Origin of the sequence: Streptomyces noursei (assembly GCF_001646665.1) — a bacterium.
Classification (GTDB): Bacteria; Actinomycetota; Actinomycetes; order Streptomycetales; family Streptomycetaceae; genus Streptomyces; species Streptomyces lavendulocolor.
In genome coordinates this window covers 1-57,001 of sequence record NZ_LWBU01000091.1, presented here as the reverse complement: position 1 = coordinate 57,001, position 57,001 = coordinate 1, and the positions used below count along the sequence as shown (strand labels likewise).

General features: G+C 72.5%; 50 protein-coding genes and 1 pseudogene (1 of these 51 cut by a window edge). 25 read left to right on the top strand and 26 right to left on the bottom strand.

Annotated features, from left to right (window positions below):
• The 6 genes from A4V12_RS08610 to gap form a co-directional block, all read right to left on the bottom strand.
• Window positions 1-454, bottom strand: partial view of a macrolide family glycosyltransferase gene (locus tag A4V12_RS08610; protein ID WP_064068651.1) — the start only. Its footprint begins 761 nt before the window's first position; only the first 454 of its 1,215 coding nucleotides appear in the window; its start codon is at window positions 452-454; its stop codon lies off the left edge, out of view.
• Window positions 455-637: 183 nt separating this feature from the next.
• Entirely contained in the window at window positions 638-1,366 is a 729-nt protein-coding gene (gene pflA / locus A4V12_RS08605) for a pyruvate formate-lyase-activating protein (RefSeq protein ID WP_064068650.1), read from the bottom strand.
• Complete coding sequence (gene pflB / locus A4V12_RS08600) at window positions 1,363-3,630, bottom strand: formate C-acetyltransferase (protein ID WP_107415364.1); 2,268 nt, start codon at window positions 3,628-3,630, stop codon at window positions 1,363-1,365. The genes pflA and pflB overlap by 4 nt, the downstream gene beginning before the upstream one ends.
• Before the next feature lie 243 nt (window positions 3,631-3,873).
• A complete protein-coding gene (gene adhE, locus A4V12_RS08595; protein ID WP_064068649.1) occupies window positions 3,874-6,534 on the bottom strand; it encodes a bifunctional acetaldehyde-CoA/alcohol dehydrogenase in 2,661 nt (886 codons plus the stop codon).
• A gap of 149 nt (window positions 6,535-6,683) precedes the next feature.
• A complete protein-coding gene (locus tag A4V12_RS08590) occupies window positions 6,684-7,289 on the bottom strand; it encodes an Rv1733c family protein (RefSeq protein ID WP_064068648.1) in 606 nt (201 codons plus the stop codon).
• Entirely contained in the window at window positions 7,286-8,314 is a 1,029-nt protein-coding gene (gene gap / locus A4V12_RS08585) for a type I glyceraldehyde-3-phosphate dehydrogenase (protein WP_064068647.1), read from the bottom strand. Before gap ends, A4V12_RS08590 begins: the two co-directional genes overlap by 4 nt.
• A gap of 400 nt (window positions 8,315-8,714) precedes the next feature.
• Here gap and A4V12_RS37415 point away from each other — a divergent pair, with 400 nt between their 5' ends.
• Window positions 8,715-8,891 (top strand): hypothetical protein, encoded by a 177-nt coding sequence (locus A4V12_RS37415; RefSeq protein ID WP_159028832.1) that lies wholly within the window; start codon window positions 8,715-8,717, stop codon window positions 8,889-8,891.
• Between the two features lie 204 nt (window positions 8,892-9,095).
• Window positions 9,096-10,025 carry a universal stress protein gene (locus A4V12_RS08580; RefSeq protein ID WP_064068646.1) on the top strand — a complete coding sequence of 310 codons (930 nt, stop codon included), beginning with the start codon at window positions 9,096-9,098 and terminating at the stop codon, window positions 10,023-10,025.
• A gap of 376 nt (window positions 10,026-10,401) precedes the next feature.
• Here A4V12_RS08580 and A4V12_RS08575 read toward each other — a convergent pair whose 3' ends face one another.
• From A4V12_RS08575 to A4V12_RS08545, 7 genes are all read right to left on the bottom strand, one after another.
• A complete protein-coding gene (locus tag A4V12_RS08575; RefSeq protein ID WP_064068645.1) occupies window positions 10,402-10,596 on the bottom strand; it encodes a hypothetical protein in 195 nt (64 codons plus the stop codon).
• A gap of 205 nt (window positions 10,597-10,801) precedes the next feature.
• A complete protein-coding gene (locus tag A4V12_RS08570) occupies window positions 10,802-12,325 on the bottom strand; it encodes a YfcC family protein (RefSeq protein ID WP_064068644.1) in 1,524 nt (507 codons plus the stop codon).
• Entirely contained in the window at window positions 12,322-13,275 is a 954-nt protein-coding gene (gene arcC / locus A4V12_RS08565; RefSeq protein WP_064068643.1) for a carbamate kinase, read from the bottom strand. Before arcC ends, A4V12_RS08570 begins: the two co-directional genes overlap by 4 nt.
• Before the next feature lie 33 nt (window positions 13,276-13,308).
• Window positions 13,309-14,310, bottom strand: a complete 1,002-nt coding sequence (gene argF / locus A4V12_RS08560) for an ornithine carbamoyltransferase (protein WP_064068642.1) — start codon at window positions 14,308-14,310, stop codon at window positions 13,309-13,311.
• A 67-nt stretch (window positions 14,311-14,377) separates the two neighbouring features.
• Window positions 14,378-15,601 carry an arginine deiminase gene (locus A4V12_RS08555; RefSeq protein ID WP_064068641.1) on the bottom strand — a complete coding sequence of 408 codons (1,224 nt, stop codon included), beginning with the start codon at window positions 15,599-15,601 and terminating at the stop codon, window positions 14,378-14,380.
• A 266-nt stretch (window positions 15,602-15,867) separates the two neighbouring features.
• The gene (locus A4V12_RS08550; RefSeq protein WP_064068640.1) at window positions 15,868-16,758 is read right to left on the bottom strand and encodes a universal stress protein; all 891 of its coding nucleotides are present in this window, start codon (window positions 16,756-16,758) and stop codon (window positions 15,868-15,870) included.
• A 151-nt stretch (window positions 16,759-16,909) separates the two neighbouring features.
• The gene (locus A4V12_RS08545; RefSeq protein WP_064068639.1) at window positions 16,910-18,034 is read right to left on the bottom strand and encodes a magnesium and cobalt transport protein CorA; all 1,125 of its coding nucleotides are present in this window, start codon (window positions 18,032-18,034) and stop codon (window positions 16,910-16,912) included.
• Window positions 18,035-18,147: 113 nt separating this feature from the next.
• Between A4V12_RS08545 and A4V12_RS08540 the strand changes: the two genes are divergently transcribed.
• The 3 genes from A4V12_RS08540 (at window position 18,148) to A4V12_RS08530 (ending at window position 22,058) form a co-directional block, all read left to right on the top strand.
• A complete protein-coding gene (locus tag A4V12_RS08540) occupies window positions 18,148-19,251 on the top strand; it encodes a winged helix DNA-binding domain-containing protein (protein ID WP_064068638.1) in 1,104 nt (367 codons plus the stop codon).
• 570 nt (window positions 19,252-19,821) lie between these two features.
• Entirely contained in the window at window positions 19,822-20,571 is a 750-nt protein-coding gene (gene uppS, locus A4V12_RS08535) for a polyprenyl diphosphate synthase (RefSeq protein WP_267893185.1), read from the top strand.
• The gene (locus tag A4V12_RS08530; RefSeq protein ID WP_064068637.1) at window positions 20,568-22,058 is read left to right on the top strand and encodes an oxygenase MpaB family protein; all 1,491 of its coding nucleotides are present in this window, start codon (window positions 20,568-20,570) and stop codon (window positions 22,056-22,058) included. Before uppS ends, A4V12_RS08530 begins: the two co-directional genes overlap by 4 nt.
• 130 nt (window positions 22,059-22,188) lie before the next feature.
• Here the strand turns inward: A4V12_RS08530 and A4V12_RS08525 are convergent, their stop codons facing one another.
• Entirely contained in the window at window positions 22,189-22,836 is a 648-nt protein-coding gene (locus tag A4V12_RS08525; RefSeq protein WP_064068636.1) for a LysE family translocator, read from the bottom strand.
• Between the two features lie 190 nt (window positions 22,837-23,026).
• On the opposite strand from A4V12_RS08525, the gene A4V12_RS08520 reads away from it, so the two are divergent.
• Entirely contained in the window at window positions 23,027-24,703 is a 1,677-nt protein-coding gene (locus A4V12_RS08520; RefSeq protein ID WP_064068635.1) for an AMP-binding protein, read from the top strand.
• A gap of 80 nt (window positions 24,704-24,783) precedes the next feature.
• On the opposite strand, the gene A4V12_RS08515 is transcribed toward A4V12_RS08520, so the two are convergent.
• On the bottom strand, window positions 24,784-25,578 hold the full coding sequence (locus A4V12_RS08515; RefSeq protein ID WP_064068634.1) for a hypothetical protein: 795 nt from the start codon (window positions 25,576-25,578) through the stop codon (window positions 24,784-24,786).
• A 196-nt stretch (window positions 25,579-25,774) separates the two neighbouring features.
• Here A4V12_RS08515 and gcl point away from each other — a divergent pair, with 196 nt between their 5' ends.
• Window positions 25,775-27,559, top strand: coding sequence for a glyoxylate carboligase (gcl, locus tag A4V12_RS08510; RefSeq protein ID WP_064068633.1), 1,785 nt, complete (start codon window positions 25,775-25,777; stop codon window positions 27,557-27,559).
• 82 nt (window positions 27,560-27,641) lie between these two features.
• Here the strand turns inward: gcl and A4V12_RS38425 are convergent, their stop codons facing one another.
• Entirely contained in the window at window positions 27,642-28,562 is a 921-nt protein-coding gene (locus A4V12_RS38425; RefSeq protein ID WP_079136909.1) for a peptidoglycan recognition protein family protein, read from the bottom strand.
• A gap of 392 nt (window positions 28,563-28,954) precedes the next feature.
• Between A4V12_RS38425 and A4V12_RS39705 the strand changes: the two genes are divergently transcribed.
• Window positions 28,955-29,302, top strand: a complete 348-nt coding sequence (locus A4V12_RS39705; RefSeq protein WP_079136908.1) for an endonuclease VII domain-containing protein — start codon at window positions 28,955-28,957, stop codon at window positions 29,300-29,302.
• A gap of 280 nt (window positions 29,303-29,582) precedes the next feature.
• The gene (locus A4V12_RS37970; protein WP_199831243.1) at window positions 29,583-29,744 is read left to right on the top strand and encodes a hypothetical protein; all 162 of its coding nucleotides are present in this window, start codon (window positions 29,583-29,585) and stop codon (window positions 29,742-29,744) included.
• Window positions 29,745-30,256: 512 nt separating this feature from the next.
• On the opposite strand, the gene A4V12_RS08495 is transcribed toward A4V12_RS37970, so the two are convergent.
• The 3 genes from A4V12_RS08495 to A4V12_RS08485 form a co-directional block, all read right to left on the bottom strand.
• On the bottom strand, window positions 30,257-31,714 hold the full coding sequence (locus A4V12_RS08495; RefSeq protein ID WP_064068631.1) for a catalase: 1,458 nt from the start codon (window positions 31,712-31,714) through the stop codon (window positions 30,257-30,259).
• A 178-nt stretch (window positions 31,715-31,892) separates the two neighbouring features.
• Window positions 31,893-32,783 (bottom strand): 2-hydroxy-3-oxopropionate reductase, encoded by an 891-nt coding sequence (locus A4V12_RS08490; protein ID WP_064068630.1) that lies wholly within the window; start codon window positions 32,781-32,783, stop codon window positions 31,893-31,895.
• Window positions 32,784-32,817: 34 nt separating this feature from the next.
• Window positions 32,818-33,657 carry a TIM barrel protein gene (locus A4V12_RS08485; protein WP_064068629.1) on the bottom strand — a complete coding sequence of 280 codons (840 nt, stop codon included), beginning with the start codon at window positions 33,655-33,657 and terminating at the stop codon, window positions 32,818-32,820.
• 395 nt (window positions 33,658-34,052) lie between these two features.
• On the opposite strand from A4V12_RS08485, the gene A4V12_RS08480 reads away from it, so the two are divergent.
• The 8 genes and pseudogenes from A4V12_RS08480 (at window position 34,053) to A4V12_RS08445 (ending at window position 40,431) form a co-directional block, all read left to right on the top strand.
• Entirely contained in the window at window positions 34,053-34,316 is a 264-nt protein-coding gene (locus A4V12_RS08480) for a hypothetical protein (protein WP_079136907.1), read from the top strand.
• Window positions 34,313-34,690, top strand: coding sequence for a helix-turn-helix domain-containing protein (locus A4V12_RS08475; RefSeq protein ID WP_064068627.1), 378 nt, complete (start codon window positions 34,313-34,315; stop codon window positions 34,688-34,690). The genes A4V12_RS08480 and A4V12_RS08475 overlap by 4 nt, the downstream gene beginning before the upstream one ends.
• 152 nt (window positions 34,691-34,842) lie before the next feature.
• Entirely contained in the window at window positions 34,843-35,388 is a 546-nt protein-coding gene (gene uraD / locus A4V12_RS08470; RefSeq protein WP_064068626.1) for a 2-oxo-4-hydroxy-4-carboxy-5-ureidoimidazoline decarboxylase, read from the top strand.
• Window positions 35,385-35,789, top strand: coding sequence for a hydroxyisourate hydrolase (gene uraH, locus A4V12_RS08465; RefSeq protein ID WP_064068625.1), 405 nt, complete (start codon window positions 35,385-35,387; stop codon window positions 35,787-35,789). Before uraD ends, uraH begins: the two co-directional genes overlap by 4 nt.
• Before the next feature lie 7 nt (window positions 35,790-35,796).
• Entirely contained in the window at window positions 35,797-36,720 is a 924-nt protein-coding gene (gene pucL, locus A4V12_RS08460) for a factor-independent urate hydroxylase (protein ID WP_064068624.1), read from the top strand.
• Between the two features lie 70 nt (window positions 36,721-36,790).
• Window positions 36,791-37,163, top strand: a pseudogene (locus tag A4V12_RS08455) (solute carrier family 23 protein); the annotation flags it as partial.
• Window positions 37,164-37,303: 140 nt separating this feature from the next.
• A complete protein-coding gene (locus tag A4V12_RS08450; protein ID WP_064068622.1) occupies window positions 37,304-38,704 on the top strand; it encodes an 8-oxoguanine deaminase in 1,401 nt (466 codons plus the stop codon).
• A gap of 269 nt (window positions 38,705-38,973) precedes the next feature.
• Complete coding sequence (locus A4V12_RS08445; protein ID WP_064068621.1) at window positions 38,974-40,431, top strand: nucleobase:cation symporter-2 family protein; 1,458 nt, start codon at window positions 38,974-38,976, stop codon at window positions 40,429-40,431.
• A 63-nt stretch (window positions 40,432-40,494) separates the two neighbouring features.
• Here the strand turns inward: A4V12_RS08445 and A4V12_RS08440 are convergent, their stop codons facing one another.
• Together A4V12_RS08440 and A4V12_RS08435 are read right to left on the bottom strand one after the other, a co-directional pair.
• The gene (locus tag A4V12_RS08440) at window positions 40,495-41,082 is read right to left on the bottom strand and encodes a 3'-5' exonuclease (RefSeq protein ID WP_064068620.1); all 588 of its coding nucleotides are present in this window, start codon (window positions 41,080-41,082) and stop codon (window positions 40,495-40,497) included.
• Between the two features lie 33 nt (window positions 41,083-41,115).
• The gene (locus A4V12_RS08435; RefSeq protein WP_079136930.1) at window positions 41,116-41,724 is read right to left on the bottom strand and encodes a TIGR03086 family metal-binding protein; all 609 of its coding nucleotides are present in this window, start codon (window positions 41,722-41,724) and stop codon (window positions 41,116-41,118) included.
• A gap of 185 nt (window positions 41,725-41,909) precedes the next feature.
• Between A4V12_RS08435 and A4V12_RS08430 the strand changes: the two genes are divergently transcribed.
• Window positions 41,910-44,078 carry a hypothetical protein gene (locus tag A4V12_RS08430; protein ID WP_234372111.1) on the top strand — a complete coding sequence of 723 codons (2,169 nt, stop codon included), beginning with the start codon at window positions 41,910-41,912 and terminating at the stop codon, window positions 44,076-44,078.
• Between the two features lie 98 nt (window positions 44,079-44,176).
• Here the strand turns inward: A4V12_RS08430 and A4V12_RS08425 are convergent, their stop codons facing one another.
• The gene (locus tag A4V12_RS08425) at window positions 44,177-45,547 is read right to left on the bottom strand and encodes a Fic family protein (RefSeq protein WP_064068618.1); all 1,371 of its coding nucleotides are present in this window, start codon (window positions 45,545-45,547) and stop codon (window positions 44,177-44,179) included.
• 163 nt (window positions 45,548-45,710) lie between these two features.
• Here A4V12_RS08425 and A4V12_RS08420 point away from each other — a divergent pair, with 163 nt between their 5' ends.
• The 3 genes from A4V12_RS08420 (at window position 45,711) to A4V12_RS08410 (ending at window position 48,095) form a co-directional block, all read left to right on the top strand.
• A complete protein-coding gene (locus A4V12_RS08420; protein WP_064068617.1) occupies window positions 45,711-46,661 on the top strand; it encodes a fibronectin type III domain-containing protein in 951 nt (316 codons plus the stop codon).
• Between the two features lie 259 nt (window positions 46,662-46,920).
• A complete protein-coding gene (locus A4V12_RS08415) occupies window positions 46,921-47,451 on the top strand; it encodes a hypothetical protein (protein WP_079136905.1) in 531 nt (176 codons plus the stop codon).
• A 71-nt stretch (window positions 47,452-47,522) separates the two neighbouring features.
• Window positions 47,523-48,095: a hypothetical protein gene (locus tag A4V12_RS08410; RefSeq protein ID WP_064068616.1), complete on the top strand. Its 573-nt coding sequence runs from the start codon at window positions 47,523-47,525 to the stop codon at window positions 48,093-48,095.
• 53 nt (window positions 48,096-48,148) lie between these two features.
• Here the strand turns inward: A4V12_RS08410 and aceB are convergent, their stop codons facing one another.
• Window positions 48,149-49,771, bottom strand: a complete 1,623-nt coding sequence (aceB, locus tag A4V12_RS08405) for a malate synthase A (protein ID WP_064068615.1) — start codon at window positions 49,769-49,771, stop codon at window positions 48,149-48,151.
• Window positions 49,772-50,000: 229 nt separating this feature from the next.
• Window positions 50,001-50,618 (bottom strand): nucleotidyltransferase family protein, encoded by a 618-nt coding sequence (locus A4V12_RS08400; protein WP_064068614.1) that lies wholly within the window; start codon window positions 50,616-50,618, stop codon window positions 50,001-50,003.
• A gap of 153 nt (window positions 50,619-50,771) precedes the next feature.
• On the opposite strand from A4V12_RS08400, the gene A4V12_RS08395 reads away from it, so the two are divergent.
• Window positions 50,772-52,652: a serine/threonine-protein kinase gene (locus A4V12_RS08395; RefSeq protein ID WP_064068613.1), complete on the top strand. Its 1,881-nt coding sequence runs from the start codon at window positions 50,772-50,774 to the stop codon at window positions 52,650-52,652.
• 92 nt (window positions 52,653-52,744) lie between these two features.
• On the top strand, window positions 52,745-53,056 hold the full coding sequence (locus A4V12_RS08390; protein ID WP_064068612.1) for a DUF5955 family protein: 312 nt from the start codon (window positions 52,745-52,747) through the stop codon (window positions 53,054-53,056).
• 122 nt (window positions 53,057-53,178) lie between these two features.
• On the opposite strand, the gene A4V12_RS08385 is transcribed toward A4V12_RS08390, so the two are convergent.
• Window positions 53,179-53,799 (bottom strand): response regulator, encoded by a 621-nt coding sequence (locus A4V12_RS08385; RefSeq protein ID WP_064068611.1) that lies wholly within the window; start codon window positions 53,797-53,799, stop codon window positions 53,179-53,181.
• Window positions 53,796-55,034 (bottom strand): sensor histidine kinase, encoded by a 1,239-nt coding sequence (locus A4V12_RS08380; RefSeq protein ID WP_079136903.1) that lies wholly within the window; start codon window positions 55,032-55,034, stop codon window positions 53,796-53,798. Before A4V12_RS08380 ends, A4V12_RS08385 begins: the two co-directional genes overlap by 4 nt.
• Before the next feature lie 112 nt (window positions 55,035-55,146).
• On the opposite strand from A4V12_RS08380, the gene A4V12_RS08375 reads away from it, so the two are divergent.
• A complete protein-coding gene (locus A4V12_RS08375) occupies window positions 55,147-56,211 on the top strand; it encodes an ABC transporter permease (RefSeq protein ID WP_064068610.1) in 1,065 nt (354 codons plus the stop codon).
• The gene (locus tag A4V12_RS08370; protein ID WP_064068609.1) at window positions 56,208-56,900 is read left to right on the top strand and encodes an ABC transporter ATP-binding protein; all 693 of its coding nucleotides are present in this window, start codon (window positions 56,208-56,210) and stop codon (window positions 56,898-56,900) included. Before A4V12_RS08375 ends, A4V12_RS08370 begins: the two co-directional genes overlap by 4 nt.
• Window positions 56,901-57,001: the final 101 nt, after the last annotated feature.

The window sequence follows — 57,001 nt, the reverse complement described above, 5'->3', positions numbered from 1 at the left end:
AGAACTCCTCGACGAGCCCCTGGTAGGGCACGTGCGTCGGGGCGAGCTGCACCACCGGCACCCCCCAGCGGTTGGCCAGCAGCGGCCCCGCCCACGCGTACACGTCGTACAGGACGATGTCGGGCCGGTCCGCACCGAAGGCGGCGTCCAGCTCGTCGAGCGCACCCAGGTTCACCGTGATCGCCTGCCGCACGCCCTCCGCCAGGTCCTCCGGCGCCTCGCCCAGATCGGGCGCGGAGTAGACGACCGGCTCGGCACCGACCGCCCGCACGCACTCGGCGAACGGGGCCGTCACGGCGTAGCTCACCCGGTGGCCGCGGGCGACGAGCTGCTCGACCACCGCCAGCGTCGGCAGGACGTGCCCGTGCTGCGGCACGTTGAACACGGCCACGTGCCGGGCCTGGTACGCGGACGGCGGGGCGGCCACCGGGGCGGTCGCGGAGAAAGCGGTCATGTGGGCATCCCTCGAGAACTGCCGCCGGGCACCGGCCCGGCAGCGACGATCAACCGCTGCGCTAACGCCGCGACTTCCGCCGACGCCATCGGAGTTGCACGAAAATCACTCCAACGGGAGCGAACGACCGCCAACCCCGCCTCCACCCGCCGCCCCCGACCCGGCCTGCGGTCGAGGCGTGTCTCACAGCGCCCGGAGGCCGTGGGCGCGGAACTGCTCGCGCACGCGCTCGACGAGAGCACCGTCCGGTAGGGGGCCGTCCCGGAGGGGGAAGGGCACGCCGAGCGCGTCGTACTTGGGTGCGCCGAGCTTGTGGAAGGGGAGGACGTCGACCCGCTCGACGTTGTCCAGCTCCGCCAGGAAACCGGCCAGACCGTCGATGTGCGCGGGGTCGTCGGTCCAGCCGGGGACGAGGACGTACCGGACATGGGTGGGTACGCCCAGGCGGTGCAGCCGGGTGGCGAAGTCGAGGGTCGGGGCGAGGCGGCCGCCGGTCAGACGCCGGTACACACCGGCGTCGAAGGACTTGATGTCGAGCAGGACGAGATCGGTGTCCGCCAGGAGCGCGTCGCCGGCCCTGCGGCCGAGGGCTCCGGACGTGTCCAGGGCGGTGTGCAGGCCGAGCTCCTTGCACCGGTGCAGCACCTCGGCGGTGAAGACGGGCTGGAGCAGGGGCTCACCCCCGGTGAGGGTCACCCCGCCGCCCGCGAGGTCGGTGAACCGGCGGTACCGCTCGATGCGGGTGACGACCTCGTCCGCGGTGACCGGCTGCCCGTCGCGCAGGTGCCAGGTGTCGGGGTTGGCGCAGTACAGGCAGCGCAGCGGGCAGCCGTTGAGGAAGAGGACGAACCGGGTCCCGGGACCGTCCACGCCGGTGGAGAGGTCCCAGGAGTGGATGCGGCCCGTGGTCATCGCGCACCGTGGAACGTGCGGTTGATGACGTCCAGCTGCTGTTCGCGTGTCAGGCGGACGAAGTTGACGGCGTATCCGGAGACGCGGATCGTCAGGTCCGGGTACTTCTCCGGGTGCTCCATGGCGTCCCGCAGCGTGGCCCGGTCGAGGACGTTGACGTTCATGTGGAATCCGCCGGCGGCGGTGTAGGCGTCGAGGATGCCCACGAGGTTCCCGGCGCGTTCCGCGGGGTCGTGGCCCAGGCCCTCGGGTGTGACCGTGGAGGTCAGCGAGATGCCGTCGCGTGCCTGGTCGTACGGGATCTTGGCGACGGAGAGGGCGGACGCGGCCATGCCGTGGTGGTCGCGGCCGTTCATGGGGTTCGCGCCCGGGGCGAAGGGCGTGCCGGCGCGGCGGCCGTCGGGGGTGTTGCCGGTGTGCTTGCCGTACACGACGTTCGAGGTGATGGTCAGTACCGACTGGGTGTGTGCGGCGCCCCGGTACGTCTCGTGGCGGCGCACCTTGGCCATGAAGGAACGGACCAGGCCGACGGCGATGCTGTCGGCGCGGTCGTCGTCGTTGCCGTAGGACGGGTAGTCGCCCTCGACCCGGTAGTCGACGGCCAGGCCGGTGGCGTCCCGGACGACCCGCACCCGGGCGTACCTGACGGCCGAGAGGCTGTCCGCGGCCACGGACAGGCCCGCGATGCCGCAGGCCATGGTGCGGTGCACGGGGTGGTCGTGCAGGGCCATCTCGATGCGCTCGTAGGCGTACTTGTCGTGCATGCAGTGGATGACGTTCAGGGCGTTGACGTAGGTGGCGGCCAGCCAGTCCAGCATCGTGTCGTACGCCGTCGCGAGCTCGTCGTGGTCGAGGTACTCGCCGGTCAGCGGGGCCGTCGGGGGGCCGATCTGCTCGCCCGTCATCTCGTCGCGGCCGCCGTTGACCGCGTACAGCAGGGCCTTGGCCAGGTTGACACGAGCCCCGAAGAACTGCATCTGCCTGCCCACCGTCATGGCGGAGACGCAGCAGGCGATGGCCGTGTCGTCGCCGGTACGGGGGCGCAGGAGGTCGTCGGACTCGTACTGGAGGGAGCTGGTGTCGACGGACACCTGGGCGCAGAAGCGCTTGAAGCCCTCGGGCAGACGGGGGGACCACAGGACCGTCAGGTTGGGCTCGGGGGCGGGGCCGAGGTTGTACAGGGTCCGCAGGAAGCGGAAGGAGGTGCGGGTCACCAGGGGCCGGCCGTCCTCCCCGATGCCGCCGATGGACTCGGTGACCCACGTCGGGTCGCCGGAGAAGAGGGAGTCGTACTCCGGCGTGCGCAGGAACCGCACGATCCTCAGTTTGATCACGAAGTCGTCGACGAGCTCCTGGGCGCGGCTCTCGTCGATGACCCCTTCGCCGAGGTCACGCTGGAGGTAGACGTCCAGGAACGTCGAGGTGCGGCCCAGGGACATGGCGGCGCCGTTCTGCTCCTTCACCGCGGCGAGGAAGCCCAGGTAGAGCCATTGAACGGCCTCGTGCGCGGTGGCGGCGGGGCGGGAGACGTCGCAGCCGTAAGAGGCGGCCATGCGCTCCAGCTCGCCGAGCGCCCTGATCTGCTCGGCCAGTTCCTCGCGGTCGCGGATGACGTCCGGGGTGGAGGGCCGGGTGTCCAGCCGTGCCCGCTCGGCGCGCTTCGCCTCGATCAGCCGGCCGGTCCCGTACAGCGCGACGCGCCGGTAGTCGCCGATGATCCGGCCACGCCCGTACGCGTCGGGCAGGCCCGTGATGATGCCGGCCTTCCGGGCGCGCAGCATCTCGGGGGTGTAGGCGTCGAAGACGCCGTCGTTGTGCGTCTTGCGATAGGTGCCGAAGACCGTGGTGACGAACGGGTCGGGTGTGAAACCGTACGCGCGCAGGCCGTTGGCGACCATGCGCAGTCCGCCGTTGGGCATGATGGCCCGCTTCAGCGGAGCGTCGGTCTGAAGTCCGACGATCAGCTCCCGGTCCCGGTCGATGTAGCCGGGCGCGTGGGAGGTGATGGTGGAGGGCGTCGCGGTGTCGACGTCGAGGACGCCCTTGCGGCGCTCCTCGGGGAAGAGGGCGGCGACGGTGTTCCACACGGCGAGCGTGCGGTCGGTGGGACCGGCCAGGAACGCGGCATCGCCCTCGTACGGCGTGTAGTTCGCCTGGATGAAGGCCCGCACGTCGATGCGCTGCTGCCACTGCTCACCGGTGAAACCGTGCCACGCGCTGTCGGTGGGCCGGGGGTCGGCGGAAGGTCGGACGGTCACGGTCATCTAGTCATCTCCGGGGGACGGCGGCCGGCGGGGCGGGGAGGGCCCGGCCTCGCCCTCGATGTTCGTCGCTCGCCCGCCACCGGGCCCAGGGCCGGTGAGGCAGGCCATGTCGCCGACCGGCCTTCTCCCGCGGGGGCGGACGGGGCCGGTGGTCCCGACGGCCCGGGGGACCGTCCGCCCGCGCTCGGAGCGGGCGACCGTCGTGCGGCGGGGAGGTCCATCGGCCGTGCGGTGAACCGGGCGTCAGGTCGAGGGCAGTGGCCGGGGACCGGCGTAGTAGGCGGCGCGCATGATGTCCTCCATGTCGTCGAGCATCGGCGTGCGCGGGTTGGCCGGGGCGCACTGGTCCTCGTAGGCGTTCAGCGCCTGTGCGGGAAGGGCCGTGACGAAGGCCGTCTCGTCGATGCCCAGGGCGCGGAAGGACGGCTCGATGCCGACTCCGTCGCGCAGGCGTTCCACCGCTGCGGCGTAGGAGGCCACGCCTTCGGCGGGCGTGGCGGCGGGCAGGCCGAGGGTTCGGGCGATGTCCTGGAAGCGTTCCGGTGCCCGGTAGCTCTCGTACTTCGGCCACCCCGTCGGCTTGGCGGGAACGCTGCCGTTGTAGCGGATCACGTGCGGGAGCAGGATCGCGTTCGTCCGGCCGTGGGCGATGTGGAAGGTGGCGCCCAGCGTGTGGGACATGGCGTGGACGATGCCGAGGAAGGCGTTGCCGAAGGCCATGCCGGCGATGGTGCCGGCGTTGTGCATCTTCTCCCGGGCCAGGGTTCGCTCCGCGTCCCGGCCGGTGACCGAGGTCTCGAGGTTCTCGAAGATCAGCTTGATGGCGTGCAGCGCCAGGCCGTCGGTGAAGTCGTTGGCGTAGACCGACACGTAGGCCTCGGTGGCGTGGGTGAGGGCGTCGAAACCGCTGTCGGCCGCGAGCGAGGAGGGCAGGCCGGCGGTCAGGACGGGGTCGACGATGGCGACACTGGGCGTCAGTGCGTAGTCGGCGAGCGGGTACTTCTTGCCGGTCGCCGGGTCGGAGATCACCGCGAACGGGGTGACCTCGGCGCCGGTGCCCGAGGTGGTGGGCACGCAGACCAGGCGGGCCCGCTCACCGAGTACGGGGAAGCGGAAGGCCCGCTTGCGGATGTCGGAGAACTTCTGCCGCATGTCGGCGAAGTCGACGTCCGGCTGCTCGTACAGCAGCCACATCACCTTCGCCGCGTCCATGGGGGATCCGCCGCCCAGGGCGATGATGGTGTCCGGGCGGAAGTCGCGCATGAGGGCGGCGCCGCGCTGGACGGAGGCGATGCTGGGCTCGGGTTCGACGTCGTCGACGACCTGGATGGTCACGGGGTGTTCCCGCTGCCGCAGGACGCGGCTGACGCGGTCGACGTAGCCGAGCCGGGTCATGGTGGCGTCGGTGACCACGGTGACGCGGTGCACGCCGGGCATCGCTGCCAGGTAGCGGATGGCCTGCGGCTCGAAGTAGATCTTCGGCGGCACTTTGAACCACTGCAGGTTGTTCTGCCGGGTGGTGACGCGCTTGATGTTGAGCAGCTGGGCGGCGGACACGTTGTCGGAGACCGACGTGCTGCCCCAGGAGCCGCAGCCCAGGGTGAGGGAGGGAAGCAGACGGTTGTAGATGCCGCCGATCGCGCCCTGTGACGAGGGGGAGTTGACGATGATCCGCACGGTCTTCATGCGGCGGCCGTAGCGTTCGGCGAGGGTGGCGTCGCCGGTGTGGATCACCGCGCTGTGGCCCTGACCGTGGAAGTCCACCATGTCGGCCGCGAGGTCGAAGCCCTCCTCGGCCGAGCCGGCCCGCAGGACGGTGAGGACCGGGCAGAGCTTCTCCCGGGTGAGCGGCTCGTCGGGCCCGACACCGCTCGCCTCGGCCAGGATGAGCGACGTCTCGGCGGGGACCGCGAACCCCGCCCGCTCGGCGATCCAGGCGGGGCTCCGGCCCACGGCCGCCGGGTTGACACGGCCCTGCCGTCCGGCCGGGTCCGGCGGGAACAGGTAGGTCTCCAGCTTCCGCTTCTCCTCGGCCGTCGCGACGTGGGCGTGCAGGCGCCGGAACTCGGCCAGGGCCTGCTCGTAGATGCCGGTGTCGAGGATGACGGCCTGTTCGGAGGCGCAGATCATGCCGTTGTCGAAGGACTTGGACAGCACCAGGTCGTTGACCGCCCGGCGCAGATCCGCACTGTGGTGCACGTAGGCGGGGACGTTGCCCGCGCCGACGCCGACGGCGGGCTTGCCCGCCGAGTAGGCCGCCTTGACCATGCTGTTCCCGCCGGTCGCGAGAATCATCGCCACGCCCGGGTGGTGCATGAGGAGGCCGGTGGCCTCGATCGAGGGTGCCTCGATCCACTGCACGCAGTGCTCGGGCGCCCCGGCGGCGACGGCGGCGTCCCGCACGATGCGGGCTGCCTCGGCGCTGCACGCCTGCGCGGAGGGGTGGAAGGCGAAGACGACCGGGTTGCGCGTCTTCAGGGCCAGCAGCGCCTTGAAGATTGTGGTGGACGTCGGATTGGTGACCGGGGTGATCGCGCAGAGCACGCCGACGGGTTCGGCGATCTCGATGATGCCCTCGATGTCGTCACGCGCGACGACGCCGACCGTCTTCGTCCGGGCCATGCCGTGGGTGACGTGCTCGCAGGCGAACATGTTCTTCGCCGCCTTGTCCTCGAACACCCCGCGACCGGTCTCCTCCACCGCGAGGTGCGCCAGGGCGGTGTGCTGGTCCAGAGCGGCGACGGACGCCTTGGCGACGATGTGGTCGACCTGCTCCTGCGTCAGGGACTCGAAGTCGGCGAGCGCCTTGACGGCGTGGTCGACGAGTCGGTTCACGGCGATCCGTGCCTCGGAGGGGACGCCCCCGTCGGAGGTGTCGCTGCGGTCACTGGTCACCTGCGTCATGGATGGCTCCCTGGATGCGGGGGGTGGGGATCGGCCGGTCACGCGGGTCGGCCGCTCGTCGTCTCGGCCCCAGCCTGGTGCCGGGGATGCCGGTGGCGAAGGTCCCGAAGGTCCCGGTGAGGGACCCAGTGGTCTCCGGAGCGTCCCGGTCAGGCGGTCCTGCGGTCCCACTCGGGGGCGACCCGCGCCCATTCCCGGCCCCACTGCGCGGCGCGGCGCCGCTCGTGGCGCCGTCGTACGAGCCGGTGGACGGCGAGCACCAGGAAACCGAGGCCCACCGTGACGGCGAGAGCGGCTGCCGCGGCATCGAACCGTGCGGCGGCCGGCGCCGGCGGTGCGGAGGTCATCGCCCCGTCCTCGTCCGTCCACACCGGGACACGCGCCCCGCGCTCCAGATGGCTTCCGACCGGAACCCGCGCCGTGTGCGCGGTGCCGTCGGGCGCGGTCCACCGGGCGGTGGCCCGGGTGCGGGTGCTGCCCCTCGCCGCGGGAGCCGGATCCTCCACCAGCACCGCATTGGTGAGGTGTCGCTCGGTCAGCTGGCGTGCCCGGCCCTCCAGCACCGTGTCCCAGGCCACCGCGCCGCCCAGCGGCGCACCGACGAACCCGGCCACCCCCAGGAGCAGGAGGATCCAGCCCTCCACCGCGTGGGAACGGTGACGCAGTTCGTTGCCGCGCCACCGCCACAGCCACACCTTCCGGACGGGCGCTGCGGCACCTTCTTTTTCCCGGCCGGCCGGGAGCCCGGTGCTCATCGCGGGTCGAGAAGGGCCGCGACGTACTGGGTCAGGTCGACGAGACGGTTGGTGTACCCCCACTCGTTGTCGTACCAGCCGAAGACCTTGACCAGGTTCCCGTGCGCCTGGGTCAGCGGGGCGTCCACGATGCACGAGGCCGGGTCGCCGACGATGTCGCGCGAGACGATCGGCGCGTCACTGACGCGCAGGATGCCCTTCAGGGGCCCGTCGGCCGCTTCGCGGAACGCGTCGTTGACGTCCTGGGCGCTCACCGGCTGTTCGAGTACGAGACCGAGGTCGGTCAGCGAGCCGTCCTCGACCGGCACGCGCACCGCGATGCCGTCCAGGGTGCCCGCCAGTTCGGGAAGGACCAGCCCGACGGCCCGGGCGGCACCGGTACTGGTCGGGATGATGTTGACGGCCGCCGTACGGCCCCGGCGCAGGTCCTTGTGCGGGCCGTCGAGCACGACCTGGTCGTTGGTGTAGCCGTGGATGGTGGTCATCAGGCCCTTGACGATCCCGAAGCGGTCGTGGAGGACCTTCACCATCGGGGCCACGCAGTTGGTGGTGCAGGACGCGTTGGAGATCACGTGGTCGAGCCGCGGGTCGTAGGTGTACTCGTTGACCCCCATGACGATGGTGGCGTCCACGCCCTTGCCCGGGACCGACAGCAGGACCTTGCGCGCTCCCGCCCGCACGTGCCGGCCGGCCTCCTCCCGCGTACGGAAGCGGCCGGTGGCCTCGACGACCACGTCGACGCCCAGGGCCTCCCAGGGCAGCCCGGCCGGGTCGCGCTCGGACATGACGGCGATGCGGTGCCCGTCCACCGTGATCGACTCGTCGTCGTGCTCGACGGTGCGGCCGAGCCGGCCGTAGGTCGAGTCATAGGTGAGCAGGTGGGCCAGCGCCGCCGGAGGGGCGAGGTCGTTGACGGCCACCACCTCCACCGGCGTACCGCTCGCCGCCTCCGCGCGTTCCATGACGCAGCGCAGGTAGCTGCGCCCGATGCGCCCGAAGCCGTTGATCGCCATGCGTACGGTCATTTCCGCCGCCCTCCTGAGGGGTGCCTGTGCAGGTGGTGCCAGCGTGCGGGCACCCGGCCACCCCGCGGCAGGGGTCGGTCGGGCCGTCCCCCCGCCATTGGGCCCTCGTCTCCCGCACGCCGGGCGGCCCGGGCGGATCACCGGCCAGACGGTCCGGCCCCGGACGAAGGCATGGCAGGGCGCCGTCCGCCCCCTCTGTGCCCGCCCAGGCACACCCCCGGGCAGATGTCGGCTCCGTACGCGCCCCCGGCCCGGGGCCGAACGGCCTTCCGCAGGACGCCCGTACGTCCCGGACGGGCGGTCGGCGCGGGGGACCGGTCGCACCGTGGAGGCGGCCCGGTCGGCTCTGCCGGCGGGGGTCGGCGCCGGACAGGCTGAGAGCGATCGAGGAGGTGTTCCCATGAGCGGTCTCAAGACCGGCCGGGCGCTCGATGTCCGGGTCAGCAGCCGGGGGCAAGTGCCCCGTGGTGCGGATGCCTACGCACGGGAGACGGTGCTCGCGGCCCTCGGCCACGTCGGCGAACCGGTGTCGGCCGCCCGGGTGAAGCCCACCGCTACGACGGCCACTACGGGCTGATCGCCCCGGCCCGGTGGACCGCCCCCCCGGCCCGGAAACCCCGGCCCGGCAGCACCCCCGTCCCGACCCGCACCCCCACCACCGGCCGCCGTGAACGGCCCGACCCCTCTCCGCCGGCACGTGCGCACCCCGGCGGGTGGGCCCGGCCTTCGCCCCGTCCGCGGCCGCTTCCCGACGCAAACGTCCCCTCACCCGGAGGATTCCATGTCACGACGTCTTGTCATCGCCGCTGTGGACGGCTCGGCCGAGTCGCGGGCAGCCGCGCGGTGGGCTGCCCGTGAGGCACTGCTGCGCGGTCTCCCCCTGCACATCGTCCACGCCTGGCAGGAGTGGTCGCCGGGCTCCGTCCACGCCCCGTTCACGGGTGCGGACACCGCACCCGGCGGGACGACCGTCACCCAGCACTGGGCCGAGCGTGTCCCGCGTGACGTGGCCGAGCGGCTGCGGGAGGACCATCCCGGTCTGCGGATCGGCGTCGAGCAGGTCTTCGGCCGTCCCGTCGAGGTGCTGCTCGCCGCCGCGAACGAGGCGGAGGTCCTGGTCCTGGGTTCGCGGGGGCTGGGAGCACTGGGGGGCTTCCTCGCGGGATCGGTGTCGATGCCCGTCATCGCACACGCCGAGCGCCCCGTCGTCCTCGTACGGGCCGGCGAGCGCGCCGAGGACGAACCGCGGTACGAGGGCGGGGGCGAGGCCCGCCGGGTGCGGCACCTCGATGTGGTGCTGGGACTCGACCTCACCCGGCCGTGCGACGAGGTGATCGAGTACGCCTTCGCCGCGGCCGCCGCACGCGGGGCCGGCCTGAGGGTCGTCCACGGATGGAACACACCGATCATGTCCGGGTACGAGCCCGCAGCCGCCGATCCCGGACACGGCGTCGCGATGGGCCTGCGGGAGGCGAGCGCGCTGACCGACGCCCTGCGGCCGTGGCGCGGCAAGTTCCCGGACGTCGACGTCAAGGAGCAGTGCGTGGTGGGCCGGGCGGCCGACCACCTGGTGGACGCCTCGAAGGACGCCTCGCTGCTGGTCGTGGGGCGGCGGGTACGCCGCGCGGCACTCGGTACGCGCATCGGCCCGGTCACGCACGCGGTGCTGCACCATGCTGCGGCGCCTGTCGCGGTGGTGCCGCACCTCTGACCGTCGGTCGGAGCCGGGACGACAGCACTGGACGCTGCGGACGGGGCCGGGCGCGGACGTTGTCCTCCAAGGGCGGCGGCCGCGTCCGGCCCCGGCGTTCCCGACGGTGCGGCGTCGGGGCGGTCGCGTACGGCCCGGCAAGGCCGACCGGACCACCGGCACGGGAACGCCGACAGCCCCGGCCTCCGCGCGGAGGCCGGGGCTGTCACCCGCGCACGGGATCCCCCGGGGCGTCAGGGCATGGGCCCGTGCCGCGGGGCCCCTCGGGGCTGTCCGGAGCGGGGTGTCGAACCGAGTGGCCCGTCCCGCCCCGCCGTTGGGCGGCGGACGCGGTACCCGCACCGGCCCCGCCGGTCCCGCACACGGGGGCCGCCTCTCACGACGCCTGCCCGGAGCGGGAATCGTGGCCGTACATGCTTGTCGCGGCGACCAGGGCGAGCGATCCGACCGCCATCATGATCAGTCCCACCAGCGGCCGGTCGGCGCCGTCCCACTGCCAGTCGACGGCGAAGACGAGAATCGCGCCGAGCCCTATCGATGTGACGGCTCCGATGGCCAGCAGTCCGGGCATGGGGCCCACCTCCCTGAGCGGCTGATGGGCGCCCTGCCCATGTCCGGATCTCACTGTTGCCGAACAGCGGGGCGTTGCGCAGGGGCCTGATGGCCCGTCCGGCGCCGCCATGAGGCCCGCACCGCGGCGGACACAGTGGCGGACACAGTGGCGGGCCGGCGGGCCGAGTGCACCGGCCCGCCGGCCCGGGGGACCGGAGCCGGGCTCAGCTCAGGGCCGCGCCGAGTGCCAGGAAGCCGGCGACCGCCACGAGCAGCATGCCCATGAGGGGTGCCATGAAGCGCAGGTACTGGTCGTAACGGACCTTGGCCAGGGCGAGGCCGCCCATGACGACGGCGGACGTCGGGGTGATGAGGTTCACCCATCCCGAGGCCGACTGGTAGGCGGTGACCACCAGTGCCCGGCTGACCCCGGCGAAGTCGGCCAGCGGCGCGAGGATGGGCATGGCGAGGGCCGCGTGGCCGGAGGAGGAGGGGACGAAGAACGCCAGGGGGAGGTTCACCCCGAACATCAGCACGGCGAACGCGCCGGACGACGTGCCCGATACGGCGCTGTGCAGGGTGTTCAGGATGGTGTCGGTGACACTGGCGTTGTTCATGATGATGGTGACGCCCCTGGCCAGCATGACGATCACGGCCGCGCCGATGAAGTCTCCCGCTCCGGCGGTGATGGCCTCCGCGGTCCCCTTCTCCCGCAGGCCTCCGATCAGGCCGACGAGGACGGACGCGACGATGAACAGGGCGGCGAGTTCGGGGAAGTACCAGCCGAGTGCGGGCAGGAAGGTGATGTGCAGATCAGCCCACGGGACCACGGCGAAGATCATCAAGAGGAAGGTGGCCGCGAAGAGGCCCAGGACGACGCGCTGACGGCCGGTGAGGTCCGCCCGGCCGCCGCCCTCCGCCCGGAGGCGGTGGTCGTCCTCGGTGAGCGGCGTCAGGGAGCGGGCGGGGTCGGCGGTGATGCGGTGGGCGTAGCGCAGCACGTACGCGGCTGCCAGCGCCGTCAGGCAGGCCCACATCGCCAGGCGCAGCAGAATGCCGTCCCCGGTGCCGATGCCGGCGCTGTCGGAGGCGACTCCGGTGGCGAACGGGTTCACGGTGGAGGCGAGGGTGCCGACTCCGGCGCCGACCATGATGACGGTCGCGGCGACCATGCGGTCGTAACCGAGGCCGAGCATCAGGGGGATCATGAGCCCGTAGAAGCCGAGGGTCTCCTCCGCCATGCCGTAGGTGGTACCGCCGAGGGAGAACACCGCCATGAGGACGACGAGCAGTATCGCCCGGTGGTGGCGCAGGCGTTGGGCGAGGCGTGCGACTCCGGCGGTGAGGGCGCCGGTGCGCATCGTGACGGTGATGAAGGCGCCCACGGCCAGGATGAAGAGGAACACTCCGGCTGCGCCCGCGAAGGTGCCGGTGGCCCCGGGGCTGGTGAGACCGCTCTGGGTGTCGGTGACCCCGTACAGGCCGTTGACCGGTGAGAGGAACAGGTCCTTGAGCCGCTCCCAGAAGCCCGCGGTCACCTCCACCGGCCGGTAGGTGCCGGGGACGGGGCTGCCGTCCCTGGTGTCGTAGCGGCCGGCGGGCAGCACGAAGGTCAGGGCCCAGACCATGACCGTGACCGCCACCAGGACGGTGAAGGCGGAGGGGAAGGCGAAGCGCCGCCTGGTGGGCGCGGTGCCGGCATCGTCGGCGGCGGGCTCGGGGGTCACGGGGGGTGTGTCGAGGCTCATGTCAGGTCCTCATGCGCGTCGGGGCGGCGGTCGAGATCGCGGCCGGTGGGTGTGACGACGGTGCCGGCGGTCCCGTCGAGGATGGCGCGGGCGTCCCGGAGGGCGCCGATGGCGGCGGTGCCGCCCGTGAGCTCCACGAACCGGCACACTGCGTCGACCTTGGGGCCCATCGAGCCCGCCGGGAATTCCAGGGCCCGGAGCGCCGCGGGGGTGGTGTGCCGGATGGGTTCGGCGTCGGGGGTGCCGTAGTGGAGCGAGACGTGGGGGACGTCGGTGAGCAGCAGCAGGGCGTCGGCGTCGAGCGCCTCGGCCAGAAGCGCCGCGGTGAGGTCCTTGTCCACCACCGCCTCGACACCGGTCAGATGTCCCCGCTCGTCCCGGATGACCGGTACGCCGCCGCCTCCGGCGCACACGGCCACCGCTCCCGACTGGAGCAGCAGCCGGATCAGCCGGGTCTCCACGACCCGCTGCGGGCGGGGCGAGGGCACGACGCGCCGCCAGTGCGTGCCGTCCTGCCTGACCGTCCAGCCCCGGTCGGCGGCCTGCCGTTCGGCCTCGCCCCGGTCGTAGACGGGGCCGACGAATTTGGCCGGGTCGGCGAAGGCGGGGTCGGCGGCGGAGACCAGGGTCTGGTTCAGCAGGGCGCACACCTGTCGGCCGGGCAGGGCGTTCTGCAGGGACTGCAGGAGCCAGTAGCCGATCATGCCCTGGGTCTCCGCGCCCAGGACGTCGAAGGGGTAGGGGCTGCTCAGGGAGCGGTCCTCGGCGCTTTCCAGGGCGAGGACGCCGACCTGGGGGCCGTTGCCGTGGGTGATGACGAGCTCGTGCTCACGGGCGAGCGGGGCGAGGGCCGCCACGGCGGCGCGGACGTTGGCGAGTTGCACGGCGGCGTCCGGCCGTTCCTCGCGGCGGAGCAGGGCGTTGCCACCCAGGGCGACGACGACACGCATGAGTGTTCTCCAGGGGGTGGGTGGCGGGCGGGGTCAGTCGGCGAGGGTGGCGACGAGAACCGCCTTGATGGTGTGGAGCCGGTTCTCGGCCTGGTCGAACACGATGGAGTGGGAGGACTCGAAGACCTCGTCGGTGACCTCCAGCGCGGTCATGCCGGTGCGGGCGGCGATCTTCGCGCCGACGGTGGTGTCGCTGTTGTGGAAGGCCGGGAGGCAGTGCATGAACTTCACCCGCGGGTTGCCGGTCGCCCGGAGGACGGCGGAGGTCACCTGGTAGGGCTTGAGCAGGGCGATGCGCTCGTCCCACAGCTCCGGGGGCTCCCCCATCGACAGCCAGACGTCGGTGTAGACGAAGTCGACGCCGGCCACACCTTCGGCCACGTTCTCGGTGAGTGTGATCCGCGCGCCGGTGCCGGCTGCCACCTTGCGTGCCTCGTCGACCATGCCGGGCGCGTTGTGCAGGGAGCCGGGGCCGACCATGCGCACGTCCATGCCGAGCATCGCAGCGGTGATCAGCAATGAGTTGCCGACGTTGTTCCGGGCGTCCCCCAGGTAGGCGAAGGACACCTGGTGGAGCGGCTTGTCGGTGTGTTCCCACATGGTGAGCACGTCGGCGAGCGACTGGGTGGGATGCCACTGGTCGGTCAGCCCGTTCCACACCGGAACACCGGCGTACCGGGCCAGCTCCTCCACCAGGCGCTGGTCACTGCCCCGGTACTCGATGCCGTCGTAGTAACGGCCCAGCACCCGGGCGGTGTCCTTGATGGATTCCTTGTGTCCGAGCTGTGAGCCGGCGGGATCGAGGTAGGTCACGTGCGCGCCCTGCTGGTGGGCGGCCACTTCGAACGCGCAGCGGGTCCTGGTCGAGGTCTTCTCGAAGATGACGGCGATGTTCTTGCCGCGCAGTCGCTGCTCCTCGCATCGGTCGTGGCGGGCCGCCTTGATCCGTGCGGACAACTCCAGCAGGTGGCGGAACTCCTCCGGGGTGAAGTCGAGTTCCTTGAGGAAGGTGCGGTGGCTCAGGTCGACGGACATGCTCGTATCTCCCGGGTGCGTGCGTCAGAGGTGGGAAGAGGCAGGTGGTGGCGGAACGCCGGGTGCGTCAGGCGGCTTCTCGCTCGATGGGGCAGCTCATGCACCGCGGGCCGCCGCGGCCCCGGCCGAGCTCGCTGCCGCGCACGGTGACGACCTCGATCCCCCTCTTGCGCAGGTACGTGTTGGTGGTGACGTTGCGCTCGTAGGCGACGACCACACCGGGCTCCACGGCCAGCACGTTGCAGCCGTCGTCCCACTGCTCCCGCTCGGCGGACCGCACGTCCTGGCTGGGGGTGAGCACGTTGATGGACGGAAGCCCCAGTGCGTCCGCGATGGCCTGGTCCATGTGCTCGGGCACGTGGTCCGTGATCTTCAGACCCTGCCCGCCCGCGCCGGGTTCGATCGTGGACGCCGGCAGCATCCCCAACCCGGCGTAACGGGTGAAGGTGTCCCCGCTGACCATCGTCATCACGGTGTCCAGGTGCATGAAGCTGCGGCGCTTGGGCATGTTGACCGCCACCACCCGCCGGGCGGAGCCCGCGGCGAACATCCGCAGTGCCAGGTTCTCCACCGCCTGCGGGGTGGTCCGCTCACTCATGCCGATGAGCACGGCGCCGTTGCCGATGACGAGCACGTCACCGCCCTCGATGGTGGCGGGGTAGGCGCCCTCGCCGTCGGTCCACCGGTGGAACTCGCCCTTGTCGAAGAGAGGGTGGTGGCGGTAGATCGCCTCGAAATGGACCGTCTCCCTGCGACGGGCCCGCTTGCTCATCGGGTTGATGCTCACCCCGTCGTACGCCCAGCACGACGTGTCGCGCGTGAACAGGTGATTGGGCAGCGGTGCGAGCAGGAAGTCGTCGGGTGCCATGGCGTGGAGCCGGACACTCGGCAGGGTCCCGACCCGCTCGAGCAGTTCGCTCCTGGTGACACCGCCGATGAGACAGGCGGTCAGCGCGTCCGGCTCCAAGGAGTCGAAGTACGCCCGGAACCGATCGGTGGCCGAGGCCCCGAACTCCCGCTCGTCGAAGACACGCTCCATGATCAGCTGCCGGGCGGCGGGCAGTGCCAACGTCTCCGTCAGCAGGTCCGCGAAGAGATGGACACGCACTCCCCGGTCCCGCAGCGTGTCGGCGAAGGCGTCGTGCTCCTCGCGGGCGCGCTTGACCCACAGCACGTCGTCGAAGAGGAGAGCGTCCTTGTTGGTGGGCGTGAGGCGTTTCAGCTCCAGGTCCGGCCGGTGCAGGATGACCTGCTTCAGACGGCCGGTCTCGGAGTCGACGTGAAAGGACATGGCATCCCCGTGAGGTCGGTGACGAAGTGCCGCGCATACAGGGCACATGACGTGCTCCCCGGGCGTCTGCGGGACGGACGCCCGGGGAGCAGTCGAACCCTGTCACTCGCGACCCGCCCGACCCGGACGGCAACGGTCCCCGGTGTCAGGCTGTGCGGTACCCGGGGGAGAGGGCCGGTCCGGCCGGTACGCAGGGCCCTTCGGCCCCTGGGTCGTGCGGCGGACGGGCGGGCACGCGCGGGGATCCCGGCGCGGGGGTGGGTCCGCTACACGTCGTCGTGCGGCACCACGGCCACAGGTGACCCGCAGTGGTGCAGCACGGCGTGCGTGACGGAGCCCAGGTGCGCGCCGAGCCGTGCCCGGCGCGTGCGGCGGCCCACGACGACCAGACCCGCGTCCTGCGAGGCGTCGACCAGATCGCGCGCGGGACGCCCGAGCCGGCACAGCGCGGTGACGGGCACGGAGGGGAACTTGTGGCGCCAGGGCCGCAGCGCCTCGGTCAGCGCTTCGTCCTTCGCGATCGCCACCCCCGCCGTCAACGCACGCCCTGACGGGGTGGAGTCGGCTCCATGGAAGGGCGGAGGACTCCAGCTGTGGACGACCCGCACGGAGGTACCGTGTTCGGCGGCGTGGGCGAAGGCGAACCCCAGCACCTCGTCGCAGCCGCCGGACAGGTCGACCCCGACGACGACCGGACCGGAGTCCTGCCATGGGGGCGGACCGGGGGGACCCGCGCTCTCCATGGGCGCGCGGACGAGCACCACCGGGCGGGAGGCGTGTGCCACCACGGACAGCGACACGGAGCCGAGGGCGAACCCGGCCACGGCACCCAGCCCCCGTGACCCGAGGACCAGCAGATCCTCCTTCCGCGCGATGTCGCACAAGGTCTCGACCGGGTCACCGCACACGTACCCGGTCACCACGTCCAGGCCCGGATGGGCGTCGCGCACACGCGAGGCGACCGCGCGCGGACTCCATTCGGGCCGGTCGTACTCCGTGTCCCGGCCGACCAGGGGCGTGTGGACGTCCGGCCGGATGTCCCACACCTGCACCAGCTTCAGCGTCAGACACCGGCGTGACGCCTCCCCGGCGGCCCAGCGGACGGCTTCCGCGCATACTCGGGAACCGTCGAGGCCGACGGTGAGTGAGCGGGACATACGCGGACCTCCGATGGGCAGACGGGTGTTCCCGTCAGCATGCTGGCCGCGGCGGACCCGACGCAGGGGCCGCTGGTCCCTTCCACGGGTCCGGCCTGCCCTGTGTACGGAAGCCCGCCGGCCTACCCGCCCGATCCGTGATCGCCGGCCTCTACAGCCAGCCCCGCTTCTTGAAGATGACGTACAGACTCGTGCACACCACCGCCATCAGCAGCACCGCGAACGGATAACCGGCCGCCCAGTGCAGCTCCGGCATGTGGTCGAAGTTCATTCCGTAGATGGTGCCGACCAGCGTCGGGGCGAACAGGATGGCCGCCCAGGACGAGATCTTCTTGATCTCCTCGTTCTGGGCGAAACCCGCCTCGGCCAGCGCCCGCATCTCCGCGTTCTGCTGCTGGGTGACCAGGGTCGCGTTGACGGTGAGGATCTCGGTCAGGGCCTGGCGGAAGCCGTCCACGCGTTCGCTGGTGTGGGTGACGTGGTCGGCGACGTCCCGCAGGTGGCGCTGGAGCTCCTCGTCCGTACCGTACTTGGCGAAACCGGCCATCAGGTTGTGCAGCATGCCGACCAGGGGGCGGGTGGCGCGCTGGAACTCGACCATCTCGCGCGAGAGTTCGTAGATGCGGCGGGACACCTCGGGGTCGCCCCGGAACACCTCCGTCTCGATCTCGTCGATGTCGTTCTGGACGCCCGCCACAACAGGGGCGTAACCGTCGACGACCGCGTCGAGGATGGCGTACAGCACCGCCTCGGGGCCGAGGGCCAGGAGTTCGGGCGTCTCCTCCATGCGGCGGCGGACGGCGGAGAGGTCGGGGGCGGCGCCGTGGCGGACCGTGATGAGGAAGTCGGGGCCCAGGAACACGTGCAGCTCGCCGAAGTCGACCTCCTCCTGCGCGTCGAGGTACCGGGCGGCGCGCAGGACGACGAACAGGGTGTCGCCGTACCGTTCGAGCTTCGGCCGCTGGTGGGCCTCCATGGCGTCCTCCACGGCCAGCTCATGGAGGTCGAACTCGGCGGCCAGGGAGAGCAGTTCCGCCTCGGACGGGCGGTGCAGCCCTATCCAGGCCATGCCGTCCGGCTCGTCGCGCAGCAGGCGGAACGTCTCGGCGAGGGTGCCGGGGGACGCGACCTTGCGGCCGTCCCGGTACAGGGAGGCCTGGACCACGCTCGGCCGCCCGGGCGACGGGGCGAGGGCAGTGGCGGTGGCCGTCGTGCGGGCCGGCTCGGGCGCCGTGGAGCGCCGCCGCCGGTTCGGCTTCTTCGAAGGCAGGGTCATACGGGTCTCACCTCCCGGATCGAACGATATACGTCCCGGTTTGCGCGGGCATGACGGGCCCGGGACCATGTTGAGGACAGTAGCTGTCCTCAAGGGTGCGTAGCGTGCGGTGCATGGTCTCCCGGAACACGCCCGTGCTCACCGCCCGCGCCCTCAACCGCGCCACCCTGGCACGGCAGCTCCTGCTGCGTCGTACCCCCATGCCGGCGGAACACGCAGTCGCCCACCTCGTCGGTCTCCAGGCCCAGAACACCAAGCCGCCCTACTACGCCCTCGCCGCCCGCCTCGCGGACTTCCGCCCCGAGGAGCTGTCCACCCTGATGGAGGCGCGCGCGGTGGCCCGGATCGTCACCATGCGGTCCACCATCCACACCCACACCGCCGACGACGTCCTCGCCCTGCGCCCGCTCGTCCAGCCCGCGCGCGACCGCGAGGTCGGGCTCTTCCGCAAGGGGCTCGTGGGGGTGGACCTGGACCGGCTCCGTACGGTCGCCCGCGAACTGGTGGAGGAGCGGCCCCGTACGCCGAAGGAGATCCGCGAGGCGCTGCTGGAGGAGTGGCCGGACGCCGACCCGCTCGGCCTGACCGTCGCCGCCCGCTGCCTGCTGCCGCTCGTGCAGGTCACCCCGCGCGGCCTGTGGGGCCGCAGCGGCCAGGTGGCCCTCACCACCGCCGAGGCGTGGCTCGGAAGGTCCGCCGACCGGCCGGCGACCGCGGACGAGACCGTCCTGCGCTACCTCGCCGCCTTCGGGCCCGCGTCCGTCAAGGACATGCAGACCTGGTCGGGCCTGACCCGGCTGCGCGACGCCTTCGAACGGCTGCGGCCCGGGCTGCTGACCCTCCAGGACGAGTACGGGGCCGAACTCTTCGACCTGCCCGACGCGCCCCGCCCCGACCCCGGCACGCCCGCCCCGCCGCGCCTGCTGCCGGAGTTCGACAACCTGCTGCTCTCGCACGCCGACCGCCGGCGCGTCGTACCGCAGGAGCACAAGGAGCGCACGTGGAAGGGGAACCAGGCGTACCGCACCTTCCTCGTCGACGGGTTCCTCGCCGGGATCTGGCGCCCGGAGGAGACGAAGGAGCGGGTGACGGTGACATTGCAGCCGTTCGGCACGCTCACCCGGGAGCAGCGCGCCGCCCTGGAGGAGGAGGCGCAGCGCACGACGGCCGTGGTCTCCCCGGGCAGGACGTGCGACGTGCGGTTCGGGACCGTCTGACGGCGGTGGGGGCGGCGGCCCGGCCGGCCGCGCCCCGCCCGCTGTCGCCCCCCCGCCCGGCCGCCGCCTTCCGCGCGTACCTCGATCCATTGCCGAGCAGGCTGGACACGCTGAACACGGTGCGCCGACTGCCGTACGGACCGTCCGTGCGGACCATCCGTGCGGGGCGGGTCCCGCACGTCCCGACGACTGGACCGTGTCTCTTCGGTGTGTTGGTCGGTTGATCGAATATGCCTCTCCAATTAGAAATCACCGATGCGGCCCGGGCCGGCATCGCGACACGGGTGCCGGCCGGCCCGGCCCGCGGCCCACGCCGGGCGGACCACCGCCGGCCCCTCGGGGCGATCGCGTGGCAGCACCGCACCCGCTCGCCGCTCCCGAGGGGGAACGCCCCGGTGGCGCGGGCACGGGGCGGGGCCGGCGGGACGGGCCGGACGTGAGCGGGCGCGGTACGACCGGCCGGGCCGCTCCGGCGGGACGGGGCCGGGCGTGAGCGACCAGGACCTCGCGCTGCCGTACGCGGCGACGGAGGACGGGCCGCGCCCGGAGCCGCTGCGTGCGGGGCCCGGCGTGCAGGGCCGGGACGGCGGTGACCCGGCGCGTGCGGTGCCGCGGCACGTGGCCTGCGTGATGGACGGCAACGGCCGCTGGGCGCAGCGGCGTTCGCTTCCCCGGACGGAGGGCCACCGGGCCGCGGAGACCACCGTCATCGACATCATCGAGGCGGCCCGGGCCGCCGGTGTCGAGTGGCTCAGCCTGTACGCCTTCTCCACCGAGAACTGGAACCGTCCCGGCACCGAGGTCGACTACCTGATGCGCCTGGTCCGGCGGGTCGTGCGGAAACACGCACCGCTGCTGCTGGCCCGCGGCATCCGCTGCCGATTCCTCGGGGTCGCCGACCCGCGCATCCCCCGTGAGCTGGCCAGGGACTTCGACGACCTCGCGACGCTGACCGCCGACAACCGCGGGATGACGCTGACCGTCGCCTTCGACCACGGCGGGCGCCGGGACATCGTCGAGGCCGCGAGGTCGCTGATCCGCAGCGGGACGCCCGCCGACGAGGTGACCGAGCGGATCTTCGCGGACCACCTGCCGTTCCCCGACACCCCCGACGTGGACCTGGTCATCCGCACCTCCGGCGAGCAGCGCATCTCCAACTTCATGCTCTGGCAGGTCGCCTACGCCGAGTGGGTCTTCCCCGAGGTGCTCTGGCCGGACTTCCGGGCCCCCGACTTCCTCACCTGTCTGCACACCTACCGGTGCCGCGACCGCCGCTTCGGCGGCGTACCGCCCCGGACGAACGGAGACCACCCATCATGACCACCGGAACCACCGGAAGCACCGGAGCCACCGGAACCACCGAAAGCACCGGCGAGGCGCCCCTGTTCGGTCCCGCCTCGCAGTTCCACGCCTTCTTCGACGACCCGCGCTGGGCGCTGGCCATGATCCGCGCCACGGTGCTGGAAGCCGCCCACCCGCAGATCGGCGCCGCCCTCGTCGACAACTCCACCTTCGTGGCCCACCCGTGGCGTCGGCTGCGCAACACCTTCCTCAGCATGCGGCGCATGTTCGGCCCCGACCCGGCGGCACGCGAACGGGAGGCCGCCCGGCTCAACCGGCTGCACGCCCGCATGAGCGGCTCCGACGCCCGCGGCCGCGCCTACGACGCGATGGACCGCCCGACCCGCGCCTGGGTGGTCGCCACCCTCTTCGAGAGCGCCGTCACCATGTGCCGGCTGAGCGGCCAGCCGCTCGACCAGGACACGATGGAGCGGATGTACGCGGAGTACCGCGCGTTCCTCGCCGCACTCGACGGCGACGCCGCGGAACTCCCGGAGGACCTGCACGACTTCTGGCGGTACTTCGACCGGGTCGTCGAGAACGAACTGGAGAACACCGAGGCGGCCCGCGTCATCCTCTACCGGCTCTTCGACCACCTGCCCGCCCCGGCGCTGCTGACCGGCGCCCCGACACTGTGGGCGGCCGGCCGGGCCGTCGTCGGGCCGCTCCTCGGCGCGATCACCGTCGCCTCCCTCCCCGAGGCATACCGGCGCCGGGCCGGTCTGCCGGAGATGCCCGGCGCCCCGACCCTGATGCAGGGCGCCTACCTGACCGCGGGACTCGCCCGGTTCCTGCCCAAGGGCTGGATCGACGCCGAGAACATCATCGAGATCCTCTCCCTCTCACCCGGCAGCGACGACCCCCGCGCCCGGACCGTGACCGCCCTGTACGCCCGTATGAAGCGCGCATCCGCCCTGCTCCGCCTCCTCGCACCGCTGGGCGGCGACCCGGAACCCGGCCCGGCACCGGCCACCGGCACGGGCGAGGGCCGGCGGTCGGCGGAGGAGTTCTTCCGCCAGGTGCTGGACCAGACCGGCGACGGCCACCTCGACTGGCCCGACCTCGCCGCCATGGCCCGCGAACTCTCCACCCGCCTCGACCTGGACGAACCCGAGGAGACCCGGCTCTACGACGCCTTCGCCGCCTGGTGGCGCGAACTCCAGGCCGCCCTCGACACCGACGGCGACGGCCGCGTCAGCGTCGACGAGTACGCCGCCGCCGTCCCCTCCCTCGCCGGACCCGCGCTCATCCGTGTCGCCGAGGTGCTCTTCGACGCCACCGACAAGGACGGCAGCGGGACCATCGACGCCGACGAGTACCGGACCCTGTTCCGCACCGCCTTCCACCGCGACCTCGCCACCGCCGGCGGCACCTACGGCCGGAGCGCCTTCGTGGGCGACTTCCTCTCGTTCATGTCGGGCCGCCGCACGAGCACCCCGTACGACCCGCTCCTCGCCGACGCCTAGGCGTATCCGGCAGCGGGCGGTGGGGGCGGGACGACGGTGGAGTCCACCGAGACGTCCGGTCCCGCATCGCATCGGTGACCGGTCGGTCGGACGGACCCGTCCGACCGACCGGTCCACCGTGAGGGTCGCTTCAGTCCGCCCGGCCCGTCGCCGCGACCGTCACCCCCAGGCCGATCATCGCGCAGCCGCCCGCCCCGCCCACCATCGACAGGCGCCGGTCCGAGCGGGCGAACCAGCCCCGGGCCGCCGCCGCGCCCAGCCCCCACAACGTGTCGGTGACCAGACCGATGCCGATGGGCACCAGGCCCAGGAGCAGCATCTGCGCCGGCACCCCGCCCGCCGCGTGGTCCACGAACTGGGGCAGCACCGCCGCGAAGAAGACGATGCCCTTCGGGTTGGTGACCCCGACGACGACGCCGTCCACGAGCGTGCGGAGGTCACCCCGCGCCGCGGCGGGCTGCGGCGTGTCCCGCAGGGCGGCCCTCATGGCGCCGCGGTGCCGGAAGGCCTGCACGCCCAGGAGGATCAGGTAGGCCGCGCCCGTCAGCTTCACCGCCGTGAACACGGCCGCCGACCGCTCCACCACCGCACCCACCCCCAGGGCCACGGCCACCACCAGGACGTACGAGCCCAGCACGTTGCCGAGCACCGTCGCCATCGCGGTACGGCGGCCGTGTGCGAGGGCGCGGCCGATCACGAACAGCACGCTCGGGCCGGGGATCACGATCACGAGCACGGACATCGCCGCGAAGGTCAGCACACGGTCGGGGGACACCATGGCCCCACCCTAGGCACGGACGCACCGGGGCGACAGGCCCCGCACCCCCGGGGCGCGGTCGGGCGGGGCCTCCGTCTCCCCGGGCGTGCGCACCGCTCCTTCGCCCCCGTTCCGGGGTAGTGAGCCTGGGTCACCGATCACACGATGCCGGCGGCGGTCCCGGTGACGGTCCCGGCGACGAGGAGGACGCATGGCGCAGAGCGGCGCGACACGGGAGTTCCGGGCGGCGCGGGACTTCCTGCTGCGGCACCGGGAGGACTACGAGGCGGCGTACGCGGGCTTCGCCTGGCCCCGGCCCGCCCGCTTCAACTGGGCGCTGGACTGGTTCGACGTCATCGCCGAGGGCAACGAAAACACCGCGCTGCACATCGTCGAGGAGGACGGTACCGGGACGCGGCTGAGCTTCGCCGAGCTGCGCACCCGCTCCGACCGGGTCGCCAACTGGCTGCGCGGGCTGGGGGTCCGGCCCGGGGACCGGATCGTGGTGATGCTCGGCAACCAGGTCGAGCTGTGGGAGACCGCCCTCGCCGCGATGAAGCTGCGGGCGGTCGTCATCCCCGCCACCCCGCTGCTCGGCGCTGCCGACCTCGCCGACCGCGTCGGGCGAGGCCGGGCGCGGCACGTGATCGTACGGGCCGAGGACACCGGCAAGTTCGACGCGGTGCCGGGGAACTACACGCCCGTCGCCGTCGGGGGACGCGTACCGCACTGGATCGCCTACGAGGAAGCGTACGGCGCCTGCACACCCTTCGTCCCGGACGCCGAGACCTCCGCCGACGACCCCCTGATGCTGTACTTCACCTCCGGCACCACCGCCCGCCCCAAACTCGTCGAGCACACCCACACCTCGTACCCCATCGGCCATCTGTCGACGATGTACTGGATCGGGCTGCGGCCGGGTGACGTGCACCTCAACATCTCCTCGCCCGGCTGGGCCAAGCACGCCTGGTCCAACCTCTTCGCGCCGTGGAACGCCGAGGCGACGGTCTTCATCCACAACTACACGCGTTTCGACGCCGCCCGCCTGATGGCCGCGATGGACCGGCACGGGGTCACCTCCTTCTGCGCCCCGCCCACGGTGTGGCGGATGCTGATCCAGGCCGACCTGTCGGCGCTGCGCACCCCGCCCCGGGAGGTCGTGGCCGCCGGCGAGCCGCTGAACCCGGAGGTCATCGAGGCGGTGCGGCGGGCCTGGGGGGTGACGATCCGGGACGGCTTCGGGCAGACCGAGACGGCCGTGCAGGTCTCCAACAGCCCCGGGCAACCGCTGAAGGCGGGCTCCATGGGCCGGCCCGGTCCCGGCTTCCGCATCGAGCTGCTCGATCCGGTGACGGGGAAGCCGGGCGCGGAGGAGGGCGAGATCGCCGTCGACCTGTCGACCGACCCCGTGGGCGTGATGACCGGGTACCACGGTGATCCGGAGCGGACGGCCGAGGCGATGGCGGGCGGCTACTACCGCACCGGGGACATCGGCTCGCGCGACGCGGACGGGTACGTGACGTACGTGGGCCGGAGCGACGACGTCTTCAAGGCCTCCGACTACAAGATCTCGCCGTTCGAGCTGGAGAGCGCGCTGCTGGAGCACGAGGCGGTGGCGGAGGCGGCGGTGGTCCCGGCGCCCGACCCGGTGCGGCTCGCGGTGCCGAAGGCGTACGTCGTCCTCGCCGACGGCTGGGAGCCGGGCCCGGAGACGGCGCGGGCGCTGTTCGCGCACTCGCGCGCGGTCCTCGCCCCGTACAAGCGCATCCGCCGCATCGAGTTCGCCGAGCTGCCCAAGACCGTGTCGGGGAAGATCCGCCGGATCGAGCTGCGGGAGCGTACGGCGGCGGGGTCGGCGGCCGAGTACGCGGAGGGGGACACGGCGTGAGCCCGCGGTGACCGCCCGGCGGGCCGGGCGGTCACCGAACACCGCCGGACCGGCCCGGTGGGTGTCTCAGGCGCCCCCCGTCAGGCGCCCCGGGCGACGAGCTCGTCGGCGGCGCCGTTGACCGGCTGGGGGGTGCCGGTGAGGTCCATGACGAAGAGGGGCAGCCGCAGCCGGTCGGCGCGGGCGCGGGCCCGGTCCTCGTACCCGGCGAGGGAGAACGACACGCTCGTCGCCGACGCGGCGAGGCCGGTCAGCCACAGGCACTCGACGGCGCGCAGCGACGTGGGCCGCGTCGTCGGGTCGACCTGGGCGACCAGGCCGGGGCCGCGCAGGTCCACGCCGAATCCGCCGCCGGTCGCCGTGCCCGAGTGGTCCTCGGGCTGGACGACGTCGCGGAAGCCGAGCCACCGCAGGTAGAGCGCGGCGGTGGTGACCGCGTCGCGCGCGGTGCGGATGGTCACCGGCCGGAAGGACGGGCGGGGCACGGCGGCGGTGCGGGGCAGCGGGATGTGCGCCGGCACGGTCGACACCCCGGTCGTGGAGGCGGTCGCGGCGGGCGGCGGGCCCGGAGGGCCGGATCCGGCCGTGGGGGAGGGCTGCTGCGGTACGGCGGTGACCGGGCGCACCGGAACGCGCAGCACCGTGCCGCAGGGGCAGCCCAGTTCGGGCTGCGGCCACTGGTCCCGGCGCCCGCACTGGCCGCACCGGACGGTGACCCACTCGTCGGTCCAGGTGCGGTGGGTGATCGGCTCGGCGGGGGCGCCCCTGAGCAGGGGCGGGACGACGGGGGCTCCGCACGGGCACGGGTAGACGGGCGGCGCGTAGCCGTGGGTCCGGCGGCAGGCCGGGCAGCGTACCGGGACGTTCTCTCCCACGTATGACCCCCTTCGTTCCGTGACCCATCGTCCACCAACGGCGACGTCTTGGGGAGGGAGTTCGGCCATCCCTTGACTGCGTCTCGCCCACGGCCTAGATTGCTTCCGTATAGCAGAACAATACTTCCGCATTACGGAATCGAAGCTCTCAGGTGGCGCGACAGAGCCGAATCCGCTGGCCGAAGCAGGAGCCCCCATGCCTCGTATGACCGCCGCCCGAGCGGCAGTTGAGATCCTCAAGCGCGAAGGCGTCACCAACGCGTTCGGTGTGCCGGGCGCGGCGATCAACCCCTTCTACAAGGCCCTCAAGGAGGGCGGTGGGATCAGCCACACGCTCGCCCGCCACGTCGAGGGCGCCTCCCACATGGCGGAGGGCTACACCCGCGCCAAAGCCGGCAACATCGGTGTCTGCATCGGTACGTCCGGCCCGGCCGGCACCGACATGATCACCGGCCTGTACTCGGCGATCGCCGACTCGATCCCGATCCTCTGCATCACCGGCCAGGCCCCGGTCTCCAAGCTCCACAAGGAGGACTTCCAGGCCGTCGACATCGCGTCGATCGCGAAGCCGGTCACCAAGGCCGCCACGACCGTCCTGGAGGCCGCGCAGGTCCCGGGCGTCTTCCAGCAGGCCTTCCACCTGATGCGCTCGGGCCGCCCCGGACCGGTCCTCATCGACCTGCCGATCGACGTCCAGCAGACCGAGATCGAATTCGACCCGGAGACCTACGAGCCGCTGCCGGTCCACAAGCCGCGGGCCACCCGCGCCCAGGCCGAGAAGGCCCTCCGGTTCCTCCTGGAGTCCGAGCGCCCGCTGATCGTCGCCGGCGGCGGCATCATCAACGCCGACGCCTCCGACCTGCTGGTCGAGTTCGCCGAGCTGACCGGCGTCCCGGTCATCTCCACCCTCATGGGCTGGGGCACCATCCCGGACGACCACGAGCTCAGCGCCGGCATGGTCGGCGTCCAGACCGCGCACCGCTACGGCAACGCGACCTTCCTGGAGTCGGACTTCGTCCTCGGCATCGGCAACCGCTGGGCCAACCGCCACACCGGCTACAACATGGACGCCTACACCCAGGGGCGGAAGTTCGTCCACGTCGACGTCGAGCCCACCCAGATCGGCAAGATCTTCGCCCCGGACTACGGCATCGCGTCCGACGCCCGGGCCGCGCTCGAACTCTTCATCGAGGTGGCGAAGGAACTCAAGGCCGAGGGCCGGCTGCCGGACTTCGCCGCCTGGGCCGCCTCCACCCAGGAGCGCAAGGCCACCCTGCAGCGCCGCACGCACTTCGACAACATCCCGATCAAGCCGCAGCGCGTGTACGAGGAGATGAACAAGGCCTTCGGCCCGGAGACGCGGTACGTCACCACCATCGGCCTCTCCCAGATCGCCGCCGCGCAATTCCTGCACGTCTACCGGCCGCGCCACTGGATCAACTGCGGTCAGGCCGGCCCGCTCGGCTGGACCATCCCGGCCGCGATCGGTGCCGCCGTCGCCGACCCGGAGACCCCGATCGTCGCGCTCTCCGGCGACTACGACTTCCAGTTCATGATCGAGGAACTGGCGGTCGCCGCCCAGCACAAGGTCCCCTACGTCCACGTCCTGGTGAACAACGCCTACCTCGGGCTGATCCGCCAGGCGCAGGTCAACCTGGACATCAACTTCCAGGTCAACCTGGAGTTCGAGAACATCAACACCCCGGAGCTCGGCGTCTACGGCGTCGACCACGTCAAGGTCGCCGAGGGCCTGGGCGTCAAGGCCATCCGGGTCACCGACCCGAACGAGCTGGGCGCCGCCCTGGAGGAGGCCAAGAAGCTCGCCGCCGAGTACCAGGTCCCGGTCGTCGTCGAGGCCATCCTGGAGCGCGTCACCAACATCGCGATGAGCAAGACGGTCGACATGAGCAACGTCACCGAGTTCGAGGAGCTCGCCACCGAGCCGGGCCACGCCCCCACGGCGATCCGCCCCCTCGTCTGACAACGCCCGCGTCCGACGCGCAGCACCGCACGGCCCCCGCCCCGGTATCCCCGGGGCGGGGGCCGTCCCGCGTCCCGCGTCGTCAGGAGGACCAGCGCAGGGCGCGCAGCACGCGCCAGGTGACCGTCGCCGGCCGGTCGGCCAGGATCTCCACCCGTAACACCTCGTTGGTGTCCAGCAGGCCGTTACGGGTCACGGCGACGTTCAGGATCCCGTTCGCGCCGATCGTGCCGCAGTCGATGGGCAGGTCGTAGGAACGGTGCTCGGTGGTGAGGTGGTAGTCGTAGAACCGCATGGTGATGCGCGTGCCGGCCTGGCCCTTGACCGTGGCGTACGTGGTCGCGGAGAAGGAGCACGGGCCCTGCAGCAGCGCGGCGTCGTTCGCCATGGCCAACTGCTTGTACTTGCCCGCTTCGAGGGCGGGCCCGCCCTGCTGGGTCTCGTTGATGACGGTCGGCATGGGGTCCTCCTGTGACTGGCCGCTCGCCCGGGCGACGATCCCGGGGAAGACGACGTTCTTGAACTGGCGCACCCGGGCGTCACCGGGACAGGCCGTCCCGCCGCTCGACCACGCCGCGTGCAGCCGGTGGTAGCCGTAACCGGGATCCGACGCGCTGCGGCAGATCCGCAGCGGGATGCCGTGCCGCTGGTGCAGCCACACCCCCAGCCGGATCAGCTGCTCGACCTGCCGGTCGGTCCAGGGGTCGGTGTGCTGGAGGTTGGACGCCGTCTCGATCGACACCGCGCCGGTGCCGTCCGGGCGCCGGTTCGCCTGGTAGTTGGCGTCCGCGCGCGTCTCGGTGCCGATGTACTGCCCGAGGTCGCCGTCGTACCCGAGGCCGAAGTGGCTCTCGAGTGAGCTAGTCTGCCAGTATTCGTAGATCCTCTGCGCAGTCCACGGCGCGGCAAGGCTGTGCAGGATGAACTGCGTCGGCCTGATAGCGGGTTGCTGATCGCTCTCGGGTTGCAGCTCCAGTCTTTGCGCGAACGGGCACCAGGCCATCAGGGTGCCTCCTCTGTCTCGGCAACGTCCTCTCGGGGGACATCGGTATGGATGAACTCACTTGTGGCGTCGAGGGCTGTGGTCGTCCTGTGCGGGTGGTCGCTCGGGGGTGGTGCGCGATGCACTATCGGCGGTGGCAGACCCATGGAGAGACAGGCCCCGCGGCGGCGCACCGCGTGCACGCCGGCCCTACCGTGACGGCCCGGCGCTGTGAGTTTCCCGGGTGCACCCGGAAGTACATGAGCAGGGGCCTGTGCGCGAGCCACAACTGGCAACGGGACGCGGGTCGAGAGCTGACCGCGCTGCCGGACCGGAGGCATGCCAAGCCTCATGACCGGAACCCGCAGGGCGAGAAGTAGTGTCGTACCTGCCTTGCCTGGCTCTCTCCGGACATGTTCCATCGCAACGCCCGGGCCAAGGACGGGTTGCAGGGGCATTGCCGGAGCTGTGCGAGGGACGCCCAGCGCAAGGCGCTGTACAAACTGCCTCCTGGCCGCTACGCGGAAATGCTCGCGAGCCAGGGGGGCACCTGTGCCATCTGTGGGCGGCCCGACGGCGAGGGACGCGCTCTGTCCGTCGACCACGATCACGGCTGCTGCCCCGATGGTGACAGGACGTGCGGGAAGTGCGTCCGAGGTCTGGTGTGCGGCGCGTGCAACCACGGGCTCGGCAAATTCCGTGACAGCCCGGAACTACTGCGAGCCGCGGCCGCGTACCTGGAGCGGCACGCCTCGCAATAACGCTGCACCGCACCGTCCCCGTCGGCACGCCAGTACTCGTACATCCGGCGCGCGGTCCAGGGAGCGGCGATGCTGTGCAGGATGAACCGGGTGGGCCGGATCGCCGCCTGGGCGTCCGACTCTGGCTGCAACTCCATGCGGGTCGCAGCGGGATACCACGCCATGGCCCCCCTTTCCGGAGCACTGACGATGACACGGAGTGAACGTTTGCTCGGGTTATACCCACCCTGCGTAACCGTCACCCATGCGAGCATCGCCGAATCCTGGGTACCCGGCCTTCATGGCAGACGTTGTGGACGCTGACGAACTGCTCCGCCGCATCCGGGTCACCCGGGACTGGGCACACCGGCAGGAGCAGCAGGCACCGGACGAGATGACCGCGGCGGCCTACGAGGCGGTGAGGAGGGCCCTGGAGAAACTGATCGACCCGTCCTCGGGCTAGAGGACGAGGGAACGGCTCGGCCCCGCCCGGGCGCTGTTCCGGACGGGGCCGATCACGGTCCGCAGCACGCAGCAGCCAGCAGCGCGGTCAAGGACGTGTTCCACGGTAGGGGGTGCCACTGACAGTGGGGGGTGGAGCGGCGGTTCGTCGGGCACGGAAGAAGAGCGCGGAGCCGGGGGACCGTAAACCCCGACTCCGCGCTCCGGCTCTTCTGTTGGTGTGGAGTTGTGGCCGTCCGACGGTGCGAGGCTGGCGCGACAGGACGTTCGCACCGCCGGACGGGGGTCGTGGGGAGGTGGTTCGGCGCTGGGACCGCGGCGGCGGCGACGGAGTTCCGGCCGGCCTTCCTTCAGGTCAAGAAGGGGGACGGACTTCCTCACCACCGCACTGGCACGCTCGCCGCCGCGGTCCTCATGCCGTCCGTACCGTTGGCCACCCCTCATCCGGGCCAAGCGGTGCGGACTGCGTACGGCTTCCGACCTCCCGTCAGGAGCCGTACGCGGTCTGGGGTCTCAGTCCTCGCGCAGGGCGCGGACCGCCTCCTCGACGCGCCTGCCGTAGTCCGGGTCGGCGGCGTGGAAGTGGGCCAGGTTCTTCTCGATGACGTCCTCGCGGGAGACCTGCGACAGGCCGCCGGCGATGTTCGCCACGAGGCGGGACTTCTCCTCCTCCGACATCAGCCGGTACAGCTCGCCCGCCTGGAAGAAGTCGTCGTCCTTCACGTGCTGCGGGGCCGCGTGCGTGCCGGTGTACCCGGCGACGGCCAGCGGGGCGGAGAGCGCGGCGTCGGTCTGGGCCGGACCGGAGTACGAGTTGGGCTCGTAGTTCTTGTCGTGGCGCGAGCCGTTGCGGGTGGCCATCAGGCCGTCGCGGCCGTAGTTGTCGGCCACCGCCGCCTTCGGGGCGTTCACCGGCAGCTGGGTGTGGTTGACGCCGAGGCGGTAGCGGTGGGCGTCCGCGTAGGCGAAGAGGCGGCCCTGGAGCATCTTGTCCGGGGACGGGCCGATGCCGGGGACGAAGTTGTTCGGGGAGAACGCGGCCTGCTCGACCTCGGCGAAGACGTTGTCGGGGTTGCGGTCGAGGACCAGGCGGCCGACGCGCTGGAGCGGGTAGTCGGCGTGCGGCCACACCTTGGTGAGGTCGAACGGGTTGAAGCGGTAGTCCGCCGCCTCGTGCGCCGGCATGATCTGCACGTACAGCGTCCACGAGGGGTTCACACCGCGCTCGATGGCCTGGAGCAGGTCGGTCTGGTGCGAGTTGGCGTCCTTGCCGACCACCTCGGCGGCCTGCTCGGACGACAGGCAGCGGATGCCCTGGTTCGTCTTGAAGTGGTACTTGACGAAGAAGGCCTCGCCCTGGGCGTTCGTCCACTGGTAGGTGTGCGAGCCGTAGCCGTTCATGTGGCGGTACGAGGCGGGGATGCCGCGGTCGCCCATCAGCCAGGTTATCTGGTGCGTGGCCTCGGGGGCGTGCGCCCAGAAGTCCCAGACGTTGTCCGGCTCCTGCTTGCCCGTGAACGGGTCGCGCTTCTGCGAGTGGATGAAGTCGGGGAACTTGATCGGGTCCTTGATGAAGAACACCGGGGTGTTGTTGCCGACGAGGTCGTAGTTGCCCTCCTCGGTGTAGAACTTCACCGCGAAGCCGCGCGGGTCGCGCACCGCGTCGGCGCCGCCGAGGGAGTCGGCGACGGTGGAGAAGCGGAGGAACAGCTCCGTGCGCTTGCCGACCTGGCCCAGGAAGTCCGCCTTGGTGTAGGCGGTGACGTCGTCGGTGACCTCGAAGTAGCCGTACGCACCGGAACCGCGGGCGTGCACGACGCGCTCCGGGATGCGCTCACGGTTGAAGCGGGCGAGCTTCTCCAGCAGGTGCTGGTCCTGGAGGAGGAGCGGGCCACCGACGCCGGCGGTGGCGGAGTTCTGGTTGTCGGCGACGGGGGCGCCGGACTCGGTCGTAAGCACGCGCTTCGACATCGTGACCTTCCGATACGTACGGGGCTGCTGGCGGTGCGAGGAGCGTAAGTACGGCCTCGAGCTCACGTCAACAGTTTGTTGAAAGTGAAGAGGGTGTTCCGGGCGGCGCCGTCGCCTGGGCGCGACAGGACAGGTGTCAGCGACGACACCGCCCGGAGATCGGGGGGAGCCGGAAGGCTCAGACCTGCGAGCCGGAGAGGCGCTCGACGGCGCGCAGCAGCGCGGAGTGGTCCAGCCCGCCGTCGCCCTGGGCGCGCAGCGAGGCGACCAGCTGGGCGACCACGGCGCCGACCGGGAGCGCGGCACCGACGTTGCGGGCGGCGTCGGTCACGATGCCCATGTCCTTGTGGTGCAGGTCGATGCGGAAGCCGGGGGCGAAGTCCCGGTTCAGGAAGTTGTCCTTCTTGCGGGTGAGCACGGTCGAGCCGGCGAGGCCGCCGTTGAGGACGTCCAGGGCCGCCTTGAGGTCGACACCGGACTTCTCCAGGAAGACCACGGCCTCGGCGCACGCCTGGATGTTGACGGCGACGATCAGCTGGTTGGCGGCCTTCACCGTCTGGCCGGAGCCGTGCGGGCCGCACAGGACGATGGTCTTGCCGAGCGCTTCGAGGATCGGCAGCGCGGCGTCGAAGTCGGCCTGCTCGCCGCCGACCATGATCGACAGAACGGCCTCGATGGCGCCGGCCTCACCGCCGGACACCGGGGCGTCCAGTACCCGGATGCCCTTGTCGGCGGCGGCCTTGGCCAGGTCGACGGAGGTCTGCGGGGTGATCGAGGACATGTCGATCAGCAGGGCGCCCCGCCTGGCGTTCTCGAGGATGCCCTCGGGGCCGTAGGCGATGGCCTCGACCTGCGGGGACGCGGGGACCATGGTGATGATCACGTCCGCGTCGGCGACCGCCTCGGCGATCGACTTCGCGGCCGTGCCGCCGGCCTTCGCCAGCCGGTCCAGTTTGTCCTGCTCCAGCGTGTAGCCGGTGACCGGGTAGCCGGCCTTCAGCAGGTTCTCGGACATGGGCGAGCCCATGATGCCGAGACCGATCCACGCGATCCTGGGGAGCGTGCTCATGAGGGTACCTCTCTCAAAGCTGTTGTACGTGAAGTCAGTTGGCCGCGCGCTGCGGCCGCGGAAGCCACTCGAAGCTCTCCGCGCTCGGGCGGTCGCCGGCCTTGTACTCCAGGCCGACCCAGCCCTCGTAACCGGCCTTCTTCAGGCGGTCGAGGAGCCCGGCGAGGTCGAGGTCGCCGGTGCCCGGCGCGCCGCGGCCCGGGTTGTCGGCGATCTGGACGTGGCCGGTCCTGGCGGTGTACTTCTCGATGACCTCGGGCAGGTCCTCGCCGTTCATCGACAGGTGGTAGAGGTCCAGCAGGAACTTGGCGTTGCCGAGTCCCGTGGCCGCGTTGACCCGGTCGACGACCTCGATCGCGGCCGGGGCGCTCACCAGCGGGTAGCGCGGCGACTCCGGCTTGTTCAGTGCCTCGATCAGGAGGATCGCGCCGATCCGGTCGGCCGCGCGGGCGGCGAGGACCAGGTTCTCCAGCGCCAGCTCGTCCTGTGCGGCCGGGTCGACGCCGTCGACGCGGTTGCCGTACAGGGCGTTGAGCGCCTTGCAGCCGACGGAGGCGGCGAAGTCCGCGGCCACGTCGATGTTGGTGCGGAAGCGGTCCGACTCCTCACCGGGGACGGACAGGGCGCCGCGGTCCGGACCGGGCAGCTGTCCGGCGTAGAAGTTCAGGCCGACCAGCTGGGTGCCGGCGTCGTCCAGAGCCTTCTTCAGGGCGTCGAGCTCGCTCTGGTCGGGCGTCGGCGTCTCGATCCAGGGCCACCACAGCTCGACCGCGGTGAAGCCGGCCGCGGCGGCGGCCGCGGGGCGCTCCAGGAGCGGGAGTTCGGTGAAGAGGATCGACAGGTTCACATTGAAGCGCTGGTCCGTGTATCCCATGAGGGGTTCGGCGCTCCTTCCGTATTGCGGAAGTTCGTTTCTGCTTAACGGAAGATTGCCTGTCGGGGAGGAGGGCTGTCAAGAGCGCCGCTCAAAAAAGGCGCCTTCCGGGCGATGCCCCGAAAGGTGCCCCGGGCGCTTGTACGGCGCTACAGTCGCCGCCCGTCGTCACCGCCGTGACCTGCGCGTTCACCCGTCCGCCCCGTGCCCGCGCACCCGGCCCGCTCCTGTCCCGCGCCCGGCTCCCGTCCGCCCCGCGCCCGCCCCGCGGCCGGCCCGCGACAGGCGCGGGCAGGGACCGCCCGCGCGGAGCCCCGCCCCGGAAGGCGTCCCCCCCCGTCCGCTCCACCCGCCGCCCGTCGCGGGGCGCGGGCGGCATTGCTTAACGTGGGGGCATGCAGCGACTGAGAGTGGAGTTCACAACAGAGCCCTTCGACCTCGACGAGGCACCCGCGCACGCGGTCGTGGCCCGCGAGGTCATCCAGGCGGCCGATCTGGACGCCGTGGACGTGGGGCCGTTCGGCAACACCGCCGAAGGCGGCGCGGACGCGGTGCTCACCGCGGTCGACGCCCTCCTCCGCCGGTCCCTGGGCGCGGGTGCCACCCGGGTGTCGCTGCAGGTCAACGTGATCGGCGAGGCCGGGGAGGGCGACAAGTGACCGAGCCGGGAGACCACCCCCTGGTCGCCGCGGTGAAGCCGCTGGTGGACGCGATGGGCGGCAGGATGCTGGCGCCGGACCAGGCCGGGGACGACGACGTCGTCCTGGCCTGGGAGGGCGAGGACGTGCTCGCCGTCAGGCTGCCGCAGCTCGCCGACTCGCTGGACCACATCCTCGCGGCGATGGAGCGCCGGCACGGCAAGCCGCTGTCGGAGCTGGACCGCAAGACCAAGCAGGCGGTCGTCCGTACCCTGGAGGCACGGGGCGCGTTCTCCGTCCGCCACGGGGTGGAGACGGTCGCGGGCGCTCTGGGCGTCAGCCGCTTCACCGTCTACAACTACCTGAACAGGGAGAATGCGGCGAAGAGTGAGTAGCTGAGCACAGCGCGCAGTCGGCCGCCGTCCGTATGCCGGGACGGCGGCTTTTGTGTCACCGAAGTTTCAACAAAGTGTTGACGGGGCGTTGCGCCAGGGCGTTAGCTATCCGCAGCCCGTCCAAGCACAGGAAAACAGCCACGGAGGCTCCCGTGACTTCGAGTACACAGCGCCTTTCGGGGGACACCCCCGAACCACCCGCGGGCCTCACCCGGTTGAACACCTCCGCCGAAGGCGACGCGCTCGCCGCGCTGCACGAGGTGTGTGCCAGCTCGGCATGGGGGAGCAAGCTGCTCGCCCAGCGCCCGTACGCCACCGTCGAGGCCCTCCTTCTCGCCGGCGACGCCGCCACGGCCGAGCTGACCGCGGAGGACCTCGCCGAGGCGATGGCGGGGCACCCGCCGATCGGCCGCCCCAAGCCCGGAGACCCGACCTCCTCCCGCGAACAGAGCGGGATGGCCGGCGCCTCCGAGGACCTCAAGGCCGAGATGCTCGAACTGAACCTGGCCTACCAGGAGAAGTTCGGACACGTCTTCCTGATCTGCGCCACCGGTAGGACCGGCGAGCAGATGCGCGACGCGGTCCGGACCCGGATCGGGAACTCGCCCGAGGAGGAGCGGGAGATCGTCCGCACCGAACTGGGCAAGATCAACCGTATCCGGCTGACCCGTCTCGCAGAGGAAGAGAGCGCCGCATGAGCACCGCGACCACCGCGTCGGTGTCCACGCACATCCTGGACACCAGCATCGGCCGCCCCGCCGAGGGCGTCGCCATCGCCCTGTCGGCCCGCAGCGGGCCCGGCGCCTCGTGGGTGGCGCTCGGGGCTTCGGCGACCGACGCGGACGGGCGCTGCAAGGACCTGCCGGCCCTGCCGGAAGGCACCACCCACGTACGCCTCGACTTCGAGACCGAGGCGTACTTCACGCGTTCGAACAAGACAGTGAAGCAAGCCGAGGCGCAGCAGGACGCCCCCCGCGTAAGGGACAGCGGCGCGTTCTTCCCGGAGGTGGCGATCACGTTCGCCGTCGTACCGGGCGAGCACTACCACGTACCGCTGCTGCTCAACCCGTTCGGCTACTCCGTTTACCGAGGGAGCTAGCAGACACATGCCCACGATTCTCGGCCAGAACCAGTACGGCAAAGCAGAGAACCGCGTCGTCAGGATCACGCGGGACGGCGACACCCACCACATCAAGGACCTGAACGTCTCGGTCGCCCTCTCCGGCGACATGGACGACGTCCACTACTCCGGCTCGAACGCCAACGTCCTGCCGACCGACACCACCAAGAACACGGTGTACGCGTTCGCCAAGGAGCACGGCATCGAGTCCGCCGAGCAGTTCGGCATCCACCTCGCCCGTCACTTCGTGACGTCGCAGGAGCCGATCCACCAGGCGCGCATCCGCATCGAGGAGTACGCCTGGGAGCGCATCGAGACCTCCGACGCCAACTCCAAGTTCATCGGCGCCGACGAGGTCAAGCACTCCTTCGTCCGCAAGGGCCAGGAGACCCGCGTCACCGAGATCACCTACGACGGCGACAACTGGCAGGTCATATCCGGCCTGAAGGACCTGGTCGTCATGAACTCCACCAACTCGGAGTTCTGGGGGTACGTGAAGGACAAGTACACGACCCTCCAGGAGGCGTACGACCGCATCCTCGCCACCCAGGTCTCCGGCCGCTGGCGGTTCAACTGGACCGACGACGAGCAGCGGATGCCCAACTGGGAGAAGTCCTACGAGCAGGTCAGGAAGCACATGCTCCAGGCCTTCGCCGAGACGTACTCGCTGTCGCTCCAGCAGACGCTGTACCAGATGGGCTCGCGCATCATCAACAACCGGTCGGAGATCGACGAGGTGCGCTTCTCCCTGCCGAACAAGCACCACTTCCTGGTCGACCTCGAGCCGTTCGGGCTGAAGAACGACAACGAGGTCTACTTCGCGGCCGACCGCCCCTACGGCCTCATCGAGGCCACCATCCTCCGGGACGGTGTGGAGCCGCGGATCCCGGTCGACATGACCAACCTCTGACCGCCCGACCGTTGACCGCCCCGCCCGCCCTGACGAAGGGCGGGGCGGCACCGGACCGGAGGGACCAGCAATGGCACAGCCTGCATCGGGGCCGGCAGCAGAAGGCCCGTGTTCCCCCACCGGAGAAGACCACCGGTCACCCGGTGGACGAAAAGCTCCCCTTCCCGCGGCTCGTCCCCGCCGCGCCCCAGCACATCGCCGCCCTGTACGCGGGCGTGGTCACCCCTCCGCTCATCATCGGCCAGGCCGTCGGCCCGGACGCCGCCGGGAAGACCCGGCTGATCGCGGCGAGCCTGCTCATCGCCGGTCTCGCCACCGTCCTCCAGACCCTCGGCGTCACGAACTTCGCCGGGAACCGGCTGCCGTCCGTCGACACCGCCTCCTCCGCCGGCATCGCGCCGATGCCCGCCCGCGCCGAGACCGGCGCCCCGGGCCTGAACCTGTTCTTCCACCACCTCGGCACCCGGAGCCGCCACATGGCCCCGGCACTCAAATCCTCCTAGGGTCCTGCCGTGCCCTCTCCCCCAAGGTCTTCGTCCAGGGGGACCCCCAGCCACTGCCATCGAAAGAAGAAGGAAGCACCATGGCACCTTCGGCAGCCCGGACCGCTAACCAGCGCATCGTGATCGAGAACTGTGCGATCGCGACCGTCGACGCCAACGACACCGAGTACGCCTCGGGTCACCTCGTCATCGCGGACAACAGGATCGAGTCCGTCGGAGCGGGCAAGGCCCCCGAGGGCCTGGAGAACGTCGTACGCCGCATCGACGCCACCGGCCACCTCGTCACCCCCGGCCTGATCAACACGCACCACCACTTCTACCAGTGGATCACCCGCGGACTGGCCACCGACCACAACCTCTTCAACTGGCTCGTCGCGCTCTACCCGACGTGGGCGCGCATCGACGAGCAGATGGGGTACGCGGCGGCCCAGGGGTCCCTGGGCATGATGGCCCGCGGCGGCGTCACCACCGCCATGGACCACCACTACGTCTACCCCAAGGACTCCGGCGACCTGTCCGGCGCGATCATCAAGGCCGCCTCCGAGATGGGTGTCCGCTTCACCCTCGCCCGCGGCTCCATGGACCGCAGCGAGAAGGACGGCGGCCTGCCGCCGGACTTCGCCGTCGAGACCCTCGAAGGCGCCCTCGCCGCTACTGAGGAGACCGTCAGGAAGCACCACGACGCCTCCTTCGACGCCATGACCCAGGTCGCCGTCGCGCCCTGCTCGCCGTTCTCCGTCTCCACCGAACTGCTCAAGCAGGGTGCCGAGCTGGCCCGCCGCCTCGGCGTGCGCCTGCACACCCACGGGTCGGAGACCGTGGAGGAGGAGCAGTTCTGCAAGGAACTGTTCGGCATGGGTCCCACCGACTACTTCGAGTCCACCGGCTGGCTCGGCGAGGACGTGTGGATGGCGCACTGCGTCCACATGAACGACTCCGACATCGAGGCCTTCGCCCGGACGAGGACCGGTGTCGCCCACTGCCCCTCGTCCAACGCCCGGCTCGCCGCCGGCATCGCCCGCGTACCCGACATGCTCAAGGCCGGCGTCCCGGTGGGCCTCGGCGTCGACGGCACCGCCTCCAACGAGTCCGGTGAGCTCCACACCGAGCTGCGCAACGCCCTGCTGATCAACCGCCTCAACCCGGTGCACCGGGAAGCCGCGCTCAACGCCCGCCAGGCCCTGCGCCTCGGCACGTACGGCGGCGCCCAGGTCCTCGGGCGGGCCTCCCAGATCGGCTCCCTGGAGGCCGGCAAGCTCGCCGACCTGGTGCTGTGGAAGCTGGACACGCTCGCCCACGCCTCCATCGCCGACCCGGTGACCGCCCTCGTCTTCGGTGCGGCGGCCCCGGTCACCGCCTCGTTCGTCAACGGCAAGCAGATCGTCGCGGACAACCGTCTGCTGACGGTCGACGAGGACGCCATCGCGCGCTCCACCCGGGACGAGGCCCAGCGCCTCGCCCGTATCGCCGCCCAGGGCTGACCCTGCGGCGCGCATCGCCGGCCCGCGTCCGACGCGGGTGGGCGATCCACGGAGTCCGGTCGAGGGGGACGGCCCTCGACCGGTCGCCGCGGACCCGAGCGGGGTCCGCGGCAGCCGGACCGGGGGGTGCCGTACCGCAAGGAGGTACGCACCCCCCGGGAAGGTGAAGGGTGTCGGCAACCTGACGGCACACCCCCCGGGCGCAACACCTGCACCACCTCCCTGAAACCCACGTCCCCGAGCACGTGTAACCGACCGGAGGAACCCACGTGGCCGCCAAGCCCAGGTTTCGCAACGACGCAGACGCCACCGACGCGGGAGCCGCCCCGGCGGACCGGAAACACCCGGTCGACGAGACGCTCCCGCCCCTGAAGATGTTCACCAGCGGCCTCCAGCACGTGGCCGCCATGTACGCGGGCGTGGTGGCCCCGCCCCTGATCGTCGGAGCCGCCGTAGGGCTCTCGGGCACCGAACTCACCTTCCTCACCGGCGCCAGCCTCTTCACCGCGGGCCTCGCCACCTTCCTCCAGACCCTCGGCATCTGGAAGATCGGCGCCAGACTGCCGTTCGTCAACGGCGTCACCTTCGCCGGTGTCGCCCCGATGCTCGCCATCGTCGACACCACCGACGACAAGGCCGACGCCCTGCCGGTCATCTTCGGCGCGATCATCGTCGCCGGGCTGCTGGGCTTCATCGCGGCCCCCTACTTCAGCAAGCTGGTCCGCTTCTTCCCGCCGGTCGTCACCGGCACCGTCATCACCCTGATAGGCGTCTCCCTGCTGCCCGTCGCCTTCGGCTGGGCACAGGGGCCGAATCCGGCGGCCGACGACTACGGCTCGACGACCTACCTCACCCTGGCCGCGATCACGCTCGTGCTGGTCCTGGTGCTGCGGCGGTTCACCCGCGGCTTCGTCAAGCAGATCGCGGTCCTCATCGGCCTCCTGCTCGGCACGCTGATCGCCATACCCTTCGGCGTCACCGACTTCAGCCCCGTCACCGAGGCGGACATCGTCGGCTTCCCGGCCCCGTTCCACTTCGGCGCACCGCAGTTCGCCCTCGCCGCGATCATCTCCATGTGCGTGGTGATGCTCGTGTCGATGACGGAGTCGACCGCCGACATGCTCGCCCTCGGGGAGATCGTCGAGCGGCCGGCCGACGAGCGGACCATCGCGGCGGGCCTGCGCGCCGACACCCTCGGCTCGGCGATCAGCCCGCTGTTCAACGGCTTCATGTGCAGCGCCTTCGCCCAGAACATCGGCCTCGTCGCCATGACGAGGATCCGCAGCCGGTTCGTCGTCGCGGCGGGCGGGGGATTCCTGGTCCTGATGGGCCTCTCCCCGGTCGCGGCCTCCCTGATCTCGGTCGTGCCGCGCCCGGTGCTCGGCGGCGCGGGCGTCGTCCTCTTCGGCTCGGTCGCGGCCAGCGGTATCCAGACCCTGGTCAAGGCCGGTCTGGAGAAGGACAACAACGTCCTGATCGTGGCCGTCTCGCTGGCGGTGGGCATCATCCCGATCACGGCGCCCGAGTTCTACCACGCGTTCCCCGAGACCGCGAAGATCATCCTGGACTCCGGCATCTCCACCGGCTGCGTCGCCGCCGTCCTGCTGAACCTGGTCTTCAACCACCTGGGCAACGGCGGCCGCGACGCCGACGAGGTCACCGCCCCGATGGAACCGGGCGAGGAGATCTCCGAGACCCGCGCCGGCAAGACGGCCCCGGTGCACTGAGGCACCGGGGCGACCGGGCGCGGACGGCATCCACCGGTGCCGTGCGTGCCCGCCGTGCCGTGTTCAGGCCCCCTGCCAGGCCATCAGATTGCTGAACAGCTCCGCCTGTTCGATCGCGTCGTCCAGGGCGTGGTGCGTGTGACGCCGCCGGGAGAGCAGCTCGCGGGGCATCGTGCCCTTGGCGACCGCCCGCAGCGGCAGCCGCGCCTTGGTCGCGTACAGGGTCTTCATGTCCATGCACCCCGAGTGTCCGAACGGGCTCGCGCCCGTGTACCGCATCAGGTACCAGTACAGGAACGTCCAGTCGTACGCGGCCGGATATCCGCACATCACCGGCTGCGCGCCCCTGCTCACCTCCCTCACCCAGGTGCTGAACTCGGCCAGGGCGACCACCGGGTCCGCGCCGTCCCTGAGCAGCACTTCCCGGTCCAGTCCACTGACCGCGAGCGCCTCGGGGTCGAACGCGTCACCGATCGGCCGCAGTTCGCGGTAGAAGGTGTCCGCCTCCGGGTCGGCCGGCTCGTACGCGTCGGCGTCCTGGCGTCCGGCCACGGCGGCGCCGACGCTGAGCATCGAGTACGGCCCCGGGATGGGGCCGTCGGCCTCGATGTCGACGGAGATGTACACGCTGGGGCGGAGTCTGCGGGCCATGGCCCGGGAGCATCGCACACCACCTCCCGCCGGTCACCCGGATTTCCCACCGGCCCCCGGCCCGCCGTCCGGGCGCCGGCCGGGGCGGCGACCGCTGATGCCGATCACCCGGTCGAGCAGGGGCGCGTCCTCCGGGACCGGCACCGGTGGGCCGAACGGCCCCCGCTGGTCAGGGTCGTCGGCGGTGGGGGCCAGCAGTGCGTACGAGGCTTCCAGCGACGCCTCGTCCGGCGCGTACTCCTGACCGGTCGCCCGCGCCAGGTCCCACCCGTGGATCAGCACCTCGTTCAGCGCGACCAGCCCCGCCACCTCGCCCGGGAGCGTGACACCGCCCGCCCGGGTGGTGCCCTCCCACGCCTCCGGGGCCCGCCAGGCGGCGGCGAGCTCGTCGAGCCGGCGGGGGAGCGCGGTGCGCCAGTCGTCGACGAGCGGCTGCGGGCCGGCGGCCTGCGGGTCCGTGTCCGTGGTCGGCCCGAAGTCCTTCCGCCCGGCGTCCCGGAAGGCGACCGCGAGCCCCTCCAGGTGGGCCAGCAGGTCGCGGACCGTGTAGTCGGGGCAGGGCGTCGGGCCGTCGAGCCGGTCGTCGGTGACACCGTCCACCAGCTGGGCCACCCTGCGGGTCGCGGGTCCGAGATCGAACATGACCGTCTCCATGTGTGCGTCCATGCGAGGGCGGACCGCCACCGGCCCGGAAACTCATCGTCCCCCCTCACCGCACCCGCCGCGCGCACCCCACTGACAACCGCGCCCGAACCGGCGTCGCCTGATTGGGCTATCCACCCGTGCGCGAGCGGCGCCGACCCGTGCGCGGCCCATACGCTCCCCGAGTGACCGTGATCCGTACACCTGCTCCGAACACCGGACTCGACGACTTCCTGGGCTGGGCGGACAAGGAACGCGAGGCCCGCGGCGAAGCCCCCCTCCCCGCGCGTACCGCCGACGCCGTCCTGACGCTGCTCGCCCTGCGCGGCGCCGACCGCAGGACCGGTGTGCCCGAGCCGACGGCGCGACTCCTCGGCCCGCTGCTCCACGAGGACCTGCCCGTCCTGCTGTGGGGCACCCCGGCCGAGGTCGACGCGGTGCCGGCGGTCCTCACCGCGCTCGCCGACCACGTCCGGGCGGCCGGGCGCCTCAACGCCAAGCGGCACGCCCGGCTGCTCGCCGCGATCGACGAGGCCGTGCCGGAGTTCCGCCGCGCCATGGCCGACCCGTGGAACCTGACCTGGCCGCGCTGGTACGCCTCCCTGCTGCGCGCCGACGGCGTCGACGCCGACGACCCCGACGCCGTACGGGCCTGGCTCGCCGCCCACGAGAGCACCCCGCGCGCCGAGCGCCCCGGGCTCCCCGCGCCTCTGCACCGCTCCGACGTCGCCGCCCATACCTTCGCCGTTCGCGTCCGGTTCGGGGAGCTGCTGCTGGAGGCGTTCGCCCGTGACGTCGAGGCACCGTCCCCGGCGGGCCCGCTGCTGGCCGGGCCGCCCCTGGACGCCGACCGGCCGGACGAGGCGCTCCCCGCCGAGCTGGAGCGCACCGCCGCCGCGCTCAGCGACCGCTGGACGGCCGCCGGCCTCGGTGACGCGCTCGCCGAACCGGGAGGCCCCCACGCCGCCCTGGCGCCCAGCCCCGAGTCCATCCCCCACTTCGCCCTCGTGGACCGGCTGCTCGGCGAACACCTCGACTACTACGGCGACTCCGCCCTGCCCCTCCCGCCGCCACCCGCCCTGCCGGCCCCCGGCGAGATCAAGGCGCTGCTCCACGCCGCCCCGCTTCCCGCCGCCCTCGCGGCGGGCTCCGCCGACGCCCCGCGCGAGCTCGCCGAACGCTGCTTCACCGGCCCGGCCGCCACCGTCTGGGCCGACGGCACCCCCGAGGAGGTGACCGAGCTCGCCGCGGACATCCTGGCCGCGGTCGTCGACGACATCGGCGCCACCTCCGACTCCGAGTACGCCCAGGACGCCGCTCACCTCCTCTACGCGCTGTACGAGCGGGGAGGCACCGCCGACTCCGTCGTACGCAAGGCGGCCGAGCACGGCGACCTGCCGGTCGACCCGGAGCTGGAGGACGCCCCCGTTCCGGTGCCGGAGGGCGGGGCGTACCGCCCGTACGAGATGCCGCCCCCGGACCGGCTGCCCGCCCTCCTCGGCGTGCCCTCCCTCGGCGAGGAGGACCGGTCGGAACTCGAGCCCCGGGCCCGGGCGCTGGCGGACGTCGTCGACCGGCTGGCCGCGACGGGCTGCGTCTTCCGCGCCGGTGACGCCTACGGACCGACCCCGCTCGGCTGTGCCGTTCTGCGCCACGTCCTGGCCGCCGGTCATGTCGCCACGCCCGACGACGAGGAGGTCTCCGAATGGGAGGCCGCCCAAGTCGTCACCGCCGTCCGGATCTGGCCCACGCAGACGGCCGTCGACACGCTCACGAGGTGGACGGCCGGACGCGGCGTCACCGCGTGGAGTGAGCTGCTCGGCGCCGTCGAGGCGGCCGTGAGCGCGGACTTCCAGGCCGTCAACACCGCCACCCTCCTCGGGCGCTTCGACCTGGCGGGCATCCCCGCCGAGGCCCTCCGGGCCGCTCTCACGCAGCCGCTCACCGGCGCCCACGCCCACCGGCTCCTGGACGGCCGGGGGGAGGCGACCGGCCAGGACGCCGACCGTGTCCCGCTGAGCTCCCGCGCGGTGCTGGTCCTGGAAACGCTCGAGGACCGCCGGCACCAGGACTTGCGCCGGTACGTGGAGGCCGCCTACGGGCGTGAGCCCGGGGAAGTGGACCCGAGCACCTTTCCCTGGCTGCTGCCCGACGCCTTCGACGCCGCCGCGTCGACCTGGCCCGGCGGTACCCCCGCCCTGGTCGAGGACATCCTCCGGGCCCACCCGGCCACCGCCCTCGCCGTCCTGGAGGCCCTCGCCGAGCACCACCCGGACCCCAGGACGGCGACCCTGGCGGCGCGTACCGCGCGGTCGACCGCGAAGGGCCCCGGCGGTGGCGGGCGCCGGCGCTGATGCCGTGGGGCGCTCGCTGGGGGCCGCCCCTGGTGCGGCGGCCTCTGGGGGAGCGCGTGCAGGGCGCCGCGGGCCAGGCGAGACTTTGCGGACACGACCTAGGACCCGGGTGAGGCGGCCCTGCGGCGGGTCTCCGAGAGGTGCAGGCCGATGTGCCGGGCGAGGACCAGCCCGTCCCGGGGAGCGTCGGCCTGGAAGGTGACGCGGCGCAGCAGCCCGACGGCGTCGAGGGTGACGCCCTCGCGGGCGAGGACGAAGACGAGGGTGAGGAAGGCGGAGCGGGCGTTGCCGTCGTCGAAGGGGTGGAAGAAGCACACGTCGAGGTAGGCGCGTGCGGCGCGGGCGGTCAGGGGGAGGGGCCGCGGACCGCCCGGCGCGCTCTCGGCGAGGCAGGCGTCGAGGCGGTCGCGGGTGTCGGGGGCGATGCCGTAGCGTTCCCGGCCGGCCTTGGCGAAGGCGGGCCGGTCGCGGAACGGCGGCGGCTGCGGGGCGTTGAGGACGTGCCGCTGCCAGCCGCGGAGCAGCGCGAAGTCGAGCGGGGCGCCCCGTGCCGCGTCGGCCCGTACCCGTTCCAGGGCGGCGAGCATGCCCTCCGCGCGGGCGGTGCCGAGGGCGCCGTCGAAGGCGCGTATGTCCTCGGCGGCGCCGTCACGCACGGGGTTCACCGGTCCGTCCCCGCCCTCGTCCGGTCCCTCCTCCCACGGCACGGTCTCGCGCAGCGCGAGCCACCGGTGCAGGTGGTCCGGCACGGGTCCGGCGGGCCGCGCGGCGTCGTCCGGCCGCAGCGCGTGCGCGAGTCGCTCGGCGACGTCGTCGACGAGCACCGTGTCCGGGCCGGTCCAGCTCCGGAAACGCCCGCCGATCGCCTCGTCGATCAGCTTCTCCGCGACGTCGGGGGCGACCCCCCAGCGGCTGAGGAACCAGGTGAGGACCTGACGGCAGTGCCCGTGCCAGCCGCTGCCGCAGCCGGTGCGGTCGGTCACGTGCAGGATCAGGTTGCGGGCGGCGCACTCCCACAGGATCCGCTGGTCCTCGACGGCGGTCAGCTCCAGCGGGTACGCCTCGAACCACCCGGCCAGGCTCTCCAGCCAGGCGCGCCATTCGCAGAGCGACGCGACGACACGGTCGAGCGTCTCCTCCGGGGTGGTGATCGAGTCCCTCGGACAGCACCAGTTCCCGACGGGGCCGCCGTCGAAGTCCCCTTCGTCGTGCGCCCAGCGCCAGCCCACCACCCAGCGGCCGTAGTGGTGGGCGAGCGCGTGCGACATGGCGTCGGCCCAGAGACCGCCTTCGTCGTAGCTCCACGCGATCAGCGTCGAGTCGTAAGGCGGAAGGTCGGGGCGGCGGGGGACACGCCGGGCCGGCCCGAGCGAGCGCACCACCCGCGTCACCGACGCGCTGTCGAAGGGATGACGGGCGGGGTCCACCTCGTCCCAGGTCAGAAAGCGCGGGGCCAACTCGGCGATCACCGCGCAAGCGTGCCACGCCGGCCCGTCGCCACCGCAAGCGAATTGTTGCCCCCGGCCGCCCGGTCGCGCGGCGAACTCCGGCTAGGTACCGGCCTCTTGAAGCCGCTCCGCGAGTGTGCGATACAGGTCTGGACCAATACCCGTCAGGCGCGGAGGCCCAAGCGTGCGACGTTTCCCCAAGCTGATCGTGCCGGCTCTCGGCCTCGCCCTCGTGCTCACCGCCTGCGCCGGGGATGACGAGGACACCGAGCCGCCCTCCACGCCCACCGGGGTGACCGCCCAGGCCGGCAGCGCCACCTCCGTGCACGTCATGTGGGAACGCTCGTCGGACAACAGGGCGGTCACCGGCTACGAGGTGCACCACGGGGGCCGGAAGGTCGCCGCGCTTCCCGCCGCCAGGACCATGGTCGACATCGAGCGGCTGACGCCCTCGACCGCGTACGCCTTCACCGTCCGCGCCCGGGACGCCGCAGGGAACCTCTCCGCTCCCAGCCCCGCCGTACCGGTGACCACGCCGCCGGCCACGCCGGACGACGACACGCCCCCCACCCGCCCGGCCGCCCTCCGCGGCACGGTCGAGGGCACGCGGGCGGTCACCCTCACCTGGGCGCGCGCCACCGACGCCGTCGGCGTCACCGCGTACGACGTCTACCAGGCCGACTCCCGCGTCCACAGCGTCCCGGGCACCGCCACCACCGCCCGTCTCACCCAACTGCGCCCGGGCACCGTGTACACCTTCACCGTCCGCGCCCGCGACGCCGCGGACAACTCCTCACCCGACAGCCCCCCGGTCGACCTCACCACCGCCTCCGCCCCCGGCTCCGGTCCCAGCACGGCCCCCACCGCTCTGACGGCGACGGCCCGCAAGGGCGCCGTCGTCCTGTCGTGGACACCGCCGGACACCGGCGCTCCGGTGAAGGAGCACCAGCTGTACCTCGACGGCGCCTTCGCGACGACCATCGTCTGGGGCACCCAGCCGCCCCCCGGGCGGGCGACGTACACCTTCACCGTCACCGACAATCCCGGCACCCGCTACACCGTCAAGCTCCGCGCCAAACTCCCGGACGGCACGTGGGGCGACTTCTCGGCGCAGCGGACGGTGGTCATGCCCTGAGCCGCGGTCCGCGCCCGGGGTGGCGGAATGCGCCGCCCATCGGGTAGCTGTAGGTGCCACCTATAAGTGATCCAATTCACCGGCCCCGGCTTTGGATCATGAACGACGGCTGGGTTACCGTCGATTCCGCCCGACCGGAAGTGACCAGCCGGACGGATGAGGAACAGCCGGGGGAAGAGGAATTCCGGGGCCGACGCACCGCACGGTCCGCGGGCGCACTCGTGCGCTTTCCTCCCCCCTGAACAAGGGGAATCGGAACGTGAAGAAGAAGTGCATCCGCGTGGCGGCCGCCGCCGCGCTCGCCGCCGTCGCCTTCGGTGCCACCGCGCCTCTGGCCCAGGCGGCCGAGGTGCAGCGGCAGCAGGCCGCGGGCGAGGTGGTGGAGGAGTCGCTGCGGCCGACCGCCGCGGACGTGCGCGACCTCGTCGCCCGGATGAGGAAGGACGGCGCCGATCCGGCCCTCGTCGCCGAATTCGAGCGCTACGCGGAGCGGTTGGAGAATCCCGACGCCCATCAGCGCACCAAGCGCGCCCTGGGAATGGGCACCATCGTCCGCAAGCTCGTCGTCGCCGGGCTGCGTCACGGAGGCGTATGGGCCGGGAAAATCATCGGCAAGGTGAGCAAGAAGAGCGGCGCTTTCATCTCCCGCAACGGCAACAAGATCGCCGATGCCATCGAGGACGTCGAGGGATGGAGCGAGACCGCGCTCACGGTGGCGATGGTGAGGGCCGGTATCCCCACGGACGTGGCCCATGACATCGCGCGGGCCATCATGCTCGTCGCCCTCTGACCTCCGCCGCCGGGCGGCATCCCGTCACGGGGTGCCGCCCCTGTGGCCACCCGTGACGGAAAGGAGCCGTGGTGGAACCGGAGAAGCGCCCCGAGGACGACACCTCCGGCTGGGCCGCCCTGTCGCCCCGTCAGAAGGCTTTGAGTGCCGCGGGGCTGGTGGGGCTGGGGGTCGGGGTGGTGGCCCTGGTGCTGCTGGCCGTGCTGCTGGGGGTCCTGGCGGTCGCCGTGCTCGCCCGCCCGCTGGTCGAGGTGGACAGCGGAACCGCCCTGGTGTGGGGCGCGCTGCTCTGCCTGCCGTGCGGGCTGCTCGCCGCGCTGTTCGTCCACCCGCTGCGCGCCGCCCTGCGCCTGCTGACCGCTCCCGGCCGTGTCCGGGCCGCGGGGGAGGAGGTGCTGTCCGGCGCGACGACGTTCCTGGCGGTGCTGTTCGTCGCGTCCTTCACACCCGGGCTGCGCGTGCGCGAGCCGTGGGCCCCCGCCCTGCTGGCCGCCCTGCTGGTGGCGCTGGCGGGACACGTGGTCGCGTACGCCGACAGGCGCCGGGCGGCGCGCGGCGGGAACGGACGGGGCTCCGGCGGACGGGGCTCCGGCGGACAGGACGCCGGCGGACAGGGCTCCGGCGGACAGGACTCCGCCCCCTGACGTCGTGCGTCGTCAGGGGGCGGAGCGGTCCTCGCGGCGGCCAGGGGCCGGCGTCAGCCGACGAGCTGCTCGTACGCGGGGAGGGTGAGGAAGTCCGCGTAGTCCTCGTCCAGCGACACCTTCAGCAGCAGGTCGTGCGCCTGCTGCCACCGGCCCGCCGTGAAGGCCTCCTCGCCGATCTCCGCGCGGATCGCGGCCAGTTCGCGGGCCGCGACCTCACGGGCCAGCTCCGGGGTGGCCCGCTCGCCGTTCTCGAAGACGACACCCGCATTGATCCACTGCCAGATCTGTGAGCGCGAGATCTCAGCCGTGGCGGCGTCCTCCATGAGGTTGAAGATCGCCACCGCGCCGAGCCCGCGCAGCCACGCCTCGATGTAGCGAATGCCGACCTGGACGGCGTTGCGCAGGCCGTCGTACGTCGGCTTCGCGTCGAGCGAGTCGATGGCGATGAGGTCGCCCGGGGCCACGGAGACGTCCTCGCGGAGGCGGTCCTTCTGGTTGGGCCTGTCGCCGAGGACCGCGTCGAAGGAGGCCATCGCGATCGGGACGAGGTCGGGGTGGGCGACCCAGGAGCCGTCGAAGCCGTCGTTCGCCTCGCGGTCCTTGTCCGCCTTGACCTTCTCGAAGGCGACCTTGTTGACCTCGGCGTCCTTGCGGGACGGGATGAAGGCCGCCATGCCGCCGATCGCGTGCGCGCCCCGCTTGTGGCAGGTGCGGACCAGCAGTTCGGTGTACGCGCGCATGAACGGGGCCGTCATCGTGACCGCGTTGCGGTCCGGGAGGACGAACTTCTGCCCGCCGTCGCGGAAGTTCTTGACGATCGAGAAGAGGTAGTCCCAGCGGCCCGCGTTGAGGCCGGCCGCGTGGTCGCGCAGCTCGTAGAGGATCTCCTCCATCTCGTACGCCGCCGTGATCGTCTCGATCAGGACGGTCGCGCGGACGGTGCCCTGCGGGATGCCGACGTAGTCCTGCGCGAAGACGAAGATGTCGTTCCAGAGGCGGGCCTCCAGGTGGGACTCCGTCTTGGGGAGGTAGAAGTACGGCCCCTTGCCCAGGTCGATCAGCCGCTGGGCGTTGTGGAAGAAGTACAGGCCGAAGTCGACCAGCGCACCGGGGACGGCTTGTCCTGCGAAGCGCAGGTGGCGCTCCTCCAGGTGCCAGCCGCGGGGGCGCATGACGACCGTCGCCAGTTCGGAGGCGGGCCTGAGCGCGTACGACTTGCCCGTGCGCGGGTCGGTGAAGTCGATCTTCCGCTCGTAGGCGTCGATCAGGTTGAGCTGGCCGAGGACGACGTTCTCCCAGGTGGGGGCGGACGCGTCTTCGAAGTCCGCGAGCCAGACCTTGGCGCCCGAGTTGAGGGCGTTGATGGTCATCTTGCGATCGGTCGGGCCGGTGATCTCGACACGGCGGTCGTTCAGCGCGGCCGGGGCCGGCGCGACCTTCCAGCTGTCGTCCTCGCGGAGCTGTGCGGTCTCCGGGAGGAAGTCGAGGGTGCTGGTGCGGGCGATCTCGGCGCGGCGCTCGGCGCGGCGGGCGAGGAGTTCGTCACGCCGCGGCGTGAAGCGCCGGTGCAACTCGGCCACGAAGGCCAGGGCCGCATCGGTGAGGACCTCGTCCTGCCGGGGCAGGGGCTCGGCTTCGACGATGGCCAGCGGGGACGGCGCTGGTGCGGACATGAGCTGTCACTTCCTTCAGCGGGGACTGTGGCACGGCGCCGTGCAGCGGCCGCCGGGCATACGCGCGCGGCACTGAGTGCCGTGGGAGCCGAGATACGGTCACAGGCGCCTTCTGACGATCGGGTGCTTCTGAACAGTGGATACTAGTTTCCTCATGGTGGAAGTTCAATGGTTTGTTGATGTCGAGATTCTCCGGGTCGACAGAACATGGCGCTGAGTGCCACCGCGTTCACTCCAGGTGCGCCAGGTCCTCCGCGGTGTCGATGTCGTACGCCTCCGCGACGTCCCCGCACTCGACGAGGACGATCGACGCCTCGTGCTCCCTCAGATAGGCGCGTGCCCCCCGGTCCCCCTCCGCACTCGCCCCCACGTCCGCCCAGCGGTCCGCGCCGATCAGCACCGGATGGCCGCGCCTCCCGTCGTACGCGGCCGCCGCCAGCGCGCCCCGGTCGCGGTACGCCGCCGCCACCCGGCGCACCGCGTCGGCCCCGATCCCCGGCTGGTCCACCAGCGACACGAGGGCCGCGTCCGGGTCCGCGCCGCCCGCCGCGGCGAGGGACGCCAGCCCGGCCCGCAGCGACGAGCCCATCCCCTCCTCCCAGTCCGGGTTGTCGACCAGCACGCAGCCCGGCAGCGAGGCCCGCTCGCGCACCGCCCCGGCGGCCGCCCCCAGCACCACGTGCACCACCTCGCAGCCGCCCGCCCGCAGCACGGCCACCGCGTGCTCGACCAGGGGGCGGCCGCGGTGCTCCAGCAGCGCCTTCGGGCGGCCGCCGAGCCGCCGCCCGCCGCCCGCCGCGAGGAGGAGACCGGCGATCCGCGGTCCGTCTGTCGTCGTATGTCCCATGTGGAGTGCATACCGCATGCGCCCCGCCCCACGCGCGGGTGAACAGGAGCCTCCGCCTTGGATAGGGTGCGGTTCCGGGATCGAAGTGATCCGACGGTGATCCGCAGTGATCAGCAGGGACAGTGTGAAGTCCGTTACGGGGGACATGGGTTGATGAGTGGTGGTCCGGCACGCCAGGGAACGGTCTTCCAGCCGCTCGAGGACGACGATCCGCGATCGGTGGCCGGTTACCGGCTCGCCGCCCGGCTCGGCGCCGGCGGCATGGGGAAGGTGTACCTCTCGTACACACCGGGCGGCCGGCCGGTCGCCATCAAGGTGATCCGCCCCGACTTCGCCGAGGACGCGGAGTTCCGGCGCCGGTTCGCCCAGGAGGTGAAGTCCGCCCAGCGCGTCCAGGGCCTGTACACCGCGCCCGTCATCGACTCCGACACCGACGCCCGCCAGCCCTGGCTGGCCACCGCGTACGTCCCCGGGCCCTCCCTCGCCGACGCCGTCCAGGCGCACGGCCGGCTGCCCGTCGACACCGTGCTGCTGCTGGTCGCCGGCATCGCCGAGGCCCTCCAGGTCATCCACGGCGCCGGCATCGTCCACCGCGACCTCAAGCCCGCGAACGTCCTGCTCGCCGCGGACGGACCGCGCGTGATCGACTTCGGCATCGCGCGCGCCGCCGACGCCACCTCGCTCACCGGCAGCGGAGTGACCATCGGCACCCCGTCGTTCATGTCGCCCGAGCAGGCGGCCGGCCGCACGGTCACCGCGGCGACCGACATCTTCGCGCTCGGCCAGGTCGCCGCGTACGCGGCCATCGGCAGCCCCGCCTTCGGCGAGGGCACCTCCCACGGCGTGCTGTACCGGATCGTCCACGAGGAGCCGCAGCTCGACGGACTCCCGGACCGGCTGCGCGAGTTGGTCACCCGCTGCCTCACCAAGGACCCGGCCGCGCGCCCCTCGGTCACCGACATCCTGGCGCTGTGCCAGGCCGCCAACGACCAGACCGCCCTGCGCCGCCCGGAGGAGTGGCTGCCCGGCGCCGTCGCCGCCGACATCACCACCCGCGCGGCCGCCCCCGCGCCCGTGGCGGCCACCACGCCCCCGCCGCCCGCCCAGCCCCCGGCGGCCCCCGCCGCCCCCGCGCCGCCGCCGCCCTTCCAGGCGCAGGCGCCCGCGCCGCACCCGCCGACCGCCCACGCGGCCCCGTCGGCCCCGCCGCCCGGCTTCGGCCCGGCGCCCGCCCACACGGCGGCGACCCCGGTCCCCGGCCCCGCCCCGGCCCCCGGTTACGGCTACCCGCAGGCCCACGCCACGCCGCCGCCGTACACCGGACCGGCCCCGGTCACCGCACCGGTCGCCACCCCCGCCCCCGGCGCGCCCGAACCGCCCCGCCGGAAGACGAAGCGGAACCTCCTCCTCGGCCTCACCGCGGCGCTCCTCGTCGCCGGTCTCACCGGCGGCGGGGTGTACGTGCTGATGTCGGGCGACGACGCCAAGGACCGCGGCGCGACGCAGCGCCAGGACCAGGCCGGCACCGCCCCCACGCCCCGGACCCCGGCCACCGCCGACGGCGCGGACAACCAGCCCGGCGCGAGCGACCCCTCGGCCGGCACGCCCTCCTCCGAGCAGCCCCCGGAGCCGGTCGCGAACCCCGAACCCGCCACGTACCAGGGGATCGACCTCACGGACGGGTACCACCTGACGCTGGCCGACGACCCCGTCAAGCCGCTCGCCGACGACGCCAACGTGGACGTCGCCTACGACTGGAACCTGGAGAAGATCTCCGTCGAGGACGGGCGGCTCATCCTGCTGCGCACCGGCCAGAAGGGCGACCTGGAGACCTGCCGGACCGAGACCCGGTACGCCGACCGGGTCGACCTCGACTCCCTGTCCAAGGGGTCCCAGCTGTGCGTGCTGACCAACGGCGGACACGTCGGCCTCGTCACGTACCAGGGCAAGTCCCCCGAGTCCGACCCCAGTCACTACGTCACGCTCGACGTGACCGTGTGGCGCGGCGCGATCGCCCCGGAAGCCACCTCCTGAATTTCGTCGCAGGAGTGGCGCTCCCCGCCCGTGATGGCGTTAAGTACAGGGGCGGGCGCACACCGTAGTGCGGGCGAGGGGCGGGAGAGCTTTTGTTGCGCAGCATGGGGCAGAGGCGCGTGGCCGACAGCGGCGAGGACCCGAGGGTGACGGAGCTGAGCGCCGCCGTCGCCCGCCTCCGCCGCGAACTGGCCTGCTACCCGGCGGACTTCGCCGACCGGGGCATCGCGGAGGACGAACTGGCCGCGCTCGCCGCCATGATCCTCACCGGGGTCCCGGAAGTACGGCGGCTGCGCCGGTCGTTACTGCTGGTCGCCGGGGCGACGGGGTCGGTCAGCGCCCTGAGGGCCGCCCTCGCCGACGTGCGGGCCGCGGTGGAGCTGTTCGGCGAACAGCCCCGGTAGCGGCGGCAGCCGACGGCGGGGCGGCCGGTCGGCGGCGGCGGTCGGTCGGCGGCGGTCGGTCGGCGGCGGTCGGTCGGTCGGCGCCCGACGCCCGGCGGACGGGGGCGGTCGCCGGCGGCCCGTCAGCGGCGGATCAGGCGGCGCGCCGTGGCCGCCGCCACCGCCGCCGTCCGCGAGTCGACGCCCAGCTTCGCGTACACGTGCACCAGATGGGACTTCACCGTCGCCTGGCTGAGGAAGAGCCGCTTGCTGATCTGCTGGTTGGACAGGCCCTCGCCGACCAGTTGCAGCACCTCCAGCTCCCGCCTGGTCAGCGCCTCCGCCGGTGTCCGCATCCGGTCCATCAGCCGGTGCGCCACCGCGGGGGCGAGCGCGGACCGGCCGGCCGCCGCCGTGCGGACCGCCGCCGCCAGCTCCTCCGGCGGCGCGTCCTTCAGCAGGTAGCCGCTCGCCCCCGCCTCGACGGCCGCCAGGATGTCGGCGTCCGTGTCGTACGTCGTCAGCACCAGCACCCGGGGCGCATCCGAACGGGCGGTGATCGCCGCCGTCGCCTCCGAGCCGTGCATGCCGGAGCCGAACTGGAGGTCCATCAGGACGACGTCCGCGCACCCGGCCAGCTCGACCGCCCGCTCGGCGGTGGCGGCCTCGGCGACCACGGTGAAGTCCGGCTCGGTGTCGAGGACGGCACGCAGCCCCGCGCGGACGACCGGGTGGTCGTCGGCCAGCAGCAGGCGGACGGTCACGCGGCCTCCTCCGTCCGGACGGTCGTGGTGACGGGGGCGGTGCCTGAAGAGTGCGACGCGCCGGGGTCGGGGCCGGACGCGGGCGTACGGAGGGGGAGGGCGACCGCGACGGCCGTGCCCTGGCCGGGCGCGGACTCCACGGTGAAGGTGCCGCCCAGCGACTCGGCCCGCGCGCGCATCGCCGGCAGGCCGAAGCCGCCGCCCGGGGACGGCGTCCAGGACCGGGGGTCGAAGCCCGTGCCGTCGTCCACCACGTCCAGCGTGACGGACGCGTCCATGAACGTCAGCGTGATCCCGGCCCGCCCGGCCCCCGCGTGCCGCACGGTGTTGGCCAGCGCGGACTGGGCGATCCGCAGCAGCGCCACCTCGTACGGCGTGGGCAGCGGGACCGGCGTACCGCTCACCGAGAACCGGACCCGCGGCCCGGGCCCCGCCGTCCCGCACAACCGCTCCAGCGCCGCCGCGAGCGAACCCCGCTCCAGGTCGGCCGGTGTCAGCGCCCGGACGAACCGGCGCGCCTCCGCCAGGTTGTCCTGCGCGGTCCGCCGCGCCCGCTCGATGTGCCCGGCCGCGACCGGGGAGCCGTCCGGCAGGGCGCGCTCGGCGGCGCGCAGCAGCAGCTGGATCGACGACAGGCCCTGCGCGAGGGTGTCGTGGATCTCGCGGGCCAGCCGCTCCCGCTCGGCCAGCGTGCCCGCGTGCCGCTCGGCCGCGGCCAGCTCCGCCCGTGTCGAGGTCAGCTCCTCCACCAGCCGCCGGTGCCGCTCGCTCTCCCGGTACAGCGCCTGGTAGCCGAGTACGGTCGCCACGGCGACGGCGGCCCCCAGCAGCGGGCCGATGAACGCCCCGGGACTGAGCGGCGCGCCGTGCCGGACGTACGACATGATCGCCGCGCCGGCCGTGGCCGCGACCGCCGGCAGCGACCAGCGCACCGGCAGCAGGTGCAGGTGCAGGAAGTACAGCGGGAAGGCCAGCCACAGGCCGTCCGGGGCGACCGCCAGCAGCACGAGCCAGGCCGCGGTCAGCGCGCCCAGCCACACGGCGGCGGCCGGCCGGGACTCCCGCACCGGCCGCAGGGACGAGCCCACCGCGTACACGGCGCCCGTGCAGGCGGCGGCGGTGACCGCGGCCGGGGTCGCGGCCCGCAGCGCGGCCAGCGCCAGCAGGCCCGCCACCAGCAGGTGCAGGCAGACGCGCAGGACGCGCAGGACAGGGGTGAGGGAGCGGGGATCCATGACCCGTCCAGCCTAAGCGGGACCGGCGCCCCCGGCCTCAACCGAAAGATTGATGCCCGGCCCGTCCGGCGGGCGATGCCCGCGCGGAGCGTCCGCCGCCAGGCTGGCCACCATGTTCGTGGCATGGAAAGACCTACGCTTCGCCAAGGGGCGATTCACCCTCATGGGCTCGGTGGTCGTGCTGATCACCCTGCTCGTCGGGCTGCTGTCCGGGCTGACGGCCGGACTCGCGCGGGAGAACGTCTCGGCGATCACCGGCCTGCCCGCCGACCGGCTGGCCTTCGCCGCCCCGCCGCCCGGCCGGCCGGTGTCCTTCACCCAGTCGGCGGTGACCGAGGACGCCTGGCGGACCTGGGCGCGGCAGCCGGGCGTGACCGCCGCCGAGCCGCTCGGCATCCGCACGCTGGACGCGGTGGCCGGTGACCGTACGGCGGCGCTGGCCGCGTTCGGCAGCGAGCCGGGCGCCGGTATCGCGCCCGCGAGCGCGCGGCTGCGCCCCGGGCGGGTGGTGCTGTCGGAGCCGGCCGCCGACGACCTGGGCGCCGGGACGGGCGACCGGATGCGGCTGGGCCGGCTGGAGGTCACGGTCGCCGCGGTCGCCGGAGACGCCTCGTACAGCCACACGCCGGTGGTGTGGACGTCCCTGACCGACTGGCACGCCCTCGGAGGCACCGGCGCGACCGTCGTCGTGCTGCGGGGCGACGGCTTCGACGCGGCGGCGGGGGACCGGGCCGCCGGTACGCGGAGCACCACCGTCGACGAGGCGCTCACCGCGATCGGGTCCTACCGGGCCGAGAACGGCAGTCTGCAACTGATGCGCGGCTTCCTCTTCGTGATCTCCGCGCTCGTCGTCGGGGCGTTCTTCACGGTGTGGACGATCCAGCGCGCCGGTGACGTCGCGGTGCTGAAGGCGCTCGGCGCCTCGACCCCGTACCTGCTGCGGGACGCCCTGGGGCAGGCGGCCGTGATGCTGGGCGCCGGGATCCTGCTCGGCACCGCGCTGGCGGCCGGCGCCGGGGCGCTGGTGGGGCGGGGCGACGTGCCCTTCGCGCTCGACCCGCTCACCCTGCTGGGACCCGCCGCCGTGATGGTCGTGCTCGGCACGCTCGGCGCGGCCCTGTCCATCCGGCGGATCACCGCCGTCGACCCCCTCACCGCGCTCGGGAGCGCCCGATGAGCCTGCACCTCGTGGACGTGACCCTCACCTACCCGGACGGCGACGGGCGGCTGACCGCGCTGGACTCCGTGTCCCTGGACGTGCCGCGGGGCAGCCTCACGGCGGTCGTCGGCCCGTCCGGCTCGGGCAAGTCCAGCCTGCTCGCGGTCGCGGCGACGCTCGTGGCGCCGGACCGGGGACGGGTGGTCGTGGCCGGCAGTGACACCGGCGCGCTGGACCGGGCCGGCCGGGCGGCGCTGCGCCGCGACCGGATCGGCATCGTCTTCCAGCAGCCGAACCTGCTGCCGTCGCTGACGGCCGCCGAACAGCTCCAGGTGATGGCGCACCTGGCGGGGCGGGGGCGCCGGGAACGGCGGGCGCTGGAGCTCCTGGACGCGGTGGGCCTCGCGGACCTGGCCGGACGGCGGCCCCACCAGCTCTCCGGCGGTCAGCGCCAGCGGGTGAACATCGCGCGGGCCCTGGTCAACGACCCGGCCGTCCTCCTGGTCGACGAGCCCACCAGCGCGCTGGACCACGAGCGCGGGGCGGCGGTCCTCGACCTGCTTGCCGCCCTGACCCGGGAGCGCGGCACGGCGACGGTGCTGGTCACCCACGACCACACCCACCTGGGCAGTGCGGACCGCACGGTCACCGTCCGCGACGGCCGCCTCGCGCCCGCCGCCCCCACGGGGATCCCTGCGCGGGGCTAGGGAGTGTCCGCAAAGTATCGGCGTCCGCCCGGAGGGCGGGGGTCGCGGTGTCCGGTGCGTGCGATCGCAAGGCGGAGGAGGGAGCCATGGCGGAGCCATGG

Excerpts from the sequence above, each read along its gene's own strand:
- A4V12_RS08525 (WP_064068636.1), bottom strand. The coding sequence starts at position 22,836 with ATGGTGTCCCCCGACCGTGTGCTGACCTTCGCGGCGATGTCCGTGCTC.
- A4V12_RS08375 (WP_064068610.1), top strand. The coding sequence starts at position 55,147 with ATGTTCGTGGCATGGAAAGACCTACGCTTCGCCAAGGGGCGATTCACC.
- gcl (WP_064068633.1), top strand. The coding sequence starts at position 25,775 with ATGCCTCGTATGACCGCCGCCCGAGCGGCAGTTGAGATCCTCAAGCGC.
- pflA (WP_064068650.1), bottom strand. The coding sequence starts at position 1,366 with ATGACCACGGGCCGCATCCACTCCTGGGACCTCTCCACCGGCGTGGAC.
- A4V12_RS08520 (WP_064068635.1), top strand. The coding sequence starts at position 23,027 with ATGGCGCAGAGCGGCGCGACACGGGAGTTCCGGGCGGCGCGGGACTTC.
- A4V12_RS08400 (WP_064068614.1), bottom strand. The coding sequence starts at position 50,618 with ATGGGACATACGACGACAGACGGACCGCGGATCGCCGGTCTCCTCCTC.
- A4V12_RS08570 (WP_064068644.1), bottom strand. The coding sequence starts at position 12,325 with ATGAGCCTCGACACACCCCCCGTGACCCCCGAGCCCGCCGCCGACGAT.
- A4V12_RS37415 (WP_159028832.1), top strand. The coding sequence starts at position 8,715 with ATGAGCGGTCTCAAGACCGGCCGGGCGCTCGATGTCCGGGTCAGCAGC.
- A4V12_RS08555 (WP_064068641.1), bottom strand. The coding sequence starts at position 15,601 with ATGTCCTTTCACGTCGACTCCGAGACCGGCCGTCTGAAGCAGGTCATC.
- gap (WP_064068647.1), bottom strand. The coding sequence starts at position 8,314 with ATGACCGTACGCATGGCGATCAACGGCTTCGGGCGCATCGGGCGCAGC.
- A4V12_RS08485 (WP_064068629.1), bottom strand. The coding sequence starts at position 33,657 with ATGGGATACACGGACCAGCGCTTCAATGTGAACCTGTCGATCCTCTTC.
- A4V12_RS08545 (WP_064068639.1), bottom strand. The coding sequence starts at position 18,034 with ATGACCCTGCCTTCGAAGAAGCCGAACCGGCGGCGGCGCTCCACGGCG.
- pucL (WP_064068624.1), top strand. The coding sequence starts at position 35,797 with ATGCCCACGATTCTCGGCCAGAACCAGTACGGCAAAGCAGAGAACCGC.
- A4V12_RS08530 (WP_064068637.1), top strand. The coding sequence starts at position 20,568 with ATGACCACCGGAACCACCGGAAGCACCGGAGCCACCGGAACCACCGAA.
- A4V12_RS38425 (WP_079136909.1), bottom strand. The coding sequence starts at position 28,562 with ATGGCCTGGTGCCCGTTCGCGCAAAGACTGGAGCTGCAACCCGAGAGC.
- A4V12_RS39705 (WP_079136908.1), top strand. The coding sequence starts at position 28,955 with ATGTTCCATCGCAACGCCCGGGCCAAGGACGGGTTGCAGGGGCATTGC.
- A4V12_RS08490 (WP_064068630.1), bottom strand. The coding sequence starts at position 32,783 with ATGAGCACGCTCCCCAGGATCGCGTGGATCGGTCTCGGCATCATGGGC.
- arcC (WP_064068643.1), bottom strand. The coding sequence starts at position 13,275 with ATGCGTGTCGTCGTCGCCCTGGGTGGCAACGCCCTGCTCCGCCGCGAG.
- A4V12_RS08435 (WP_079136930.1), bottom strand. The coding sequence starts at position 41,724 with ATGTTCGATCTCGGACCCGCGACCCGCAGGGTGGCCCAGCTGGTGGAC.
- adhE (WP_064068649.1), bottom strand. The coding sequence starts at position 6,534 with ATGACGCAGGTGACCAGTGACCGCAGCGACACCTCCGACGGGGGCGTC.
- A4V12_RS08540 (WP_064068638.1), top strand. The coding sequence starts at position 18,148 with ATGGTCTCCCGGAACACGCCCGTGCTCACCGCCCGCGCCCTCAACCGC.
- A4V12_RS08480 (WP_079136907.1), top strand. The coding sequence starts at position 34,053 with ATGCAGCGACTGAGAGTGGAGTTCACAACAGAGCCCTTCGACCTCGAC.
- A4V12_RS08380 (WP_079136903.1), bottom strand. The coding sequence starts at position 55,034 with ATGGATCCCCGCTCCCTCACCCCTGTCCTGCGCGTCCTGCGCGTCTGC.
- A4V12_RS08370 (WP_064068609.1), top strand. The coding sequence starts at position 56,208 with ATGAGCCTGCACCTCGTGGACGTGACCCTCACCTACCCGGACGGCGAC.
- uraH (WP_064068625.1), top strand. The coding sequence starts at position 35,385 with ATGAGCACCGCGACCACCGCGTCGGTGTCCACGCACATCCTGGACACC.
- pflB (WP_107415364.1), bottom strand. The coding sequence starts at position 3,630 with ATGACCGTGACCGTCCGACCTTCCGCCGACCCCCGGCCCACCGACAGC.
- A4V12_RS37970 (WP_199831243.1), top strand. The coding sequence starts at position 29,583 with ATGGCAGACGTTGTGGACGCTGACGAACTGCTCCGCCGCATCCGGGTC.
- A4V12_RS08440 (WP_064068620.1), bottom strand. The coding sequence starts at position 41,082 with ATGGCCCGCAGACTCCGCCCCAGCGTGTACATCTCCGTCGACATCGAG.
- argF (WP_064068642.1), bottom strand. The coding sequence starts at position 14,310 with ATGTCCGTCGACCTGAGCCACCGCACCTTCCTCAAGGAACTCGACTTC.
- A4V12_RS08495 (WP_064068631.1), bottom strand. The coding sequence starts at position 31,714 with ATGTCGAAGCGCGTGCTTACGACCGAGTCCGGCGCCCCCGTCGCCGAC.
- A4V12_RS08575 (WP_064068645.1), bottom strand. The coding sequence starts at position 10,596 with ATGCCCGGACTGCTGGCCATCGGAGCCGTCACATCGATAGGGCTCGGC.
- A4V12_RS08590 (WP_064068648.1), bottom strand. The coding sequence starts at position 7,289 with ATGAGCACCGGGCTCCCGGCCGGCCGGGAAAAAGAAGGTGCCGCAGCG.
- A4V12_RS08580 (WP_064068646.1), top strand. The coding sequence starts at position 9,096 with ATGTCACGACGTCTTGTCATCGCCGCTGTGGACGGCTCGGCCGAGTCG.
- A4V12_RS08395 (WP_064068613.1), top strand. The coding sequence starts at position 50,772 with ATGAGTGGTGGTCCGGCACGCCAGGGAACGGTCTTCCAGCCGCTCGAG.
- aceB (WP_064068615.1), bottom strand. The coding sequence starts at position 49,771 with ATGTCCGCACCAGCGCCGTCCCCGCTGGCCATCGTCGAAGCCGAGCCC.
- A4V12_RS08550 (WP_064068640.1), bottom strand. The coding sequence starts at position 16,758 with ATGTCCCGCTCACTCACCGTCGGCCTCGACGGTTCCCGAGTATGCGCG.
- A4V12_RS08450 (WP_064068622.1), top strand. The coding sequence starts at position 37,304 with ATGGCACCTTCGGCAGCCCGGACCGCTAACCAGCGCATCGTGATCGAG.